Source organism: Mycolicibacterium cosmeticum (assembly GCF_000613185.1).
In the GTDB taxonomy this organism is placed as follows: Bacteria; Actinomycetota; Actinomycetes; order Mycobacteriales; family Mycobacteriaceae; genus Mycobacterium; species Mycobacterium cosmeticum.
In genome coordinates, this window is record NZ_CCBB010000002.1 from 56,456 (window position 1) to 113,906 (window position 57,451).

Annotated in this window: 52 protein-coding genes (2 of these 52 cut by a window edge); 27 read left to right on the top strand and 25 right to left on the bottom strand. The window is 68.8% G+C overall.

All coding sequences use genetic code 11. The annotated features are described in order from the left end of the window. The 3 genes in view from BN977_RS32890 to BN977_RS15635 are tightly spaced (at most 44 nt apart) and all read left to right on the top strand, a layout consistent with a single transcriptional unit that may run on beyond the window. Positions 1 to 427: the 3' portion of a DUF6529 family protein gene (locus BN977_RS32890; protein ID WP_024455758.1), read on the top strand. The gene continues 155 nt to the left of window position 1, outside the view; the window shows 427 of its 582 coding nt (coding positions 156–582); its start codon lies beyond the left edge, outside the window; the stop codon is at positions 425 to 427. Between the two features lie 17 nt (positions 428 to 444). Next, positions 445 to 903, top strand: coding sequence for a QcrA and Rieske domain-containing protein (locus BN977_RS15630; RefSeq protein ID WP_024455757.1), 459 nt, complete (start codon positions 445 to 447; stop codon positions 901 to 903). Positions 904 to 947: 44 nt separating this feature from the next. Further along, positions 948 to 1,349 carry a hypothetical protein gene (locus tag BN977_RS15635; RefSeq protein ID WP_024455756.1) on the top strand — a complete coding sequence of 134 codons (402 nt, stop codon included), beginning with the start codon at positions 948 to 950 and terminating at the stop codon, positions 1,347 to 1,349. A 22-nt stretch (positions 1,350 to 1,371) separates the two neighbouring features. Here the strand turns inward: BN977_RS15635 and BN977_RS15640 are convergent, their stop codons facing one another. After that, positions 1,372 to 2,631 (bottom strand): L,D-transpeptidase, encoded by a 1,260-nt coding sequence (locus tag BN977_RS15640; protein ID WP_024455755.1) that lies wholly within the window; start codon positions 2,629 to 2,631, stop codon positions 1,372 to 1,374. Positions 2,632 to 2,743: 112 nt separating this feature from the next. Continuing rightward, the gene (locus BN977_RS15645; protein ID WP_024455754.1) at positions 2,744 to 3,403 is read right to left on the bottom strand and encodes an O-methyltransferase; all 660 of its coding nucleotides are present in this window, start codon (positions 3,401 to 3,403) and stop codon (positions 2,744 to 2,746) included. 210 nt (positions 3,404 to 3,613) lie between these two features. On the opposite strand from BN977_RS15645, the gene BN977_RS15650 reads away from it, so the two are divergent. The 8 genes from BN977_RS15650 (at position 3,614) to car (BN977_RS15685) (ending at position 18,090) form a co-directional block, all read left to right on the top strand. Continuing rightward, complete coding sequence (locus tag BN977_RS15650; RefSeq protein WP_036400291.1) at positions 3,614 to 4,621, top strand: TerC family protein; 1,008 nt, start codon at positions 3,614 to 3,616, stop codon at positions 4,619 to 4,621. A 148-nt stretch (positions 4,622 to 4,769) separates the two neighbouring features. Continuing rightward, entirely contained in the window at positions 4,770 to 6,044 is a 1,275-nt protein-coding gene (locus tag BN977_RS15655; protein ID WP_051561579.1) for a PE-PPE domain-containing protein, read from the top strand. Between the two features lie 100 nt (positions 6,045 to 6,144). Further along, complete coding sequence (locus BN977_RS15660) at positions 6,145 to 7,419, top strand: MFS transporter (RefSeq protein ID WP_036399432.1); 1,275 nt, start codon at positions 6,145 to 6,147, stop codon at positions 7,417 to 7,419. Positions 7,420 to 7,426: 7 nt separating this feature from the next. Then, entirely contained in the window at positions 7,427 to 8,467 is a 1,041-nt protein-coding gene (locus BN977_RS15665) for a LacI family DNA-binding transcriptional regulator (protein WP_051561581.1), read from the top strand. 99 nt (positions 8,468 to 8,566) lie between these two features. Continuing rightward, positions 8,567 to 9,772: a cytochrome P450 gene (locus BN977_RS15670; protein WP_024455750.1), complete on the top strand. Its 1,206-nt coding sequence runs from the start codon at positions 8,567 to 8,569 to the stop codon at positions 9,770 to 9,772. 82 nt (positions 9,773 to 9,854) lie between these two features. Next, the gene (locus tag BN977_RS15675) at positions 9,855 to 10,748 is read left to right on the top strand and encodes a DMT family transporter (RefSeq protein WP_024455749.1); all 894 of its coding nucleotides are present in this window, start codon (positions 9,855 to 9,857) and stop codon (positions 10,746 to 10,748) included. Between the two features lie 210 nt (positions 10,749 to 10,958). Beyond that, positions 10,959 to 14,423: a carboxylic acid reductase gene (gene car / locus BN977_RS15680; RefSeq protein ID WP_036399435.1), complete on the top strand. Its 3,465-nt coding sequence runs from the start codon at positions 10,959 to 10,961 to the stop codon at positions 14,421 to 14,423. Positions 14,424 to 14,592: 169 nt separating this feature from the next. Continuing rightward, positions 14,593 to 18,090, top strand: a complete 3,498-nt coding sequence (car, locus tag BN977_RS15685; protein ID WP_036399438.1) for a carboxylic acid reductase — start codon at positions 14,593 to 14,595, stop codon at positions 18,088 to 18,090. A gap of 65 nt (positions 18,091 to 18,155) precedes the next feature. Here car (BN977_RS15685) and BN977_RS15690 read toward each other — a convergent pair whose 3' ends face one another. Then, positions 18,156 to 18,566, bottom strand: coding sequence for a TIGR03668 family PPOX class F420-dependent oxidoreductase (locus BN977_RS15690; protein ID WP_036399439.1), 411 nt, complete (start codon positions 18,564 to 18,566; stop codon positions 18,156 to 18,158). After that, on the bottom strand, positions 18,563 to 19,135 hold the full coding sequence (locus BN977_RS15695) for a hypothetical protein (protein ID WP_051561583.1): 573 nt from the start codon (positions 19,133 to 19,135) through the stop codon (positions 18,563 to 18,565). Before BN977_RS15695 ends, BN977_RS15690 begins: the two co-directional genes overlap by 4 nt. Positions 19,136 to 19,357: 222 nt before the next feature. Between BN977_RS15695 and BN977_RS15700 the strand changes: the two genes are divergently transcribed. The 4 genes from BN977_RS15700 to BN977_RS15715 are packed head-to-tail and all read left to right on the top strand — an operon-like array spanning position 19,358 to position 23,137. Next, entirely contained in the window at positions 19,358 to 20,491 is a 1,134-nt protein-coding gene (locus BN977_RS15700; RefSeq protein ID WP_191262726.1) for an ABC transporter substrate-binding protein, read from the top strand. Then, positions 20,488 to 21,339 (top strand): ABC transporter permease, encoded by an 852-nt coding sequence (locus tag BN977_RS15705; protein WP_036399441.1) that lies wholly within the window; start codon positions 20,488 to 20,490, stop codon positions 21,337 to 21,339. Before BN977_RS15700 ends, BN977_RS15705 begins: the two co-directional genes overlap by 4 nt. Beyond that, positions 21,336 to 22,097: an ABC transporter permease gene (locus tag BN977_RS15710; RefSeq protein WP_036399443.1), complete on the top strand. Its 762-nt coding sequence runs from the start codon at positions 21,336 to 21,338 to the stop codon at positions 22,095 to 22,097. Before BN977_RS15705 ends, BN977_RS15710 begins: the two co-directional genes overlap by 4 nt. After that, the gene (locus BN977_RS15715) at positions 22,094 to 23,137 is read left to right on the top strand and encodes an ABC transporter ATP-binding protein (RefSeq protein WP_036399445.1); all 1,044 of its coding nucleotides are present in this window, start codon (positions 22,094 to 22,096) and stop codon (positions 23,135 to 23,137) included. Before BN977_RS15710 ends, BN977_RS15715 begins: the two co-directional genes overlap by 4 nt. Here BN977_RS15715 and BN977_RS15720 read toward each other — a convergent pair. From BN977_RS15720 to BN977_RS15755, 8 genes are all read right to left on the bottom strand, one after another. Then, positions 23,134 to 23,448 carry a YbaB/EbfC family nucleoid-associated protein gene (locus tag BN977_RS15720; RefSeq protein WP_036400310.1) on the bottom strand — a complete coding sequence of 105 codons (315 nt, stop codon included), beginning with the start codon at positions 23,446 to 23,448 and terminating at the stop codon, positions 23,134 to 23,136. The genes BN977_RS15715 and BN977_RS15720 overlap by 4 nt on opposite strands. A 20-nt stretch (positions 23,449 to 23,468) precedes the next feature. Further along, the gene (locus tag BN977_RS33500; protein WP_036399447.1) at positions 23,469 to 25,001 is read right to left on the bottom strand and encodes a PPE domain-containing protein; all 1,533 of its coding nucleotides are present in this window, start codon (positions 24,999 to 25,001) and stop codon (positions 23,469 to 23,471) included. Beyond that, on the bottom strand, positions 24,998 to 26,398 hold the full coding sequence (gene eccE, locus BN977_RS15730; protein WP_036399450.1) for a type VII secretion protein EccE: 1,401 nt from the start codon (positions 26,396 to 26,398) through the stop codon (positions 24,998 to 25,000). The genes BN977_RS33500 and eccE overlap by 4 nt, the downstream gene beginning before the upstream one ends. Next, the gene (gene mycP / locus BN977_RS15735; RefSeq protein WP_024453476.1) at positions 26,395 to 27,741 is read right to left on the bottom strand and encodes a type VII secretion-associated serine protease mycosin; all 1,347 of its coding nucleotides are present in this window, start codon (positions 27,739 to 27,741) and stop codon (positions 26,395 to 26,397) included. The genes eccE and mycP overlap by 4 nt, the downstream gene beginning before the upstream one ends. Before the next feature lie 178 nt (positions 27,742 to 27,919). Continuing rightward, a complete protein-coding gene (locus BN977_RS15740; RefSeq protein WP_024453477.1) occupies positions 27,920 to 28,177 on the bottom strand; it encodes an HPr family phosphocarrier protein in 258 nt (85 codons plus the stop codon). Positions 28,178 to 28,205: 28 nt separating this feature from the next. After that, entirely contained in the window at positions 28,206 to 30,209 is a 2,004-nt protein-coding gene (locus BN977_RS15745) for a PTS fructose transporter subunit IIABC (protein ID WP_036399453.1), read from the bottom strand. Between the two features lie 25 nt (positions 30,210 to 30,234). After that, the gene (locus BN977_RS15750) at positions 30,235 to 31,212 is read right to left on the bottom strand and encodes a 1-phosphofructokinase family hexose kinase (protein WP_036399455.1); all 978 of its coding nucleotides are present in this window, start codon (positions 31,210 to 31,212) and stop codon (positions 30,235 to 30,237) included. Then, the gene (locus tag BN977_RS15755; protein WP_036399457.1) at positions 31,209 to 31,988 is read right to left on the bottom strand and encodes a DeoR/GlpR family DNA-binding transcription regulator; all 780 of its coding nucleotides are present in this window, start codon (positions 31,986 to 31,988) and stop codon (positions 31,209 to 31,211) included. Before BN977_RS15755 ends, BN977_RS15750 begins: the two co-directional genes overlap by 4 nt. Before the next feature lie 66 nt (positions 31,989 to 32,054). On the opposite strand from BN977_RS15755, the gene ptsP reads away from it, so the two are divergent. Then, a complete protein-coding gene (ptsP, locus tag BN977_RS15760) occupies positions 32,055 to 33,800 on the top strand; it encodes a phosphoenolpyruvate--protein phosphotransferase (protein WP_036399459.1) in 1,746 nt (581 codons plus the stop codon). Here ptsP and BN977_RS15765 read toward each other — a convergent pair. Then, a complete protein-coding gene (locus tag BN977_RS15765; RefSeq protein ID WP_036399461.1) occupies positions 33,797 to 34,036 on the bottom strand; it encodes a hypothetical protein in 240 nt (79 codons plus the stop codon). The two genes, ptsP and BN977_RS15765, sit on opposite strands and share 4 nt — an antisense overlap. Positions 34,037 to 34,100: 64 nt before the next feature. Between BN977_RS15765 and BN977_RS15770 the strand changes: the two genes are divergently transcribed. Further along, complete coding sequence (locus BN977_RS15770) at positions 34,101 to 35,078, top strand: pirin family protein (RefSeq protein WP_036399463.1); 978 nt, start codon at positions 34,101 to 34,103, stop codon at positions 35,076 to 35,078. On the opposite strand, the gene BN977_RS15775 is transcribed toward BN977_RS15770, so the two are convergent. After that, on the bottom strand, positions 35,050 to 37,275 hold the full coding sequence (locus tag BN977_RS15775) for an FUSC family protein (RefSeq protein ID WP_084172576.1): 2,226 nt from the start codon (positions 37,273 to 37,275) through the stop codon (positions 35,050 to 35,052). The genes BN977_RS15770 and BN977_RS15775 overlap by 29 nt on opposite strands. 19 nt (positions 37,276 to 37,294) lie before the next feature. After that, complete coding sequence (locus tag BN977_RS15780; protein WP_036399465.1) at positions 37,295 to 37,861, bottom strand: TetR/AcrR family transcriptional regulator; 567 nt, start codon at positions 37,859 to 37,861, stop codon at positions 37,295 to 37,297. A gap of 159 nt (positions 37,862 to 38,020) precedes the next feature. On the opposite strand from BN977_RS15780, the gene BN977_RS15785 reads away from it, so the two are divergent. The 3 genes from BN977_RS15785 (at position 38,021) to BN977_RS15795 (ending at position 41,171) form a co-directional block, all read left to right on the top strand. After that, positions 38,021 to 38,656 carry a TetR/AcrR family transcriptional regulator gene (locus BN977_RS15785; protein ID WP_036399467.1) on the top strand — a complete coding sequence of 212 codons (636 nt, stop codon included), beginning with the start codon at positions 38,021 to 38,023 and terminating at the stop codon, positions 38,654 to 38,656. A 90-nt stretch (positions 38,657 to 38,746) separates the two neighbouring features. After that, positions 38,747 to 39,688: a class I SAM-dependent methyltransferase gene (locus tag BN977_RS15790; RefSeq protein ID WP_036399470.1), complete on the top strand. Its 942-nt coding sequence runs from the start codon at positions 38,747 to 38,749 to the stop codon at positions 39,686 to 39,688. Positions 39,689 to 39,761: 73 nt separating this feature from the next. Continuing rightward, positions 39,762 to 41,171, top strand: a complete 1,410-nt coding sequence (locus BN977_RS15795) for an aldehyde dehydrogenase family protein (protein ID WP_036399473.1) — start codon at positions 39,762 to 39,764, stop codon at positions 41,169 to 41,171. Positions 41,172 to 41,217: 46 nt separating this feature from the next. Here BN977_RS15795 and BN977_RS32895 read toward each other — a convergent pair whose 3' ends face one another. Continuing rightward, positions 41,218 to 41,385: a hypothetical protein gene (locus BN977_RS32895; protein WP_165576340.1), complete on the bottom strand. Its 168-nt coding sequence runs from the start codon at positions 41,383 to 41,385 to the stop codon at positions 41,218 to 41,220. Positions 41,386 to 41,596: 211 nt separating this feature from the next. Here BN977_RS32895 and BN977_RS15800 point away from each other — a divergent pair, with 211 nt between their 5' ends. The 3 genes from BN977_RS15800 to BN977_RS15810 are packed head-to-tail and all read left to right on the top strand — an operon-like array spanning position 41,597 to position 43,901. Then, entirely contained in the window at positions 41,597 to 42,460 is an 864-nt protein-coding gene (locus tag BN977_RS15800) for an SDR family oxidoreductase (RefSeq protein WP_036399475.1), read from the top strand. Then, entirely contained in the window at positions 42,457 to 43,422 is a 966-nt protein-coding gene (locus BN977_RS15805) for an NADPH:quinone oxidoreductase family protein (RefSeq protein WP_036399478.1), read from the top strand. Before BN977_RS15800 ends, BN977_RS15805 begins: the two co-directional genes overlap by 4 nt. Continuing rightward, complete coding sequence (locus tag BN977_RS15810; protein WP_036399480.1) at positions 43,419 to 43,901, top strand: DUF456 domain-containing protein; 483 nt, start codon at positions 43,419 to 43,421, stop codon at positions 43,899 to 43,901. The genes BN977_RS15805 and BN977_RS15810 overlap by 4 nt, the downstream gene beginning before the upstream one ends. Before the next feature lie 45 nt (positions 43,902 to 43,946). Here BN977_RS15810 and BN977_RS15815 read toward each other — a convergent pair whose 3' ends face one another. The 4 genes from BN977_RS15815 to BN977_RS15830 are packed head-to-tail and all read right to left on the bottom strand — an operon-like array spanning position 43,947 to position 48,203. Further along, a complete protein-coding gene (locus tag BN977_RS15815; protein WP_036399484.1) occupies positions 43,947 to 44,732 on the bottom strand; it encodes a tyrosine-protein phosphatase in 786 nt (261 codons plus the stop codon). A 13-nt stretch (positions 44,733 to 44,745) separates the two neighbouring features. Continuing rightward, on the bottom strand, positions 44,746 to 46,011 hold the full coding sequence (locus BN977_RS15820) for an acyl-CoA dehydrogenase family protein (protein ID WP_036400313.1): 1,266 nt from the start codon (positions 46,009 to 46,011) through the stop codon (positions 44,746 to 44,748). A 49-nt stretch (positions 46,012 to 46,060) separates the two neighbouring features. Then, positions 46,061 to 47,275, bottom strand: coding sequence for an MFS transporter (locus tag BN977_RS15825; protein WP_234709618.1), 1,215 nt, complete (start codon positions 47,273 to 47,275; stop codon positions 46,061 to 46,063). Between the two features lie 46 nt (positions 47,276 to 47,321). Continuing rightward, positions 47,322 to 48,203 carry a LysR family transcriptional regulator gene (locus tag BN977_RS15830; protein ID WP_036399487.1) on the bottom strand — a complete coding sequence of 294 codons (882 nt, stop codon included), beginning with the start codon at positions 48,201 to 48,203 and terminating at the stop codon, positions 47,322 to 47,324. 86 nt (positions 48,204 to 48,289) lie between these two features. Here BN977_RS15830 and BN977_RS15835 point away from each other — a divergent pair, with 86 nt between their 5' ends. The 3 genes from BN977_RS15835 to BN977_RS15845 all read left to right on the top strand — a co-directional run bounded on the left by BN977_RS15835 (position 48,290) and on the right by BN977_RS15845 (position 51,157). Next, a complete protein-coding gene (locus BN977_RS15835; protein ID WP_024453495.1) occupies positions 48,290 to 48,937 on the top strand; it encodes a response regulator in 648 nt (215 codons plus the stop codon). A 1-nt stretch (position 48,938) separates the two neighbouring features. Continuing rightward, on the top strand, positions 48,939 to 50,123 hold the full coding sequence (locus BN977_RS15840) for a sensor histidine kinase (RefSeq protein WP_036399490.1): 1,185 nt from the start codon (positions 48,939 to 48,941) through the stop codon (positions 50,121 to 50,123). Between the two features lie 146 nt (positions 50,124 to 50,269). After that, the gene (locus BN977_RS15845) at positions 50,270 to 51,157 is read left to right on the top strand and encodes a type IV toxin-antitoxin system AbiEi family antitoxin domain-containing protein (protein ID WP_036400317.1); all 888 of its coding nucleotides are present in this window, start codon (positions 50,270 to 50,272) and stop codon (positions 51,155 to 51,157) included. Positions 51,158 to 51,172: 15 nt separating this feature from the next. Here the strand turns inward: BN977_RS15845 and BN977_RS15850 are convergent, their stop codons facing one another. From BN977_RS15850 to BN977_RS15870, 5 genes are all read right to left on the bottom strand, one after another. Then, complete coding sequence (locus tag BN977_RS15850; protein WP_036399493.1) at positions 51,173 to 52,306, bottom strand: acyl-CoA dehydrogenase family protein; 1,134 nt, start codon at positions 52,304 to 52,306, stop codon at positions 51,173 to 51,175. An 89-nt stretch (positions 52,307 to 52,395) separates the two neighbouring features. Beyond that, positions 52,396 to 53,817, bottom strand: a complete 1,422-nt coding sequence (gene pntB / locus BN977_RS15855; RefSeq protein WP_036399496.1) for a Re/Si-specific NAD(P)(+) transhydrogenase subunit beta — start codon at positions 53,815 to 53,817, stop codon at positions 52,396 to 52,398. 33 nt (positions 53,818 to 53,850) lie between these two features. Beyond that, positions 53,851 to 55,377: a Re/Si-specific NAD(P)(+) transhydrogenase subunit alpha gene (locus BN977_RS15860; protein WP_036400319.1), complete on the bottom strand. Its 1,527-nt coding sequence runs from the start codon at positions 55,375 to 55,377 to the stop codon at positions 53,851 to 53,853. 64 nt (positions 55,378 to 55,441) lie between these two features. After that, positions 55,442 to 56,455, bottom strand: coding sequence for a magnesium transporter CorA family protein (locus tag BN977_RS15865; RefSeq protein ID WP_024453501.1), 1,014 nt, complete (start codon positions 56,453 to 56,455; stop codon positions 55,442 to 55,444). Between the two features lie 65 nt (positions 56,456 to 56,520). Continuing rightward, the gene (locus tag BN977_RS15870; RefSeq protein ID WP_024453502.1) at positions 56,521 to 56,844 is read right to left on the bottom strand and encodes a DUF732 domain-containing protein; all 324 of its coding nucleotides are present in this window, start codon (positions 56,842 to 56,844) and stop codon (positions 56,521 to 56,523) included. A 262-nt stretch (positions 56,845 to 57,106) separates the two neighbouring features. On the opposite strand from BN977_RS15870, the gene BN977_RS15875 reads away from it, so the two are divergent. Next, positions 57,107 to 57,451 carry the start of an ABC transporter permease gene (locus BN977_RS15875; protein ID WP_036399499.1) on the top strand. The gene runs 519 nt beyond the window's last position, so only the first 345 of its 864 coding nucleotides appear in the window; its start codon is at positions 57,107 to 57,109; the stop codon falls past the right edge of the window.

Genomic DNA, 57,451 nt, shown 5'->3' on the forward strand with positions numbered 1-57,451 from the left:
CATCGCCGGTTTCTCCGGGCCCGGCTCGGTGAAGTCGTGGTTGGCGACCCTGGCGATCGCGCTGGCCGTCTTCCAGTTCGTCTCCGCCCTGGTGATGTACCGGGTGCTGCCGGGCGGCCGGGCCCCGGCCTGGATCGGTGTCGCACACGTCTGGTCCGGCCGGTTGGCGGTACTGGCCAGCGTGCCCGTCGCGGTGCACTGCCTGTACGCGCTCGGGTTCCAGGCCACCGACAGCCGGGTGCTGTGGCATTCGTTGTTCGGCTGCTTCTTCTACGGCGCCTTCGTCGCCAAGATGATCCTGCTGACCCGGAAAAACCTGCGAGCGTGGGTGATTCCGGTGCTCGGCGGGCTGGTGTTCTTTACTCTCGTCAACATCTGGCTGACCTCAGCCCTGTGGTTCTTCCAGATCAACGGACTTACCAACTGAAGCCGAGGAGATCAGCCATGACCACCCACGAGAACACCGTCGGACGCCGTCAGGTGCTGGCCGGCGCCGGAATCGGACTGGGAGCCACCGCAATTGCGGCCTGCTCCGGCTACGGGGGCGGCCGCGGGGACGCGGAATCGACAGGCAAGACGGACGCCGCGACCGCGACGTCGGCGCCGGGGGAAACCCCGGCTTCAGCGGGCGTGCTGGCCACCACGTCGCAGGTGCCCGTCGGCTCGGGTGTCATCGTCGACGACGTGGTGCTCACCCAACCCACCGCCGGCGTCTTCAAGGGGCTCTCGACGGTGTGCACGCACGCCGGATGCGCGGTGTCCTCCGTTGCCGACGGGAAGATCATCTGCCCCTGCCATGGCAGCACCTTCGGCCTGGACGGGGCCGTCCTCAAGGGCCCGGCCACCAAACCATTGGCCGCCGTTCCGGTGAGCGTGCACGGCCAGGACATCGTGAAGGGCTAGACACCGGGAGGGACGGCGCCGGCCGGTGGCTACGATCACCGCCTGTGGGAGACGACGAGGCTGACAACCCGCCACCGTGGTACGAGGAGACCTGGGCGGTCTACGCGGCCGGCGCCGGCGTGATCGTCGTGCTCGTCGTCCTGGTGTTCGCCGTGGTGCAAACCTCCCGCAGCTCGATGGAGCCCGGCCGCCAGCCCGTCCCGGAGACCGTCGACGCATCGACCACGTCGCCGAGCACCACTACCACCACGACGACGACCACCCGCACCACCACGACCACACCGTCCACCGCCGATATCGACCCGTCGGGGTCTGGCACCACGACCACGACCACCGACGACTGGGTGCCCGGCTTCCCGGAACTGACCGGCGGCACCACCACCACGACGACCACCACCGACCCGTACGCGACGAGCACGTCGGCCCCCAGGGCCGGAGCGATCTGAGGCCCCCGAGGGCCGGTGCGGCCTAAGCGGCCAGCGCGCTGCCCTTGCGCCACTGGTTCCACGGCACGCTCCAGTCGCCGTTCTGCGACAGCAGTTCCTGCGGCGGGCCACCGGTGTGGCGGACTTCGACGACGTCGCCGGGCACCGAGAAATTGAAGAACCACTCGGCGTTCTCGGAGTTCAGGTTCAGGCACCCGTGCGAGGTGTTGGTGTTGCCCTGCGCCCACACCGTCGCGTTGAGCTGATGAAGGTAGATGCCGTCACCGCTGATCCGGGTGGCCCACGGGATGGTCTCGCGGTAGCCGAGCCGGGAGTTGACCGGCAACCCGTAGGACGACGAGTCCATGATCACCGGGTTCGCCTTGTCCAGCACGGTGTACACCCCCGGCGGGGTCCAGAAGCTCAGCGTGGTGCCCCCGATGGTCTCGGTGCCGCCGCGGCCCATCGAGGTGGGCATGGTGCGCACCAGCTTCCCGTTCTCGAACACGCTGACCTGTTTGGTGTTGTCGTCGGCGATCGACACGTGCGCATCGCCGATCTTGAACGAGACCTTCTCGTCGTCCTCGCCGTACACGCCGTTGCCGAGCGGCACCCCGTAGATGTTCGCCGCCACCGTCACCGTGGTACCGGGCGCGTAGTAGCGCTCGGGGCGCCAGTGCGCGGTTTGATCGTCGACCCAATACCAGGAGCCCTGCACCGGCGGCGAGGTGGTCACCACCAGCTGCCGCTCGGCACGCGCCCGGTCGGCGATCGGTTCGTCGAACCGGGCCACGACGACGGTGCCGACACCGTAGGTGCCGCCGTCTTTCAGCAGCGCGTAGCCGGTGGTGGTCAGGGACACCGAGGCCTGATAGGTGGGGGACACCGTGGTGAAACTCGACGTCTCGGCGGCCGGCATGCCGCCCGGGCCCTGCGACCGCACGGTGAGCGTGTATTCGCGGCCGTACCCGAGCGGGACGGCGGGCTTCCACACCGTGCGGTCCGGCGTCAGCACGCCGGGCACCACCGTGCCGTTCTCGTTGACCATCGTCACGTCGGTGATGGTCCCGGTGAACGCGGTCACCCGGACCGGCCCGCGAGGCAGCACCCCCTGGGCGCCGGGCTGCGGCAGCACCCGGATGGTCGCGGGCGTCGGCGCCGGCGGGTCGACCTCGGCCGCGGCCAGGTCGGCGCTCGCGGCCAGCGTGCGGCAGCCGTCCTGGCACTGGGCGATACGCGAACTCTGGGTCACCCCGAAGCCGGTGGTGACGAGGAGCAACGCTGCCAGGCACGCGACGCGCACGCGGTAACGATCAGGACGCACGGGCACTCCGGGGCAGAAGGTGGGGTCGACCGGAGTGCGTCACTGCACTGGCCGGACAGAAGCTCTCATAGTAGAGGGCCCCGGGCCCGGTTCACACGCGACCGCTGATCTCCATGCTGTCCGTGTCGCGGGCCGCGAAGTTGACGCTCGTGTAGCCGTTCGCCGGATCGCGTACGTAGTCCAGATATGGCTTGGTATCGGACATTTCGGTGTTGTCGGCGATCACCAGCGCGCCGGATGACAGCTTCGGTTCCAGCACCCGCAGCACCGGGAGATACAGCTCTTTCCAGCCGTCGAGCAGGACGAGGTCGACCGGAGCCGGTACCTCCGCCAGGGTGGTGACCGCATCGCCTTCCACGACGGTGATGAGATCGGCCAGGCCGGTCTCGGCGAAGGTCTGCGACGCGGCGGCGATCTTGGCCTTGCTGAGCTCGGTGGTGATCACGCGGCCGGTCCCGTTGTCCCGCACCCCGGCGGCCAGGTGCACCGCCGACAGGCCGAACGACATCCCGAACTCGACGATCGTGGCGGGCCGGGTGGCCCGCACCAACATGTAGAGCAGTCGGCCCGCGGCCGGGGTGACCGGCATGTAGATGTCGCTGAGCGCGTCCGCACGTTCCTGCGCCGTCGCCTGCTGCAGGCGGGCACGGTCGGCGGGCCCACGCTCGCGCAGTTGGGCCATCTGTCGGTCGGATTCGGCGTACATGCGTGTCAGCGCCGCCGCGACGCGGGCATCGTTGAGTGTCGTCATGCCCGCGAAGCTACGCCGCCGGGCTGTGCGCCCGATTAGACCGATTCCGGCATCTTCTGCCACAATTGCCGGTGAGGGGAGTACTCCTACCGCTGCGGTGTCGTCATCACGTGGTCCAACGTCGGACTACCGGTGCCGCGGGCCGCGCTCGTCATCGGCGCGGCGGAAGAGACCTCGGCCGTTGAACGACGACCGGAGGCTCCTGATTTCATGAACGTGTCTGCACTCGAGTGGGGGATCACCCTCAGCGTCACGATCGCAATTCTGCTGTTCGACGTGATCGTGATCGGGCGGCGCCCGCACGAACCGTCCCGGCGCGAGACCGCGACCTACCTGACGATCTACGTCAGCCTGGCCGTCGCGTTCGGGCTGTGGACCTGGTTCTTCCACGGCAGCCAGTACGGCGTGGAGTTCTTCGCCGGCTGGCTCACCGAATACAGCCTGTCGGTGGACAACCTGTTCATCTTCTTGATCATCATGGCCAGCTTCAAGGTGCCGAGGATCTACCAGCAGCAGGCGTTGCTGGTCGGCATCATCCTGGCGCTGATCTTCCGCGGCATCTTCATCGCGCTGGGCGCGGTGGCCATCGAGCAGTTCTCCTGGGTGTTCTACCTGTTCGGCGCGTTCCTGGTGTACACCGCGATCAAGCTGGTCCGTGACACCGAGCATGACGACGACGCCGACAACGGCGTGGTGCGCTTCGCGCAGAAGCACCTGAAGTTCACCGACAAGTGGGACGGCCTGCGGCTGTGGGTGAAAGACCACGCCTCCGGTGGCAAGCGGCTGATGACGCCGATGTTCTTGGTGATCGTCGCGCTGGGCACCACCGACCTGTTGTTCGCGCTGGACTCCATCCCGGCCATCTACGGCCTCACCCGCGAGCCCTACCTGGTGTTCACCGCGAACGTGTTCGCGCTGATGGGTCTGCGGCAGCTGTACTTCCTGCTGGGTGACCTGCTCAAGCGGCTGGTGTACCTGTCCCAGGGGCTGGCGTTCATCCTCGGTTTCATCGGCGTGAAACTGCTGCTGCATGCGCTGCACGAGAACGAGGTGCCGTTCATCAACGGCGGGGAGTCGGTGCACGTGCCCGAGATCCCGACCCTGGCCAGCCTCGGCGTCATCGTGGTGACCCTGGTGATCACCACGGCGGCCAGCCTGTACAAGACCCGGTCGGACGCGAAGAAGGCGGTGCCGGCGGCCGCCGACGCCGTCGAGTAGTCCGGGCGCCGTCTGCCCGATCGGCCTCGCCAGCAAACTCGATGAGTTAACATCTCGCCGGGGGTCTGGTGGTCGGGCCGGGACGGGGTTGGTGGTGGCGAACTCACGGGGGCGACATCGCGTTCGATCGGCGCAACAGCTCACCGGGGTGGTCGGGACCACGGGCATTGCCCTGGCCACCGTCGGGCTGATGGGTGCGACCCCGGTGACGACGACCGGCGTGACCCTGTTGGCAAACTCGGCCGTGTACTACCTCCAGGGCACCAAGATCGGCGACACCACCAGCCACCCGGCGCCGTTCGCGTTCACCACCGCCATGATGACGGGCGCCGGCCGGCCGGCACCGGAGGCCGACGACTTCACCTTCGTCGACTACCCCGCCACGATCGGGCCGTTCTCCAACGGCGGATTCGGTGACCCGTCCTGGGGCGCGTCGGTGGCACGCGGCATCGCCGCCCTCGGCGAGCAACCGCAACCCGGCGACACCGTGTTCGGGTTCTCCCAGGGCGCGGTGGTGGCCACCGCGTACAAGCGGGACCATCCGGGTAACGGCGTCAACTACGTGCTGGTGGAGAATCCGGGCCGGCCCAACGGCGGCGTCTTCGAGCGGTTCCGCGGGCTCTACATCCCGCTGCTGAACGTGAAGTTCGACGGCGCCACCCCGGTGGTGCGTGACCCGCAGGCCGGTGGCGGCAGCACGGTGGACATCGCACGCCAGTACGACGGGTGGGCCGACTTCCCGAAGTACCCGCTGAACCTGCTGGCCACCGCCAACGCGGTGCTGGGGATCGTCTACCTGCACGGCGACACCCAGGACCTCGACGAGAACGCCCTGGCGGACATCGACAAGACCGACCCGCGCTACTACCAGCAGCACGGCGACACCACCTACTACCTGATCCCGACCACACGGCTGCCGCTGTTGATGCCGCTGGGCGGCCTGGTGCCGAAGACGGTGCTCGACAAGCTGGATGCACCACTGCGGGCACTGATCGAAACGGGTTACGACCGAAGCGATTACAGCAAGAACACGCCGGCCCAACTGGTGCCGCCGATCGGTGCGCCGGCGGCAGCCGCGGCGCCCGCCGAGAACCCGGACTCACCCGCGATGCCGACGGCCGCGCCCGCGGTCACCGCGAAGACCGCGCCTGCGGACACGCTCGCTGCGAAGGACTCCGGCACCACACAGCCCGGTGCCGCCGCGACGGCGAAGGCGCCCAAGCCGGCGCGCACGTCGCTCACGTCGCAGCTGCGGCGGTCGGCCGCGGCGATCTCGTCGGCACTGCGCACGCCCGCGACCGACAAGACCGCGTCGACGGCGCCGGACTCCGAGCCCACGCCGTCCCGGCCGAAGACCCCGGATGTGGGGAAGTCGGCGGCCAGCGCCGCCGACGCGGGTGCGCATGAGGCGGATGCCGCCTGAACTGTGCAGTGCCGCAGCAGGATTGATGATCGCGGTTAAGCGGATCGCCTAATCGGTAAACGCCGCGCGGGTACCTCTGGCCTGGTTACCCTGTGTCGCCATGTCCACCGCTGTACGCAAGGCCGTCATCGGCGCGTCGATCGGCAATGCGGTCGAATGGTTCGACTTCGCCATCTACGGATTCCTGGCCACCTTCATCGCCGCGCAGTTCTTCCCGGCGGGTGACGAGACGGCGGCATTGCTCAACACGTTCGCGATCTTCGCGGCCGCGTTCTTCATGCGCCCGCTGGGTGGGCTGGTGTTCGGTCCGCTGGGAGATCGCATCGGCAGGCAGCGGGTCCTCGCCCTGGTCATCCTGCTGATGTCGGCCGCGACGCTGCTGATCGGCCTGCTGCCGACGTACCGCGTGATCGGGGTGGCGGCCCCGTTGCTGCTGCTTGCACTGCGCTGTCTGCAGGGATTCTCGGCCGGTGGCGAATATGGCGGCGGCGCCGTCTATCTCGCCGAGTACGCCGAACCCGCGCGGCGTGGATTCACCGTGACGTTCATGGCGTGGTCCGGGGTGCTGGGATTCCTGCTCGGGTCCGTCACCGTCACCGTGCTGCAGGTCGCCCTGCCCGCCGGCGCCATGGACAGCTACGGCTGGCGGATCCCGTTCCTGTTGGCGGCGCCGCTGGGGTTGGTCGGCCTGTACATCCGGCTGCGCCTGGACGACACCCCCGAATTCACCGAGCTGAGCACCCGCGACGAAATCGCCGGCCGCCCACTGCGGGAGGCGCTCACCACGTCATGGCGGCCCATCCTGCAAGTCATCGGTCTGTTCCTGATTTTCAATGTCGGCTACTACGTCGTCTTCACGTTCCTGCCCAGTTATCTGATCAAGACGCTGCACCACAGCAAGACCGCGTCGTTCGTGTCGATCACCCTGGCCGGCCTGGTGGCGCTGGTGCTGATCCTGCCGCTGGCCGCGCTGTCGGACCGGGTGGGCCGGCGCCCGCTGCTGATCGCGGGGTCGACGGCGTTCCTCGTACTCGCGTATCCGCTTTTCCTGCTGCTGAACTCGGGGTCGTTGGCGGCCGCGATCGGGGCACACTGCGCGTTGGCGGCGATCGAGTCGGTGTACGTGTCGACGGCGGTCACCGCCGGCGTGGAACTGTTCGCCACCCGAGTGCGCTACAGCGGGTTCTCGGTCGGCTACAACGTGTGCGTCGCGGCCTTCGGAGGCACCACGCCCTACGCCGTGACATGGCTGACCGCCAATGCCGGGAGCGTCATCGCCCCGGCCGCCTACCTGATGGTCGCCGCCGCGCTCTCACTGGGCACGGTGCTGACGCTGCGCCAGGAGCCGGATCGAGCGCGGCGCGGCCTGCCATGATGGGCGGATGACAGCGCAGCCGAAGTCGGCTCGGCCGGCTGAAGCCAACAAGTCGGCTCGGCCGACGGAAGCCAGCAAGTCGGCTCGGCCGACGAAAGCCGACGTCGCGCGCCTCGCCAACGTCTCACCCGCCACCGTCAGCTACGTCCTCAACGACGTCAAGGGCCAGACCATCTCGGCGCAGACCCGCGCCGCCGTCCACGCCGCCGCCCGCGAACTCGGATATCGGCCGAACCTGGCGGCGCGCAATCTGGCCCGCGGTGGCAGTGGCGTGGTGCTCTACGTGGTGCCGCCGTATTCCCTGGGCGAATTGCTGCTGGAGGTGGGCAGCAGGCTGACCACCGAGCTCGGCAGGCACGGCATCGTGCTGTCACTGCAGTTCGAGACCGAGGACGGCCGCAACGTGGTGAACGCGGTGGCCGACCTGAACCCGATCGCGGTCACCAGCGTGTTCCCCCTGACCGGGGCAGCGCTGGAAGCCGTTGCGGGGGCGGGCATTCCGCAGATCCATCTGGGCAGCGCGCAACTGCACGCGATGGGCGCCCTGCACCTGAGCATCGGTGAGATGCGGGTGGCGCACCTGGTGTCGAAAGGGCATCGCCGGCTGGCGTTCGCGTACGCCGAGAGCGCCGCACTGCGCCCACTGGGTGACTACTGGCTGTCCGGGCTGCGGCTGGCCGCGCGGGATCTGCCCGAGATCATCACCGGCTCCGTCGCCGCCGACGGCAGCAACGCGGCCGACGTGGTGCGCGAATGGGTGCGGGCCGGGGTGACGGCGGTCTGCGCGCAGAGCGACGAGGTGGCGCTGGTGGTGCTGCACGGTATCCGGGAGGCGGGCCTGCGCTGCCCGCAGGACCTCGCGGTGATGGGTGTCGACGCGATCCCCCTCGGTGCCGTGAGCGCGCCGCCGTTGACGTCGGTGGGGCTGGACGCCAAGACGATCGTGGAGGTCTCGGTCGCGGCGATGATGTCCGAACTCGGTTACCCCAGCGGTCGGGAACCCAGCAGTGCGAACGTCGCGCATCTGATCCAGCGCGCGTCGACCTGACCGCACGGAAACGGTTTGCCCACTCTTGCCTTGGTGGTGGTGATCCGCGTAACTTACGCGAGTAAGTAATCGGGTGATGCCGGAGAAGGTGAGTGATCAGTGACGACTGTCGACGCGGCCAGTGACATCTACTTCGACCCCTACGACGTGGAGATCAACGCCAACCCGTACCCGGCCTTCGCCCGGCTGCGCGACGAGGCGCCGCTCTACTACAACGAGGCGTTCGACTTCTACGCGCTGAGCCGGTTCGCGGACGTCAACAAGGCGCTGATCGACCACGAGACGTTCAGCTCCGCCCGTGGCGCCATCATCGAACTCATCAAGGCGAATATCGACATACCGTCGGGCGCCCTCATCTTCGAAGATCCACCGATCCACACCACCCACCGCAAGCTGTTGGCCCGGATGTTCACACCGCGCAAGATCGCCGCCCTGGAACCCAAGATCCGCGAATTCTGCGCGCAGAGCCTCGACCCGCTGGTCGGCGCCGGCAAGCTCGACTTCATCACCGACTTCGGCGCCGTCATGCCGATGCGGGTGATCAGCGCGCTGCTCGGCATCCCCGAAGACGACCAGGAGATGATCCGCGATCACGGCAACGACCAGCTGCGCACCGAGGCCGGCCAGCCGATGAAGGCGGCCAAAGAGGGACTGGTGGACGGTTCGATCTTCGAGGCCTACATCGACTGGCGCAAGGACAACCCGTCCGACGACATCATGACCGAACTGCTCAACGTCGAATTCACCGACGAGCACGGCGTGACCCGCAAGCTGACCCGTGAAGAGCTGCTCATCTACATCAACGTGGTGGCCGGCGCAGGCAACGAGACCACCACCCGGCTGATCGGCTGGGCGGCCAAGGTCCTTGCCGAGCATCCCGACCAACGCCGCCAGCTGGCGGCGCAGCCCGAGCTCATCCCGCAGGCCATCGAGGAACTGCTGCGGTTCGAGCCACCCGCACCACACGTCGCCCGCTACGTCACCCGCGATGTCGAGTACTACGGCCGGAACGTGCCCGAAGGCAGCGTGATGATGTTGCTCATCGGCGCCGCGGTGCGGGACAGCCGCCAGTACCCGCCCGACGCGGAAGTGTTCGACATCCACCGCGAAGCACGCCAACATCTGGCCTTCAGCGTCGGCACGCACTACTGCCTGGGCTCCGCGCTGGCTCGCTTGGAAGGCCGCATCGCGCTGGAGGAGATCCTCAAGCGCTTCCCGGAATGGGAGGTCGACCTGCCCAACGCCGCGCTGTCGCCGACGTCGACGGTGCGTGGTTGGGACTCGATGCCGGCCTTCATTCCGTGAGCTGACCCGGCTCGGAGCCGTCTGACCAGCCTCCTGACCGCACCCTTAGGCGCGCGGCCCGCGGAACCCCTAGGGTTGTGGCGTGCTAGGCCCCGCCCTGGTGGTGCTGTTCGCCCTGTGCGCCGCGATCTTCGCCGCTGTCGGCATCGTGGTGCGCCAGCGCGCCACCCTCGACGTTCCCCCGGAGCACGGGGTGAGCACCGTCATGGTCGCCACCCTGTTGCGCCGGCCGCTGTGGTGGGCCGGAACCGCCGCCGCCGTCGCCGGGTTCGTCTTCCAGGCGCTGGCACTGGCCCACGGCTCGCTGCTGGTGGTCCAGCCGCTGCTGGTGTCGGCGCTGCTGTTCGCACTGCCGCTGAGTGCCCGCATGGCGCATCGCAAGGTCACCCGCGGTGAATGGCTGTGGGCCATCCTGCTCACCGTCGCGCTCGCGGTGTTCATCCTGCTGGCTCATCCGCGGGCCAACGAACACATCGCGTCGGCCCGGCAGATCACCGTCGTCGTGGTGATCAGCTTCCTGCTCGTGATCGCATGTGTGGTGATCGCGGTGCGCAGGCCGGGCGCGCAACGCGCCGTGCTGCTGGCAGTCGGGGTCGGGGTGCTGTTCGGCATGGTGGCGGTCATGACGAAGGTGCTGACGCACCTGCTCGCGCGCAACAGTGTGGCGCAGGTGCTGGCCACCCCGGTGCCGTATGTGTTGGTGGCGCTCGGTGTGGTGGCCACCCTGCTGCAGCAGTCGGCCTTTCACGCCGGGTCGTTGCAGACCTCGGTGCCGACCATGATCGTGATCGAACCGCTGGCCGCGGTGCTCCTGGGTGCCTTCGTCCTCGGCGAGCAACTGGACGCCAACGGCTGGGAGGCCATCGTGCTGACGCTGGCGGTGGTCGCGATGACGGCCGCCACCATCGCGCTGGGGCGCGACGAGGGGGCCTATGAGGCCCAGTTGGAAGCTCGTAAGGAACCCGCACCGCGTTAGCTGGCATTCCGCGCCGCGGTCCCTGTGAGTTCGCTGAATGGCAGGCCGGCGCACCGATCATCGGTGTTCTTGCTCACAGCACCCTGGTAGCCGTGCGTCGCGGGGCATATCTTTAGTTTTGCTAACGTTGTTTCGGGTACCGGCCACTGAGACCGGCAGATAGCACCAAAAGATTCCGCACTGATCGCAAGAGTTATTCGGGGGTTTCACATGACCAACGACGTAAGCGTCGAGCGTTTCCAACGCCGCCTCACCCACCTGTACGACACCGACCCGCAGTTCGCCGCGGCCGCCCCGAGCGACGAGGTCATCGCCGCCGTCGACGACCCCGGGCTGCGCCTGCCCGCCGTCGTCAAGACCGTGCTGCAGGGCTACGGCGACCGGCCCGCCCTCGGTCAGCGGGCCGTCGAATTCGTCACCGACCCGGCAACCGGTCGGACCACGGCCGCGCTGCTGCCCCGCTTCGAGACCATCAGCCACAAGCAGCTGTGGGACCGCGTCCAAGCCATCGCCAACGCCTGGCACGACCACCCGGTGCGCATCGGCGATCGGGTCGCCATCCTCGGCTTCACCAGCGTCGACTACACCACCGTCGACACCGCCCTGACCCAACTCGGCGCCGTCTCCGTGCCGCTGCAGACCAGCGCGACCGTCGCCGCGCTGCAGCCGATCGTCGCCGAGACCGAACCCGTGCTGATCGCCACCAGCATCGACTACCTCGACGACGCCGTCGCCCTCGCCGAGAGCGCGCAGACCGCACATCTCGTCGTCTTCGACTATCACCCCGAGGTCGACGACCAGCGTGAGGCCGTCGCGGCCGCGCAGGCCCGGCTCGGCTCCGGCGTCAGCGTCGAACCGCTCGCCGACGTCCTCGAACGCGGCGCCGCACTTCCCGACATCGAAGGGGTCGTCGGCCCCGACGACGACCCGCTGGCCCTGCTCATCTACACCTCCGGCAGCACCGGCGCACCCAAGGGCGCGATGTACCTGGAGAGCAAGGTCACCAACATCTGGCGCCCGGCCGCCAACGCGCACTGGGACGACAGCCAAGGCAAGGTGCCCTCGATCGTGCTGAGCTTCATGCCGATGAGCCACGTGATGGGGCGCGGCATCCTGTACGGCGCGCTCGCGTCCGGTGGCACCGTCAACTTCGCCGCCCGTGCCGACCTGTCCACCTTCCTGGACGATCTGGCACTGACCCGGCCGACGCAGCTCAACTTCGTCCCCCGCATCTGGGACATGCTCTTTCAGGAATTCCAGAGCCGCACCAGTCATGGCGCCGACGAGGACACGGTGCTCGCCGACATGCGGGAGAACCTGCTCGGTGGGCGCTACGTCAGCGCACTCACCGGGTCCGCGCCCATCTCGCCCGAGCTGAAGGCCTGGGTCGAGCGGCTGCTGGAGCAGCACCTGCTGGAGGGCTACGGATCCACCGAGGCCGGCTCGGTCTTCGTCGACGGCCGGATCACCCGGCCGCCGGTGCTGGAGTACAAGCTGGTCGACGTGCCCGAGCTCGGCTACCGGCTGACCGACGTCCCGCACCCGCGCGGCGAGCTGCTGGTGAAGTCCACCCAGCTGTTCCCCGGCTACTACAAGCGCCCCGAGATCACCGCGCAGATGTTCGACGAGGATGGCTTCTACCGCACCGGTGACATTGTCGCCGAGCTCGGGCCCGACGAGGTGCGCTATGTGGACCGGCGCAACAACGTGCTCAAGCTGGCCCAGGGCGAGTTCGTGACCGTCTCCAAACTGGAGGCCGCCTTCACCAACAGCCCGCTGATCCGGCAGATCTACATCTACGGCAACAGCGCCCGGCCCTACCTGCTGGCCGTCGTGGTACCCACCGACCCGACGGTGAGCAAGGCCGACATCGCCCAGTCGCTCAAGGACACCGCCCGCGCCGCCGACCTGCAGTCCTACGAGATCCCCCGTGATTTTCTCATCGAGACAACGCCTTTCACCGTGGAGAACGGCCTGCTGACCGGTATCCGCAAGCTGGCCTGGCCCAAGCTCAAGGAACGCTACGGAGCCGAGCTGGAGGGGCTGTACGCCGAACTCGCCGACGGGCAGGCCAACGAGTTGCAGGCCCTGCGTCAGCACGGTGCCGACGCGCCGGTGTTGCAGACCGTCAGCCGTGCGGCCGTCGCACTGCTGGGCGCGGCGAGCAGTGACGTGGCACCCGATGCGCACTTCACCGATCTGGGTGGGGATTCGTTGTCCGCGTTGACCTTCGGGAATCTGCTGCAGGAGATCTTCGGCGTCGAGGTGCCGGTGTCGGTGATCGTCAGCCCCACCTCCGACCTGGCGACCATCGCAGCGCACATCGAGACGCAGCGCGCCGGCGGTGACAAGCGCCCGACCTTCAGTTCGGTCCACGGCGCCGGCGCCACCGAGGTCCACGCCGCCGATCTGACGCTGGACAAGTTCATCGACGCCGCCACACTGGCTGCGGCACCGGCACTTCCGGGTCCGGATGCCGAGATTCGTACGGTTCTGCTGACCGGTGCCACCGGGTTCCTGGGTCGCTACCTGGCGCTGGAGTGGCTGGAGCGGATGGACCTGGTGGACGGCAAGCTGATCTGCCTGGTCCGGGCGCGCAGCAACGAAGAGGCCCGGGCGCGTCTCGACAAGACCTTCGACTCGGGAGACCCGAAACTCCTTGCGCATTACCGGGAACTGGCCGCCGATCACCTGGAGGTCATCGCCGGGGACAAGGGCGAAGCCGACCTCGGGCTGGACAAGGCCACCTGGCAGCGGCTCGCCGATACCGTCGACTTCATCGTCGACCCGGCGGCGCTGGTGAATCACGTGCTGCCCTACAGCGAGCTGTTCGGGCCCAACGCCCTCGGCACCGCCGAACTGATCCGGATTGCCTTGACCACCAAGATCAAGCGATTCGCCTACGTGTCCACCATCGGCGTCGGTTGGGGCATCGAGCCCGGCAAGTTCGTCGAGGACGCCGACATCCGCACCATCAGCGCCACCCGGGTGGTCGACGAGAGCTACGCCAACGGTTACGGCACCAGCAAGTGGGCCGGTGAGGTGCTGTTGCGGGAAGCCCACGACCTGGCCGGGCTGCCGGTGTCGGTGTTCCGTTGCGACATGATCCTGGCCGACACCAGCTACGCCGGCCAGCTCAACCTGCCGGACATGTTCACCCGGATGATGTTCAGCCTGGTGGCCACCGGTGTGGCGCCGAAGTCGTTCAATCAGCTTGACGCCCAAGGCAACCGGCAGCGGGCCCACTACGACGGGTTGCCGGTGGAGTTCATCGCCGAGGCGATCGCGACCCTCGGTGCGCATGTCGACGACGGATTCGAGACCTACCACGTGATGAACCCGTACGACGACGGCATCGGCATGGACACCTTCGTCGACTGGCTCGTCGAGGCCGGCTACAAGATCGAACGCGTCGACGACTATGCCGAGTGGCTGGATCGCTTCGAGACGACACTGCGCGCGTTGCCGGACAAGCAGCGGCAGGCGTCGCTGTTGCCGCTGCTGCACAACTACCAGCAGCCGGGTGTCCCGGTGAACGGGGCGATGGCGCCGACCGACGTGTTCCGCGCGGCGGTGCAAGAGGCGAAAATCGGTCCCGACAAGGACATTCCGCATGTCAGCGCACCGGTGATCGTGAAGTACATCACCGATCTGCAACTGCTCGGCCTGCTCTGAGATCGGAAAGCCTGGTCACCGCCCCGCGATGACGGTGGCCGGGCTTTTCTCAGCGCATTGACAGCTCAAACGGGAATTCGCCCGTCCGCCCACTCGTCGTTCATATAGAGCCCAATGGTGCGCTCACCCCAGATTTGCCTTGAAATACCAACGTTTTAGAGGTTCCGTGATGCCGACCGATATCCAAGACGAACGGCTCGAACGCCGCATCGCCGACTTGACCGCCAATGATCCCGAGTTCGCCGCGGCGCGGCCCGATCCGGCCGTAGCGAAGGCCGCCGAGGCCCCGGGTATCAGATTGCCGCAGATCGTCAAGACCGTGCTGCAGGGCTATGCGCAGCGCCCCGCGCTGGGACAGCGCGCCGTCGAATTCGTCACCGATCCGGCGACCGGCCGAACCACCGCCGCGCTGCTGCCTCGATTCGAGACCATCACCTACGCGCAGCTGTGGGACCGGGTCCGGGCGGCCGCCGCGGCCCTGCACTCCACCGGCCTGCAAACCGGCGATCGGGTCGCCATTCTCGGCTTCACCAGCGCCGACTACACCGTCATCGACACCGCGCTCGGTCAGGTGGGTGCGGTGTCGGTTCCGCTGCAGTCCAGTTCGACGGCGTCGGCGCTGGCCCCGATCCTCACCGAGACCGAGCCGCGGGTCATCGCCGCCAGCGTCGACTACGTCGACGAGGCCGTCGAGCTCGCGCGCACCGGTCACGCCCCCGAGCGCATCGTCGTCTTCGACTACCACCCGCAGGTCGACGACCACCGCGAAGCCCTGGCCGCCGCCGCGGCGGCGCTGCCGGCCGGCGTCACCGTGGAAACCCTGGCCGAGGTGCTGGCTCGCGGAGCCGACCTGCCGCAGGCCCCGGCCCCGAGCACCGACGACCCGAACCCGCTGTCGTTGCTCATCTACACCTCGGGCAGCACCGGAGCGCCCAAGGGTGCGATGTACCTGGAAAGCCAGGTCACCTCGTTCTGGCAGCGTTCCAGCGAGTCGTGGTTCGGCCCGAGCGTCGCGTCGATCAACCTCAACTTCATGCCGATGAGCCACGTGATGGGGCGCGGCATCCTGTACCTCACGCTGGCCGCCGGCGGCACCTGCTACTTCGCCGCCCGTGCCGATCTGTCCACGCTGCTCGAAGACCTGGCGCTGTCCCGTCCCACCGAGCTGAACTTCGTGCCGCGCGTCTGGGAGATGCTCTACCAGGAATTCCAGAGCCGCACCGCACACGGCGCGGACGAGGACGATGTGCTCGCCGACATGCGGGAGAACCTCCTCGGCGGTCGCTACGTGGATGCGATGACGGGTTCGGCCCCCATCACCGATGCCCTGAAGGCGTGGGTCGAGCACTTCCTCGGCATCCACCTGCGCGAGGGCTACGGCTCGACCGAGGCCGGCATGGTGTTCTTCGACGGCCGGGTGCAGCGCCCGCCCACCATCGACTACAAGTTGGTGGACGTGCCCGAGCTCGGCTACTACGGGACCGATCAACCGCATCCACGCGGCGAGCTGCTGGTGAAGACCGTCAACCTGTTCCCCGGCTATTACAAGCGGCCGGAGGTCACCGCCGGGGTGTTCGACGAGGACGGGTTCTACCGGACCGGCGATATCGTCGCCGAGCTCGGGCCCGACGAGATCCGCTACGTGGACCGGCGCAACAACGTGCTCAAGCTCGCCCAGGGCGAATTCGTCACGCTGGCCAAGCTGGAAGCCGCCTTCAGCAACAACAGCCCGCTGATCCGGCAGATCTACGTCTACGGCAACAGCGCCCAGCCCTACCTGCTGGCGGTGGTGGTGCCGACCGAGGATGCCCTGGTGAAGTTCACCGACGAGGCCGCCCTCAAGCGCGCCATCGTCGAGTCACTGCAGGATGTCGCAAGGGCGCAGGACCTGCAGTCCTACGAGGTGCCACGTGATTTCCTCATCGAGACAACGCCTTTCACCGTGGAGAACGGTCTGCTGACTGGTATCCGCAAGCTGGCCTGGCCCAAGCTCAAGGCGCACTACGGTCCCGCGCTGGAGGAGCTGTACGCGGAGCTGGCCGACGGGCAGGCCCGCGAACTACGGGCGCTGCGGGCCGAAGGCGCGGACGCGCCCGTCCTCGAGACGGTGTCACGCGCCGCCGCGGCGCTGCTGGGCGCCGCGACCGCCGACGTGGCACCCGATGCGCACTTCACCGATCTGGGTGGGGACTCGTTGTCGGCGTTGACCTTCGGGAATCTTCTGCAGGAGATCTTCGGTGTCGAGGTGCCGGTGTCGGTGATCGTCAGTCCCACCTCCGACCTGGCGACCATCGCCGCGCACATCGAGACGCGGCGCGCCGGCGGTGACAAGCGCCCGACCTTCAGTTCGGTCCACGGCGCCGGTGTCACCGAGGTCCACGCCGCCGACCTGACGCTCGACAAGTTCATCGACGCCGCGACATTGGCTGCGGCACCGTCACTTCCGAAGGTGAACGGCGAGGTGCGCACGGTTCTGCTGACCGGTGCCACCGGCTTCCTGGGCCGCTACCTGGCCTTGGAGTGGCTGGAGCGAATGGACCTGGTGGACGGCAAGCTGATCTGCCTGGTCCGGGCGCGCAGCAACGAAGAGGCCCGGGCCCGTCTCGACAAGACCTTCGATACCGGTGACCCGAAACTCCTTGCGCACTATCGGGACTTGGCCGCCGATCATTTGGAGGTCATCGCCGGGGACAAGGGCGAAGCCGACCTGGGGCTGGATAAGGCCACCTGGCAGCGCCTCGCCGACACGGTGGACCTGATCGTCGACCCGGCGGCGCTGGTGAATCACGTGCTGCCCTACAGCGAGCTGTTCGGCCCCAACGCCCTGGGCACCGCCGAACTGATCCGGATCGCGTTGACCACCACGATCAAGCCGTTCGTCTACGTGTCGACGATCGGCGTCGGTGACCAGATCGAGCCGGGCAAGTTCGTCGAGGATGCCGACGTCCGGGTGATGAGCGCGGTGCGCGCGATCAACGACAACTACGCCAACGGTTACGGCACCAGCAAGTGGGCCGGTGAGGTATTACTGCGGGAAGCCCACGATCTGGCCGGGCTGCCGGTCTCGGTGTTCCGCTGCGACATGATCCTGGCTGACACCAGCTACGCCGGCCAGCTCAACCTGCCGGACATGTTCACCCGGATGATGTTCAGCCTCGTGGCGACCGGCATTGCGCCCGAGTCGTTCTACGAGCTGGGCCCCGACGGTCAGCGGCAGCGCGCGCATTACGACGGGCTGCCGGTGGAGTTCATCGCGGAGGCTATCTCGACGCTCGGTGAGCACGTGGCACTCGAATCGGGGGGAGCCTTCGAGACCTACCACGTGATGAACCCGTACGACGACGGCATCGGCATGGACACCTTCGTCGACTGGCTGATCGACGCCGGTTACAAGATCGAACGCGTCGGTGAGTACGGAAAGTGGCTGGCGCGGTTCGAGACCGCGCTGCGGTCGTTGCCGGACAAGCAGCGGCAGGCGTCGTTGCTACCGCTGCTGCACAACTACCAGCGTCCGGAGACACCGGTGCAGGGTTCGATCGCGCCGACCGATGTCTTCCGGGCTGCCGTGCAAGAAGCGAAAATCGGCCCGGACAAAGACATTCCGCATGTCAACGCCCCGGTGATCGTCAAGTACATCACCGATCTGCAACTGCTCGGCCTGCTGTAGGCCGAGCAGGTCATGCCGAGACGAAAGTGGGGCACCCGCACCGGGGGCCCCACTTTCGTTTCGGCTCACGCGTGCCAGGACGACCAGCGCTGTACGGCGATCGCCACCACCGGACCGTCGAGCGCGGTCCGCTCGTATTGCCGGTACTTGGCGCGCAGCAACGCGTAACCGATCGCCATCTGTTCACCGTGCGGGTGGATTTCGGCGGTTCCGTCGGCGCGCACCCACCACAACTGCGTCCAATCGTCGGTGTAGTGGTCGACCAGCAGGCTCACCCGCGGGTTGGCCTCGATATTGGCCAGTCGCCGTAACCGCTTGGTCGACTTCCGCTTCGCGTCCACCGCGGTGTAGATCGTGTCGCCGCTGACGGCGAACACCACCGGCACCAGATGCGGGACACCGTCGGCCGCGGTGGCGAGGGCGGCCACGGGCGCCGCGGCGAAGGACTGCGCCCACTGCGCGCCCGGCGCGGTCATCGTGCTGTCCTGGGTTGCGGCGCAACGCTGATCGGCGGCCGGGTCACGTTGATCCTGGGTTTGGGTGGCGGCTCACTGCGCTGCCGCGGCGCCGGCCAGGACTGTTCGGGCGCCGGCTCCTCCGGCGGGGGCGGCGGCGGTGGTGGCGGGGGAGGAGGCGGTGCCGGCGGCTCGGTCGACAGCGGGGTGGTGGTGGGCGTCGAACTCGGTGTGGTGCTCACCGGGTCCACCGGTTCGTCGTCGCTCGAGCCGGAGAAGGCCAGTAGCACGACCGACACCACCAGCGCGACGGCCGCGGCGCCGAGCGCCAGCAGGGCCAGGGTCGCCTGCCGGGTGCGATACCAGGGCGTCGGCGGAGGTTTGAACGTCCACGTCCCGGTGTTGAACGCATCGAAGGGCCCGGTCTGCGGTTCCGGTGGCGCGGCCACCGGCTCGTAGAGCCGCGGGTCATCCCACACGCTGGCGTTGTGCCCCGTCCAGCCCGGATGGCCGGCACCGTTCGCGCCGCCGGCATCGGCCGGATCGGCGGTCCCGTGCGCCCCCGGATCTGGGGCCTCGCGTTCACCCACCCCCCGATGGTATGTGCCGACCTGCGCAAATGCCGATTCCGGCCGCGGCGGCACGCCGGATCACCTGTCGCGCCCACCGCCGCCCGGCATTTCGTGAAGACCCGTCACAGACCCGAACGCGCCGGTAGGGTCGGTCTGCGTTCATTGCAGGTTCATCGCCACAGGCGGTTCGCGACACCGGCGCGTCACCGGCCGGCCGTCTGCTCAACGGAGGGTTTGCGCATGAAGAAATCTGGGCTGAACACGTCGGGTCTGCTGGCGATGACCGCCGCCGCGCTGCTTGCCGCGGGGTTGGTCACCTCCTGCGCGCCGCCCGAGAAGAAGGACGGGCAGGGCGGCGCCGCGGCGAGCACCGCGACCTCGTCCGCAGATTTCGGCGGGATGGACGGCCTGGTCGAGGCGGCCAAGAAGGAAGGCGAACTCAACGTCATCGCCCTGCCGCCGGATTGGGCGAACTACGGCGCCATCATCGAGGCCTTCACCGCCAAGTACGGCATCAAGGTCAACTCGGCCCAGCCCGGAGCCAGCAGCCAGGAAGAGATCAGCGCCGCCCAGCAGCAGAAGGGCCGCAGCACCGCACCCGACGTGTTCGACCTGGGCCAGTCGGTGGCGTTGGCCAACACCGGCATGTTCGCGCCGTACAAGGTGGAGCATTTCGCCGAGATCTCCGACTCCTTCAAGGACCCGGACGGCCGGTGGGTCAACGACTACGGCGGCTACATGTCGATCGGGTACGACTCCGCCAAGGTCGGTGTCATCGCCGGCGTGGACGACCTGCTCAAGCCCGAGCTGAAGGGCAAGGTGGCGCTCAACGGCGACCCGACGCAGGCCGGCGCCGCGTTCTCCGGGGTGATGATGGTCGCGGTGGCCCAGGGCGGTTCGCCGGACGATATCGCCCCCGGCGTCGAGTTCTTCCACAAACTCAACCAGGCGGGCAACTTCCTTCCGGTGGATCCGACGCCGGCCACCATCGCCTCCGGGCAGACGCCGGTGGTGATCGACTGGGATTACCTCAACGTCGCGCAGGCCAAGAAGGTACCCACCTGGAAGGTGGTCATTCCGCACAACGCCGCGGTGGCCGGGTACTACTTCCAGGCCATCAACGCCGAGGCTCCGCACCCGGCGGCGGCCCGGCTGTGGCAGGAATTCTTGTACAGCGACGAAGGACAGAACCTGTACCTGGCCGGCGGGGCCCGGCCGGTGCGGGCCGACTCGATGGTGACCAAGGGCAGCATCGACCGGGCGACGTACGGCACCCTGCCGCCGGTGGACGGTGCGGCGGCCTTCGTCTCCGTGGAGCAGAACAAGAAGGCCACCGACTATCTGAAAGCCAACTGGGCCAAGGCGATCGGTTGACACCGGTGCGTCGCGTACGCGAGGTGCTGCCCCTACTGCCGTTCCTGGTGGTGGTGACCGTGTTCCTGATCATCCCGACGGCGACGGTGCTGGTGAACGCATTCGTCGTGGACGGCCGCTTCTCACCGGAGCGGCTCACCGCGCTGTTCAGCGAAGCACCGCTGGCGGCGCTGGGCCGCAGCCTGCTGCTGTCCGGCAGCACCGCACTGATCGGCGCGGTGTTCGGGGCCCTGTTGTGCTGGCTGATCGCCGGTAGTTCGCCGGGTTCGCTGGTGCGCCGGGTGGTGCTGTCGTTGTGCAGTGTGCTGGCCCAGTTCGGTGGTGTCGCACTGGCGTTCGCGTTCCTGGCCACCATCGGACTGAACGGTGTGCTGACAGTGTGGGCGCAGCAGGCCTTCGGCTGGGATCTCGCCGGCTCGGGCTGGCTTTACGGGTTGCCCGGACTGATCCTGGTGTACAGCTACTTCCAGATCCCGTTGATGGTGATCGTGTTCCTGCCTGCGCTGGAGGGCCTGCGCGTGCAATGGCGTGAGGCCGCCGTCAGCCTGGGCGCCGGGCCATGGCGCTACTGGCGCGAGGTGGGTGTCCCGCTGTTGACCCCCGCCTTTCTCGGGTCACTGCTGTTGTTGTTCGCCAACGCTTTTGCCGCGTACGCGACCGCCGCGGCACTGGTCAGCCAGGGCAGCCCGATCGTGCCGTTGCTCATCAGGGCCGCACTGACCAGTGAGGTGGTGCTCGGGCAATCCGGTTTCGCCTATGCGCTGGCGCTGGAGATGATCGTCGTCGTCGCCGTCGTGATGGTGGCCTACAACGCCCTGGTGCGGCGGACCGCGCGGTGGCTGACATGACGAAGGCGGTGCGCGGCGCGCTGTGGGTGTTGTTCGGCCTGTTCTTCCTGCTGCCGCTCTATGCGATGGCCGATTTCTCCACCAGGGATCCTCTCGGCGGCGGCGGCCGCACGCCGGCGGCCTGGCACAGCCTGGTCACCGACGACGAACTGGTCACCTCCATCGTCACCTCGGTGCTGCTGGCGGTGCTGACGGTCGCGGCGATGCTCGCGGTGCTGGTGCCGACGATGATCTGGGTTCGGTTGCGTACCCCGTGGGCGCGCAGGCTCGTCGAGTTCCTGTGCCTGCTGCCGTTGACCATTCCGGCGCTGGTGATCGTGGTCGGTCTGCGCAACGTCTATCTGTGGGTCACCTATCTGCTCGGCGAATCGGCACTCACCCTGACCTTCGTCTACATCGTGCTGGTGCTGCCGTTCGCCTACCGCGCCTTGGACGCGGCGCTGTCGTCGATCGCCCTGACCACCCTCGCGGAGGCGGCGCGCTCACTGGGAGCCGGGTGGTTCACGACCATCGTGCGGGTGATCGTGCCCAACATCTGGTCGGGCATCCTGGCGGCGGCGTTCATCTCGATCGCCGTGGTGCTCGGCGAGTACACCGTGGCCTCGCTGTCGGGATTCATGACGTTGCCCGTGCAGATCGTGACGATCGGCAAGGCCGACGGCCCCACCTCGGTGGCCGCCTCGCTGGCCACCCTCATCTTCGGTTTCGTTCTGTTGTTGGTGCTTTCATTGGTGACGAGAAGGGGGCGCCGCGGATGACGGCCGGTGTCGCGGTGGAGTTGAGGGACCTGAGCCGCCACTACGGGCCGGTGCGGGCACTCGACGGGCTCACCTTGCGGATGGAGCCGGGCCAGCTGGTCGCGCTGCTCGGCCCGTCGGGCTGCGGTAAGACCACCGCGCTGCGGATCCTGACCGGGCTCGACGAGGCGACTGCGGGCAGTGTCTGGGTCGACGGCCGGGATATCAGCCGGGTACCGGCGAACAAACGCGACATCGGGATGGTGTTCCAGGCGTACAGCCTGTTCCCGCACCTGACGGTGCGGGACAATGTCGCGTTCGGCCTGAAGATGCGCGGGATGTCCAAGCGGGACAGGCAGGTTCGCGCACTGGAGATGCTGGAGCTGGTGGGTCTGGCGGCTCAGTCGGACCGTTACGCCGGTGAGCTCTCCGGTGGCCAGCAGCAGCGGGTCGCGCTGGCCCGTGCGTTGGCGATCCGGCCCAGGGTGCTGCTGCTCGACGAGCCGCTCTCGGCCCTGGATGCCAAGGTGCGCACCCAGTTGCGGGACGAGATCCGAAGGGTCCAGCAGGAAGTCGGCATCACGACGCTGTTCGTCACACACGACCAGGAGGAGGCGCTGGCCGTCGCCGACCGGGTCGGGGTGATGAACGCCGGCCGGTTGGAGCAGCTGGCCGCCCCCGCCGACCTGTACACGGCACCGGCCACGCCGTTCGTGGCCGAGTTCGTCGGGCTGAGCAACCGCGTTCCGGCTGAGGTCATCGACGGCCAGGTGCTGTTGTGGGGCAAGGCTGTTCCGGCGCTGCCCGGATCGGTGACCGGTGCGGGGACGGCACTGGTTCGACCGGAGTCCGTGCGGCTTGCGGCGGGGGCGAGCGAAGCGACGGGATCGGGTGTCGTGCAGTCTGTCTCGTTCCTCGGGGCGGTGTCTCGGGTCCGGGTGGCCCTTGCGGGGAGTGAGGCCGGGGCGACGGTGCTGGCCCAGGTCAGCGGTGGTGAGTCGTTCACCGTGGGGCAGCGGGTCCGGGTCGGCGTCGAATCCGATGGCGTGCTGGTGGTCTAATCGCCGTCGGTGATCTCGGCGATCGCCTCGTTGAGCCGATCCTGGTCGGCGGCAATGGAATCACTGGCCACCTCGGTGGCATTGTGCAGCGCCTCGTTGAGCCGGTGGGACACCGTGTCGGACCCCAGCCGCAGCACACCGTCGGACAAGTAGACGTCGACCAGATGGTGGTGACCGTTGAGGGTTACCTCCACGGTCTCGGATTCGTCTGCCGCCGTGAAGGATTCGCTGGCCATCTTGTGCAGTTGACTGTCCATCAGATCCTGCAGGCGGCTGGCCTGGCGCAGCACGGCGGCCACCTGGGGATGCATGTCGTCGGTCGGTTCGAGGCTCACTTCTGGTCCTTGTCCGGGGTGTCACGGCGCTTGCGTGCCCCGATGACGCCCTCGGTCCAAGGGCGGTCCTCGGTATAGAGGTCCTCGTCGGGGGCGAGGTTGGGATCGCGCCGTTTCTCCTTGCCGGGCTGGGCGCCGCCGTGGCCCATGCCACCCATCCCGCCGCCCATGGCCGAGGCCGGGATGGCACCCGAGCCACCGCCGCGGGCGCCACCGGGTGCTGGGCCGACCGTCTCGGCGCCGACGCTGGGCTGCAGCGGCATGCCGGGTGCGCCGCCACCACCGCCGGCGCCGCCACCCGAGCCGCCACCGGCACCGGCGGGACTGACGCCCGGGTCGTCCAGCGCCGGGTCGGGCAACCCACCATCGGGCAGTCCACCTCCTGGCAGCCCGCCCCCGGACGGCAACCCGCCGCCGGCGGGGGAGCCGCCACCGCCCTTTCCGGCCGGGCTGCCGCCGGAACCCGATGGGCTGCCGCCTGATCCGGCGGAGCTCGACGGTGACTGCCCGGTCGACAGCGGATCGGCGCCCTGCGGGCTCACCGGCGCCGACGGCGGCTGCGGTGACCCGAGAGGCTGGCCGGCACCGCCGCCCGGGTTACCGCCACCGCCACCGCCGCCGCTGCCGGAGCCCGATGTGGTGCCCCCACCGGTCCCGCCGGATGAGGCGAACCCGGGCTTTTCCACCTTCACCTGGTCGAAGGTGGCCTGCCCGGCGTAGTTCTGCCGCACCTCGTCGGAGGCCTGCTGCAGCTTCGCCATCTCGGCCTGCACATGCTGGGCCTGGACTTGGGACCTGGCGTCGCCCTCGGCCAGCAACCGGGCCAGGGCCTGCTTGGCGGCGAGGTACTGGAGATAGAGCGGCGTGTGCTCGGTCACCGCGGTGACGTGCGCGTCGGCGATCTTGTTGGCGGCGTCGGCCAATCGCCGCCACGCCGCGCCCAGTTCGGTGCACCAGTCGCCGTACTCGTCGAGCCGCCGGTGGGCGGCGTCGGCGGCCTCACCCTCCCAGTCTGAGGTGTTCTTCGGTGGTCGGGCGCCCTCGGCGCTGTCGGCGGCCAGGTCCCACTGCACGGCGGCGGCCCGCAACGAGGCGTCGCTACCGCTGAGCAGTTGCATGTGGGTCTGCTCGATATTGCTGTAGCCGCCGGCATCCAGGGCCTTCGGCGCCGGCGATGCCTGGGGTACCGGGGGCAGCGGTGTGGACGGCGGGGACAAGGTGATGCCCTCGACCGCCGCGTGCCGCTGCGGATCGTCGAGCGTGGTCTTGTACTTCTCGTCGACCTCGTCGTAGGCCTTCGCGGCCGAGTCGAGCATCTCGGCGAGCCGATGGCCCTGGGCCTCCGCGAGTTTCTGATACTGCGCCAGCTCAGCGGCGTTGTCGTTCAAATTCGCGGTCGCCGTGATGGCCAACGGCAACTGGTCCGGCGGCATGGCCTGCGCGTCCGGCTGGTACCAGAACACCGCACGCATCGCCCCCGCCAGGCCTCTCAGGTCGGCGGTGACGACCTTCACCTCGTTGGCGGTCATACCCCCTCCAGCGCCATCTGGTAGCGGCTCTCCTCACGCGGGTTGATCAACCGAATCGGCAACTGAGAGTGCCGCGGTGTGCCGATGAAGTTGCTACGCAACACGACTCGTCCGACCCCGGGATGCGGTCCGAGGTAGGTGGTGGCGTTCGGCCACGTCACCTTGGCCTCGGTGCCGATCCGGCCGTTGACGAAGCCGGCGAACTCGCGGAACTGCGGGCCCAGCGTCACCACGCCCCCGGCTGCGGCCGACCGGATGACGAACTGGGTGAACAGCCGCGCGTCACCCAGGTTGATGCTGACATCCACGTCGTCGAACGGCATGTACACCGGGTAGCGGTCGGCCGTCTCGCCCACCAGCACCCCCGCCGAGCCGATCGGCAGTTCGTAATGCCGGTCGGTGACCGGGCTCTGTCCGAGCAGCGCGGCCCGCTGCCCACCGAACAGGCACGAAAACCCGCGCGGGGTGGCCGGATTGGCCAGCGTGGTCAGCAGCACCGTGGTGGTGGGTGCGGCACCGGGGCGGATGCGCACCCGGGTGATGGTGTGGTCGGCGCGGGCCGACCACCAGACGTTCGGCCCACCCGGCGCCACATACGCCGCGGTGAACGTGCTGCGGCCCTTGATCGACGACCACGACTCGCGTTCGAAACTGATCTCGGTGGCCCGGTCGAAATCGTCGAAGCTGCGCCCGCACCGCGCATCGATACCGTTGCTGGCCAACTGATCCGCGATGCGGGTGGTGGAGGCCACCAGGTAGCGGGCCAGCCCGGCGACACCGGACTCGCGGCGCTGGGCCGGCCGCCGGGTGCGTTCGGGGTCGGCGCGCAGCACGATCCAGGTGCGCCGGTTCGCCGGTGCCGGGTACGGCCCGACCACCTGTTCGTAGAGCGCGACGAGGCTGGCCGGTGCGGTCTTGCCCACCCGGTACCCGGCGGAGACGACGTCGGCCTCCAGTTCGGGGCAGTGCGCGGCGAGCAGTTGTTCGACCAGCCGGGTGTCCACCACGTCGTCGGTGAACGCCTCACCGGACACCAGCACCGTCGGGGTGAACGGGCGGGGGATCAGTTCGATGGTGGCGATCAACTGGTCGCCCTCCCAGCGCACCGCGACGTGATCGCCGGGCAGCACCGTGGCGCCGACGGCGGGCACCGACGGCGCGGGTGGCGCGACGGTGTGCCGGCGTCGCCAGGAGAACAGTGCGGCGATCCAGCCGGTGAAGCGGCGGCCGCGGACGGTCAGGGTGGTCGCGACGGCGATCAGCACGGCCAGCGTGATGCCCAGCCACAGCAGGTTCAGCGGGATGGACACCAGCACCACGGCCGGGATCAGCACCGCCGCCCACAGCAGGTGACCGGTGGTGAAGCGAAAACCGAACTGGCCGAAGAACTCTCTCATCGGCGCCTCAGGGCGCGGCGGGCCAGCGCGCCGATCCCGAGGATCAGCGCGACCGCGGTCCCCGTCACCACCACGATGGTGATGGGGCGCCGGTCCGGCGGCGGGACATAGACCGGCGGCGGAAGCTGTTTGACCCGGTACGGCACTGCCTTCGGGCCGGCGGGCACGTCCCAGGTCAGCGCGGCCACGGGGTCGATCACCCCGGCGCCGACGTAGTTGTCCACCCCGCCGCCGGGATGCCGGGCGGTGGCGGTGATCCGGTTCATGATCTGCGCCGGGGTGAGGTCGGGGAAGCGCTGCCGCAGCAGCGCGGCCAGGCCGGACACATAGGCGGCCGCGAAGGAGGTGCCCGCGATGGGGATGGGCCCGTCGGTGCCGGCCAGCGCGTTGACCGGATTGCCGTCATACCCCAGCGCGGTGATGTTCTCCGCGGGCGCCGCCGCGTCGAGCCACGGACCCGACACCGAGAAGCTGCTCGGCTGTCCCGTCTGGCCGATACCGCCGACCGTCAGCACCATCGGCGAATACCAGGCCGGTGACACGATGGTCTGCACCTGCTTCCAGCCGCGCGGGTCGTTGGGCTGGTCGGCTTCCGGTGGCGGATTCTGTGCGCAGTCCTGGCCGGTGTTGCCCGCGGCGACCACCACCACCGCGCCCTTGATGTTGACGGCGTAGTTGATCGCGGCACCCAGACCGGACTCGTTGATCGGGCGGGTCACCTTGTAGCAGGCCGCCTCGCTGATGTTGATCACCTGCGCGCCGAGGTTGGCGGCATGCACGATCGCGCGGGCCAGGCTGCGCAGTGAGCCCGCGGTCTGGGTGCTGTTCGGATCGTTCGGGTCGCTGCGGGACCCGACGGGCTGGAAATTGTCCGAGGTCTGGCGCAGGGACAGCAGGCGCGCATCGGGTGCGACGCCGACGAACCCGTCGGTGGGTGCGGGCCGCCCGGCGATGATCGAGGCCGTCAGCGTGCCGTGCGAGTCGCAGTCCGACATCCCGTTGCCGGCCTTGTCGACGAAATCACCGCCCGGTTCGGCGGGCACCCGGGGCGAGCCGTTGACGCCCGTGTCGATGACGGCGACGGTGATCCCGGCGCCGGTCGCGAACTTCTGCGCGTCGGCCAGCCGCAGATAGTCGTTGGCCCACGGCTTGTCGGTGAAGTTCGAGTTCGGGAACGTGATCGGCGCCGAACACACCCGTCGCTGTTCGGTGGGCTGATCCGGCCCGGTCTCGTCCGGGGGAACGGCCCCGGGGTCGATCGTCGGCGGCTCGACGGCACCGGCCGGCGGGGCCAGGCCCACCAACAGCGTCAACGCGGCCAGCAGCGCAGCGATGCGTCGCACGGTCGTCACTCCCCCTTGCAATCCCCGGTTGCGGCTGTGTGACACAACCGCAGCAAAGCGAAGGCCGCATCGGTGCGGCGTGTTCGCGCAACGTCAGCCTATGAGACGAATCCCGCGGGCGGCGTCAGAGCAATATTACGGGGGCGAAGAAGCAGACCGTATCGCTTTCTGGCGGGGCTCAGGCGTCCAGATCCTGGGTCACCAGGTCGGCGACGGTGGCCAGCACCGCCGCGTCGTCGGAGGCCACCGTCACCTGCGCGCCGTTGCCGGCACCGAGGGTCATGATCATCAGCGCCGAACCGGCGTCCACCGGCTCGCCGCCGTCGACGGCCAGGGTCACCGGCACGCCGGCGTTGACGACGGCCTCGGCGATGATGGCGGCCGGCCGGGCGTGCAGGCCGATGGCGGATCCGACGGTGACGGTCTTGCTGGGCATGGTTGTTCTCCTCGGTTGTAGGGGTGGATCAGGCGTTGACGGGGGTCTTGGTGAACTGCTTGGCGAGCACGACGGCCAGCGCGGCGACCGCGGTTCCGGCCGCCAGCGCCACCAGGAACCAGACCAGGTGGCCGATCGCGAAGAAGACGAAGATGCCGCCGTGCGGGGCCTTGAGCGTGACGTTGAAGGCCATGATCATCGCGCCGGTGACGGCACCGCCGGCCATCATCGAGGGGATCACCCGCAGCGGATCGGCCGCGGCGAACGGGATGGCGCCCTCGGAGATGAACGAGGCACCCAGCAGCCACGCCGCCCGGCCGTTCTCCCGCTCCGGCTCGCTGAACATCCCGGGCCGCACCGTGGTGGCCAGGGCCATGGCCAGCGGCGGCACCATGCCGGCGGCCATCACCGCGGCCATGATCCGCAGCGATGCCGGGTCGGCGACATTGAGTCCCGCGGTGGCGAACGCATAGGCTGCCTTGTTGACGGGGCCACCCAGGTCGAAGCACATCATCAGGCCGAGGATGACGCCGAGCAGGATCACCGACGCGCCGGTCAGCCCGTTGAGCCAGTTGGTCAGGCCCGAGGTGATCGCGGCGAGCGGCCGGCCGAGCAGCAGGAACATCAGCAGCCCGACGACCAGCGAGGCGAACAGCGGGATGACGACCACCGGCATCAGGCCCCGCAACCATTGCGGCACACTGACTTTGGAAATCCACAGGGCGGTGAACCCGGCGATCAGGCCCCCGACGATGCCGCCGATGAACCCGCCGCCGACGAAGACCGCGACCGCACCCGCGGTGAAACCGGGTGCGATGCCGGGCCGGTCGGCGATCGCGAAGCTGATGTACCCGGCCAGCGCGGGCACCAGGAACATGAACGCCAAGCCGCCGACCGTGAAGAGCACCGCCCCCAGGTATTGCGCGAAGCCGCCCGCGGGCAGGTCGGTCAGCGAGTTTCCGGTGGCGATGTGGGCGCCCAGCGAGTTCATGCCGAAGCCGACGGGTTTCGCGCCGTCGGGACTGTTCGCGATGTCGTAACCGGCGAACAGGAAGCCCAGCGCGATCAGCAGACCGCCGGCCGCCACGAACGGGATCATGTAACTCACGCCGGTGAGCAGGATCTGGCGCAGCCGGGTGCCCCAGCCCAGGCTGCCCGCGGCGGAGGAGGCGGCGGCGGCCTCACCCGCGGTCCCGGAGACCCGGGGGGCGTCGGGGTCGGCCGCGGCCGAGACGGCTTCGGCGATCATCTTGTCCGGCTCGTTGATGGCGCGCTTGACCCCGGAGGCGATGACGGGTTTCCCGGCGAAGCGCTGTTTGTCCTTGACACCGACATCGGTGGCGAAGATGACGGCACCGGCATTGGCGATGGTGTCGGCCGACAGCGCGGTGCCGCCCGAGGAACCCTGGGTCTCGACGGTGAGGGCGACATCGGCCCGCTCCGCGGCCAGCTTGAGTGCGTCGGCGGCCATGTAGGTGTGGGCGATTCCGGTGGGGCACGCGGTGACCGCCACGATCGATGCCTTCTTGGCCGCGGCGGCGGTTTCGGCGGGTGCGGCCGGGGCCGGGTTGATCACGCCGTCGACGAGGGCCACGAGTTCACCAGCGGTCTTGGCCGCGCGCAGCGATGCCACGAATTCCTTGCGCACCAGCGCGCGGGCCAGGCTGGAGAGCAGCTTGAGGTGTTCGGCGCCACCGGATTCCGGCGCCGCGATGAGGAACACCAGGTCGGCCGGACCGTCCGGGGCGCCGAAGTCGACCGCCGGCGCCAGCCGGGCGAACCCGATGGTCGGCGTGTCGACGAACGCCGACCGGCAGTGCGGGATGGCGATGCCGCCGGGTAAACCGGTGGCCGACTGTGCTTCCCGGGCCATGGCCGCGGCGATCAGCCCGTCGGCGTCACTGGTGCGGCCGGCGCCGGCGAGCAGCGCGGCGATGCGGCCGATCACGGACTGGTTGCTGGTGCCGGCGTCGGCGTCGAGCAGCACCAGATCGGTGGTGATCACCGGCTGAGCGGTATCGGTGGTGGACATGGTGTGACCTTCTCGTGGTGGGGGTTCAGGATCCGGTGGTGGACGGTGCGATCGACTTCACGACGACGGCATCGAGGTTGATCTGGGCGGGGGCGGGCAGTGCGGAGCCGGGCAGACCGGCCGCGGCGCTGCCGTAGGCCACGGCCATCTGCAGGCGCTCGGCGGGCGCCGCGCCGGCCATCGCGGCGCGGACGTAACCGGCCAGCGACGCGTCCCCGGCACCGACCGTGCTGCGCGGCACGGTCGGCGGTGGCGTGGCCAGCCAGCTGCCGTCGGTGTCCACCAGCACGGCGCCGGCGGCGCCGAGGGTGACCAGGATGGTGGCCGCACCGCGGTCCACCAGCTGGCGGGCGGCGGCGACCACCGGCCCGGTATCACCGTGGGCCACCGCATCTTCCAGTTCCTCGCCGGAGCAATCGGTGAGACCGGCCAGCTCGTCGGCATTCGGTTTGATGACATCCGGTGCGGCGGTGCCGAATTCGGCGGCCAGTGCCGACAGCGGCGCGTCGGAGGTGTCCACCGCGACGCGGCAGCCGTATCCGGCGAGCTCGGCCACCACGTCGGCGTACCAGCGGTCGGGGATGCCCGGCGGCAGTGAACCGGACAGCACCACCCAGCTGGCGGTCTGGGCGGCGTGCAGCACGGTGTGGGTGAGTTCCTGCAGAGCGGCGGCCTCGACGGGAGCACCGGGCTCGTTGAGTTTGGTTGTGGTGCCGTCGTCTTCGGTGATCGTCAGGTTGGTGCGCACCTGACCGGGGATCGGCACGTTGCGGTACGGCACGCCGATGGCGCGCAGCGCGACGAGGATGGGATCGGTGTCGGCGGCGGGTAGCACAGCGATGGTGTCCAGCCCGGCCAGTCCGAGGGCGCGGGCCACGTTGACGCCCTTGCCGCCGGGTTCGCTGGTGACCGACCGGACCCGGTGCACCGCACCCCGCACGAGCGGTGTGCCGAGGGTGACGGTGCGGTCGATGCCCGGATTCGGTGTGACGGTGACGATCATGCCTGCTCTCCCGCGAGGACGATTTCGATGCCGAGCCCGGTCAGCTCGGCACGGTCGGCATCGGTGATCTCGGTATCGGTGATCAGCGCGTCGACGCTGGAGATCGGTGCGAAGCTGATGAGCTCCTCGCGGCCGATCTTCGATGAATCCGAGGCGACGACAACGTAATTGGCGCATTTGACCATGGCTCGCTTGACCGCCGCCTCGTCCGGGTCGGGGGTGGACAGGCCATGGCGGGGGGTGATGCCGTTGGTGCCGATGAACGCGATGTCGACCCGCAGGCTGTCGAGCACCGCCAGCGTGGCCTCGCCCACGGCGGCCTGGGTGACGCCGCGGACGCGGCCGCCGAGCAGGTGCAGCGCGACCGACGGGACCGCGGACAGCCGGGCGGCGATCGGTACCGAGTTCGTCACCACCACCAGCTCGCGGTCGGTGGGGATGGCGGCGGCGATCCGGCTGGTGGTGGTGCCGGCGTCCAGCAGCACGGTCGATCCGGACAGCGGGAAGAAGTCGGTGGCCGCCGCGGCGATGGCGTCCTTGCGGTCGGCGCGGGTGGTGTCGCGTTCGCTGACATCCTGTTCGACCAGGTGCAGTGCGCGGGCCGGGACGGCGCCGCCGTGCACCCGGCGCACCACCCCGGCCTTGTCCAGCGCCGCCAGGTCCCGCCGCACGGTCTCGGTGGTGACCTCGTAGGCTTGCGCCAGTTCGGCGACGGACGCGCGGCCCTGCCGGATCACCAGCGAGGCGATCGCTTGCTGACGTTCTTCGGCGTACATGGCTCCGGTCTCGGGGTCTGGGATCGAGTGGGTTCTCCGGCGTCGGACCGGGCTGTGAATGTTGGTATGTGTTGTTTTACGCTTGTTTGTGTTGACTTGTCAACGATTTCTTGTAACGTGGCTCACATGAGTGCTTCATCTGTGACGGATGCCGGTACGCGGGTGCTGACCGGGGTCCCAGTAGTGCCCGGGGTCGCCTACGCCCCGGTGATCCGCCCCGGGCTCAAACCCGAGATCGATCTGGGCGCCGCCGCGCTCGGCGACGAGGAGCGTCCGGCCGAGGCCGCGAGGTTCACCGCCGCGGCCGCCGCGGTGGCCGGTCGGCTGCGGGAACGGGCCGGCCGGGCCACCGGTGCCGCCGCCGAGGTGCTGGCCACCACCGCAGGCCTCGCCCAGGACCGGGCCTGGCTGAGCGCGGCCGAGAAACGCATCGCCGAGGGCACCCCCGCGGTGCGGGCCGTCGCCGCGGCCGTCGACCAGTTCGTGGCGATGTTCACCCAGATCGGCGGCATGATGGCCGAACGCGTCACCGATCTGCGCGATATCGGGGACCGGGTGATCGCCGAACTCGTCGGCCTGCCCGAACCCGGAGTGCCCCAACCCGAGGTGCCGTCGATCCTGTGCGCGGAGGACCTCGCCCCGGCCGACACCGCGGGGCTGGATCCGGCGCTCGTGGTGGCGCTAGCCACCACCCTCGGCGGGCCGACCAGCCACACGGCGATCATCGCCCGCCAACTCGGCATCCCGTGCGTCGTGGCGATCGCCGGGCTCGACGACATCCCCGCGGGCACCATGGTGCTCGTCGACGGCACCCGTGGCACGGTCACCGTCGCCCCGGAGGAGTCCGCCGCACAGGACGAGGTGGCGTCGGCCCGACGCGCCGCCGCGGCCGCCGCCGGCTGGGCCGGTCCCGGGGCCACCTCCGACGGCCATGCCGTCGCCGTGCTCGCCAACGTGCAGGACGGTGCCGCCGCCCGGGCCGCCCGGCAGACGCCCGCCGAAGGGGTCGGCCTGTTCCGGACCGAGCTGTGCTTCCTCAACACCGACACCGAGCCGACCGTCGACCAGCAGGCCGCCATCTACGCCGAGGTGCTTGAGGCGTTCGCCGGCCGCAAGGTCGTCGTCCGCACCCTCGACGCCGGATCGGACAAGCCGCTCAAGTTCGCCGGCCACCCGGACGAGGCCAATCCCGCACTCGGGGTCCGCGGGATCCGCATCGCGACCGGCAACCCCGCGCTACTGGACCACCAGCTCGCGGCGATCGCCGCCGCGGCGCAGCGCACCGGCAACCCACCCTGGGTGATGGCGCCGATGATCGCCACCGCCGACGAGGCGAAGGACTTCGCCGACAAGGCGCGGTCGCACGGCCTGACACCGGGCGTGATGATCGAGGTGCCCGCCGCGGCGCTGCTCGCCGACCGGATCCTGGAGCACGTGGACTTTTTGTCCATCGGCACCAACGACCTGGCGCAGTACACCATGGCCGCCGACCGGATGTCGGCCGACCTGGCGGCGCTCACCGACCCCTGGCAGCCGGCCGTGCTGTCCCTCGTCGCGATGACGGCGAAAGCCGGTGCCGCCGTGGGTAAACCGGTCGGCGTGTGTGGTGAGGCGGCCGCGGATCCGCTCCTGGCCTGTGTGCTGACCGGTTTCGGGGTGACCTCGCTGTCGGCGGCCGCCGCCGCCGTGCAGGGTGTCGGTGCCAAACTGGCGCAGGTCACCTTGGCGCAGTGCCGTGCCGCCGCGGATGCGGTGCTGGGCACCGCCAGCGCCACACAGGCGCGCACCGCGGCACGCGCGGTACTCGGCTAGACGGTCCACCCGGTTTCCTCGGGCCACCACTCGACGTCCCGGTCCACGCTGCGCAGCGTCACGGCGTCATAGCCGAGTTCGTTCGCCTGGGCCTTGGTGTCGGCGAAGACGCGGCGGGCTTCCTCTTCGGAGCCCTGTGCGACGACGGTTTCCTGCGCGCCGTTGGTGGCGTCGCCGCGGTCGTGCAGGGTGGCCGCCACGACCGTCCACAGCTCGGCTGGGTTGATGTCACTCATGGAGCCCGGAGTACCCGCTCGGGGCCGCCGGAATTAATCGGACTGTGGTCCGGTTTAATGGGGCATGCCTGCCATCACAGCCGATACCCTCACCCTGCCCCGCATCGCCGGGCCGGGCTCCACCGACACCGAGCGCCCGGTGCGCTCCATCACCACCGGTCCGCGCGGGTACGAAGGCGAGGGCTTCCCCGTCGTGCGCGCGTTCGCCGGGGTCAGTGCCGCCGATCTCGACCCGTTCATCCACATGGACCAGATGGGCGAGATCGAATACCAGCCCGGCGAGCCGCGCGGCACCGACTGGCACCCGCACCGCGGTTTCGAGACGGTGACCTACATGATCGACGGCCGCTTCGCGCATCAGGACTCGCACGGCGGCGGTGGGTTGATCACCGACGGCGCCACCCAGTGGATGACCGCCGGCTCGGGCATCCTGCACATCGAGACACCGCCGGCCGAGCTGGTGGACAGCGGTGGCGTCTTCCACGGCATCCAGTTGTGGGTCAACCTGCCGCGTGCGGACAAGTTCGCCAGCCCCAAATACCAGGCGATCGAGGGCAACCAGGTCAAGCTGCTGTCCTCGGCCGACGGTGGTGCATTGGTGCGCGTCATCGCCGGCGAGATCGGCGGCGAGGCCGGCCCGGGCGGCACCCACACGCCGATCACCTTGGCGCACAGCACTATTGCGCCCGGTGCCCGACTCGACCTGCCATGGGACCGCCGGTTCAACGCCTTGGTGTACGTGCTGTCCGGACGTGGTTCGGTGGGCCCGGTGGGCCACCCGATCCAGCAGGGCCAGCTCGCCGTGCTGGGGCCGGGTGACCGCATCACGGTGGCCGCCGACGGATCCCAGGATTCCAACCGGCCCGCCATGGAGGTGCTGCTCTTGGGCGGCAAGCCGATTCGTGAACCGGTCTTCCACTACGGCCCGTTCGTGATGAACTCCAAGTCCGAGGTGATCGAGGCGCTGGAGGACTTCAACGCCGGCCGGTTCGGGACGGTGCCGCCGAACGCGCTCATGCCGTACCGGGGCGCGGGAGCGTAGCGACCCGGGGAACGGTGCCGGCGGGCGGGAGCGAGGCGCCCCGGGACGGATGACCGGCCTGCAGTGCGGGCGCCGGCTCCGGGTAGAGCAGCTCCAGCTCGCCGAGGTTGGCGGCGACGGCGACCAGCGGCAGCGCCGCCGCGACGGCCAGCTCACCGCCGGTGCCGGCCCCCGCGCGCAGCGCCCGCACAAAATCGTCGCTGATCGGTGCGCCGAACGTCACCGATTCCACGCCGCGGAACCGCTCGCATACGGCGTCGCAATGGGATTCGAGCACAGCGCGCACCTGCGGATAGGTATCCAGCGGCGGTGGCACCATATCGGCGATCAGCTCGGCGGCGCCGCGCAGCCGGGTGGCCCGGTTGGCCGACCTGACCACCGGCGCACGCAGGTCGGTCAGGCCGCCGCTCTCCGAGAGATAGTGGCGCACCGTGTCATCCAGCGTGCGACCGGCCGTCATGGCGTCGTGTCCGAGCGCGCTGATCCGGTTGTCGGCGTCTTCGGAGGCGCCGCGCGTCACCCGCAACACCGCCGCCTTCATGTACGCCGTGCCGGCCACCCGGGCCGCATCCAGGGAACGGTTCACCGCCGCGGCAGCACCCCGCGGCCACAACAGCACCGACACCACCACACCGACCAGGGCGCCGATCACCACGTCCTCGACCCGGATCAGTCCCACCCGCCAGCCGATCGGATGGATCAGGTTGAAGATGATCACCACCATCATGGTGAACGCGGCCTGCCCCGCGATGAACGACGCCACCTCGGGGACGAACGCCGACCCGAAGGCCACCACCGGCAGCGTCAGCCACATGACGATCGGGTCCACACCCATCAACGCGATGAACACCGCGCCCAGGCCGAAGCCGATCACCGTTCCGGTGATCGCCCGCACCACCCGGGCGCCGGTGGTCAGTGCGCTGCTGCGCAGCACCGACATCGCACCCAGCACCACCCACAACCCGTTCTGCACCGGGAACAGGTAGGTCACGCCGACGGCCAGCGCCAGGCCCAGGCCGGTACGAAGGCTGTTGCGCACCACCACGGCCCGCGTCGCGACGAACCCGGACGGGATGCTGGCGACGGCCTCCGATTCCGAGAGCACCCGCGCCGCCGCGCCGGAAGGCGGCAGGCGCCGGCCCAGCACCCGGGCCCACACCGGTCGCGCGTCCGCGTCGGCGGCCAACCCGATCACCCGGCCGGTCGCCGCGACGCACGCGGATATCGTCCTGCGGGTCAACAACTTCCGGCCGATCTCCAGGGCGGCCTCGTCATCGGGCTCGCCCAGGATCTCCAGGATGTCCTCGCGGTAGCGGCTCTGCGCGATCAGCCGTTGCACCGCCAGTGCGTGGGCGAGTGCACCGCGGTGCGCCGCGCGTTGCGGCTCGGCGGTGCTCAGCACCGCGGCGGATTCCCGCAACACCGCGACGATCGGATCACGCATCTCGGCGAGCAGGACACCGAAGGACCCCTTGACGCGGTCGGACAGCCACTGCAGATCGTCGATCACCCGCACCAGGGCGCGGCTGCCCGCGGTCAGGCCGACGGGCCGGAAGTCGGCGCCCAGGAACGTCGTACGCAGGGCGTCCATCGCCGCGGTGACATCATCGGCCGAGGCGTCGCGCTGCAGCCGGTCGGCCAGGGTCGCGCACACCTGCGCCGCGTGCAGACGCAATTCGTTGTGATGGCGTGGCGGCAGCAGGAACAACGCGGCCGGCACACACAATGCCAGCGCGATCGCCCAGCCGAGCAGCCGGTCCGGGATCGGCCCCGGCGGGGTGCACAGCGCGGGGACGAAGGTGAGCAGGGTGGCGCGCTGGCCGGCTGCCACGATCTCGCTGAGCACCCCGGTGAACATCACCGCCGCGGCGACCACCAACATCACGGTCACCGCGAGCCACGGCACCGGCGCCACCAGGGTGCCGAGCGTGATCAACACGGCACCGTTGAATCCGAGGCCCGCATAGGCCAGGGCGCGGGCCGGCCGGTTGCCGGGGAAGTCGGCCAGGATCAGCAACGCGACCGCCCCGAGGATGGCGAACATCGGGGTCTGCACCCCGCCGACGGCGAACGCCGCCGCGGCGACCAGCGGGAGCACCAGGCCGGCGCGGGTGGCCCGCCGCATCGCGTCGTACTCGGGGTCGCGCGCGTGCACCCTTCTTGCCAGCCCGAGCCACGGACCGACGGGGGTGGTCATGCCCGAGGATGTTAGACGGTCAGGGACGCTCGGGGACGCTGCCGAACATGCCGGAGTCCAGGCCGTCGAGCAGCTGGTCGGCCAACCAGCGCAGGTCGCCGAAATCCCGCGGCAGCGACGCCTGTTCGTAACCGGTCAGCAGATACACCGCGGCGATGGCGAACACATGCGCCTGCCGCTCGTGCTGCAGGATCTCGAACGCCGATTCCTTCATGATGTCGAACCGCTGCTGGTCGACCGTCTTCTGCACCGCGCCGACGGTCGGGTCGATGGAACTCCACACCCGGATCGCCGCCTCGGCACCGTGCGGCAGGGCCAGCGCCACCTCGACCAGGTTGCCGATCCGGCGGCGGGGATCGCGCTCCCCGCGGGCCGCCTCGATGATCTGGGTGGTCTTGACCCGCATCCAGTGCTCGACGAGCGCTTGGGTGTAGGCCGACCAGCTGGTGAAGTAGTGGTAGAACGACCCGGTGGTGACGCCGAGGCGCTGACATACCTCGGCCAGCTTCAGACCGCCGTAGCCTAGATCGGACAGGATCTCGATACCCGTCTCGAAATAGGAATCCCTCGACACGACGCCTGCCATGGTTGGACACCTTAGTTCGATCGATCGACCCCGTTGGCCCGGTCGAGCCGGCCCGGCGCCCGGAGCTACGCGTCTGGACGTTTGCTGAATCTGGGGTCTGGATAACTTCCACGCCATGATAGTCGTAGTGGGACGGGTAATCTGTGGCACAATTTGACTGTGCCGCATATAGCCAGCAGAGGACCGGGTCGCCCGCCCGCAGCCAAGGCTGCGGATACTCGTGAGCGCATCCTGCAGGCTGCGCGCGAGGTCTTCAGCGAACTCGGTTACGACGCGGCGACTTTCCAGGCCATCGCCATCCGATCGGATCTGACCAGGCCCGCGATCAATCACTACTTCGAGAGTAAGCGGGTGCTCTACCGCGAAGTCATCGAGCAGACCAACGCGATGGTGGTGGGCGCCGGATTCGAGAAAGCCAAGGCGCAGCGCACACTTCTGGCCAGGTTGTCGACATTTTTCTCGGTCGTCATGCAGACCGACAACAGGGACCGGTCGGTGGCGGCGTTCCTGGTGACCTCGGTTCTGGAATCGCAGCGCCACCCCGAGCTCATCCAGGAGCCGCACGACTCCCTGACCAGCTCCCGAGCCTTCGTCTCGTGGGCGGTGCAGGAGGCCGTCGACAGTGGCGAGCTAATCACCGATACCGACGTGGAGACGCTGGTCGAGTTGCTGGTCGCGGTGATGTGGGGGATGGGCTTCTATGCCGGATACGTCGGCTCGTACGAAGATCTGGAACGCGTCATCGAAAAGTTCGAGCTGCTGTTGGCTAACAAGTTGTGGACGCTGAACCGATAGCTGTCAGCATCGCCAGCGCATAGCTAACCTAACTTGTTCGGTAGCATGGCGGACGACTGCCGTCAGCCGCTCGACCGAACGGATCGCCACATGAGCTCACTGCGCACGCACGACGACACCTGGGATATCGCGACCAGTGTGGGAACCACCGCCGTCATGGTCGCGGCGGCGCGCGCTGCCGAAACCGAAGCCGAGAACCCGCTCATCAGCGATCCGTACGCCAGGATGCTGGTCGACGGCACCGGCGCCGGTGTCTGGAACTTCATGCTGGACCGGGACTTCGTCGGCAAAGCCGCCGAAATCGATGCCGAAGCGGCCGCCATCTTCACCCACATGGGCAGCTACCAGGCCGTGCGCACCAAGTTCTTCGACGAGTTCTTCCGAGCTGCCGCCGACGCCGGGGTGCGCCAGATCGTCATCCTGGCCTCCGGACTGGATTCGCGCGCGTACCGACTCGACTGGCCGGCCGGCACCACGGTGTTCGAGATCGACCAGCCGAAGGTTCTCGAATACAAGGCGACGGTGCTGGCCGAACACGGTGTCGCCCCGTCGGCGCAGCGCCGCGAGGTGCCCGTCGATCTTCGGCACGACTGGCCGAAAGCCTTGGTACAAGCCGGCTTCCAGGTGAACGAACCGACGGCCTGGCTCGCGGAGGGCCTGCTGATGTACCTGCCGGCCGATGCCCAGGACCGACTGTTCGCCCAGGTCACCGAGCTCAGTGCGGCGGGCAGTCGGATCGCCGTGGAGACCGCGCCCATCCAGGCGCAGGAACGCCGCGCCGAGATGAAGGCCCGCTTCGACGCCATCCGGGAGAAGTTCGGGATGGATGACGGTCTCGACGTGGCGGAGCTGATGTACAACGACCCGGACCGGGCCGATGTCGCGGTGTGGCTGGCCGACCACGGCTGGGGCAGCGCCGCCGTGAAGTCGGCAGACGAGATGCGCAGGCTGGGGCGGTGGGCGCTGCCGAGCGGACCCGATACGCCCGGCGACGACGCGTTCTCGTACTTCGTCACCGCGGTGCGGCAATAGTCGATTTGGGCCTTCTGGACGCCCAACCAAATGGTTAGTATGCGGGCAACCCTCATGTGGAAGGACGCCCGCCGTGACCACAACCGATGCGACGCCGGAGGCCGGCCCGGTCGCTTCCCCCGATATCCCGGCGATCGTCGCCGATGTCCGTGCGGCGTTTGCCACCGGCCGCACCCGCGACGTGCAATGGCGGCGGCAGCAGCTGCTCGGGCTGGAACGGCTGGTGGTGGACAACGAGGCGGCGATCGCCGCGGCGCTGCACCAGGACCTGGGCCGCAAGCCGTTCGAGGCTTGGCTCGCCGATGTCGCCAGCGTGGCCGCCGAGGCCGCCGACGCGGCCAAGAACATCGGCAAGTGGACCCGGCGCAAATACCGCAGGCTGGAGTTCTCCCAGCTGCCCGGGCGCGGCTGGATCGAATACGAGCCGTTCGGCACGGTCCTGATCATCGGCGCGTGGAACTTCCCGTTCGCCCTGACGCTGGGACCGGCGGTCGGTGCGCTGGCCGCCGGCAACGCCGTCGTCGTCAAACCCTCGGAGCTGGCCCCGGCGTCGTCGGCGTTGATGGCGCAGCTGGTACCGCGGTATCTGGATCCGCGCGCCGTGGTGGTCGTCGAGGGCGACGCGGCGGTCAGTAAGAAACTCATCGAGCAGGGCTTCGACAAGTTGTGCTTCACCGGGGGTACCGAGATCGGGCGCAAGGTGTACCAGCTGGCGGCCGCGCATCTCACCCCGGTGACCCTGGAATTGGGTGGCAAGAGCCCGGTGATCGTCGCCGCCGACGCCGATATCGAGGTGGCCGCAAAGCGTATCGCGTGGACCAAACTGATCAACTCTGGCCAGATCTGCATCGCCCCCGACTATGTGCTGGCCGACGCCAGCATCCGTGACCAACTGGTCGAGCGGATCACGCAGGCGGTGACGGCGTTCGAGGCCGATGCCACCGGCGGCAAGCGGATCGTCAACGGCCGCCACTTCGACCGGCTCACCACGGCGGTCGCCGCCACCACCGGTGAGGTGGTGCTCGGCGGCGGGTCGGATGCGGCGGCGCTGGAGATCGACCCGACCGTCGTCGTCGACCCGGCGCTGGACGAGCCGCTGATGACCGACGAGATCTTCGGCCCGATCCTGCCCATCGTGACGGTCCAAAACCTGGACGAGGCAATCGCATTCGTCAACGCGCGGGCCAAGCCGCTGGCCGCCTACCTGTTCACCAAATCCAAGGACACCCGCGAACGGGTGGTCCGGGAGGTGTCGGCCGGTGGCATGGTGGTCAACCACCTGATCTTCCATTTCGCCACCACCCGGCTGCCGTTCGGTGGTGTCGGGCCGTCCGGCATCGGGGCTTATCACGGGCGCTTCGGATTCGAGGAGTTCAGCCACCGCAAGTCGGTGCTGACCAAGCCCACCAGACCCGATCTGGGCAAGCTGATCTACCCGCCTTACACCGAGAAAGCCTGGAAACTGGCGCGAAAGATCTTCTGATGCACGAAAAGGGGGCTTCCCTTGGGAAGCCCCCGATTTCGCCGGTTCAGTGGCTCTGATGAACCGTGTTGTCGACCTGCGGGGCCGTCGCGTGCGGCTGGATGTCGTAGATCCAGTCGTGGTGGCTGATATCGGCCGACGCCGGGGCCGCCAGACCCAGGACCGCTGCCGTCAAGCCGCCGGCGATGATTCCTGCGATGGAAAACTGCTTCATGATGCTGCCTCTTCCTTGATCCGTATCGGGGCGTCTCGCTCCGGTCTGATAGGTAAAACGCACAGGTCAGCGAGGTAATCCCGATGGCAGCGATTGATCGACGGTTGGCAGGAACCACCCGTCGGCGGACCCGGTTCACCGGCGCCGAACCGACCGCCGTATACAGAAGAATGAAGCTCGGCTGAAACGAAACTCGTTGGAGAGGAATCCCATGCCCGGAGTGCAGGATCGCGTTGTCGTCGTCACCGGAGCCGGTGGCGGGTTGGGCCGTGAGTACGCGTTGACGCTGGCCCGTGAGGGCGCCAGTGTCGTGGTCAACGATCTCGGTGGTTCCCGGGACGGCACCGGCGCCGGACACAACATGGCCGACCAGGTGGTCGCCGAGATCAAGGAGGCCGGCGGCCGCGCCGTCGCCAACTACGACAGCGTTGCCGAACCCGAGGGTGCGGCGAACATCATCAAGACCGCGATCGACGAGTTCGGCAAGGTCGACGGCGTGGTGAGCAACGCGGGCATCCTGCGCGACGGCACCTTCCACAAGATGACGTACGAGAACTGGGATGCGGTGCTCAAGGTGCACCTGTACGGCGGCTACAACGTCATCCGCGCGGCCTGGCCGCACTTCCGTGAGCAGAGCTTCGGCCGCGTGGTGGTTGCCACCTCCACCAGCGGGCTGTTCGGCAATTTCGGTCAGGCCAACTACGGTGCCGCCAAGCTCGGCCTGGTCGGCCTGATCAACACGCTGGCCCAGGAAGGCGCCAAGTACAACATCAAGACCAACGCGGTCGCGCCGATCGCGGCCACCCGGATGACCCAGGACATCCTGCCCCCGGAGGTGTTCGAGAAGCTCACCCCGGAGTACGTCGCACCGGTGGTGGCCTATCTGATGACCGAGGAACTGCCCGACACCGACTCGGTGTTCATCGTCGGCGGCGGCAAGGTGCAACGCACCGCGCTGTTCCAGAACGACGGCGTCACCTTCACCGAGGTGCCCTCGGTGGACGATATCGCCGCCAAGTGGGGCGAGATCACCGACCTGTCCGCGGCGCAGGCGGCGAGCTTCAAGCTCGGATGAAAGCCCTTGTCGCACAGGCCCTGACCGGCACCGACGGCCTGGCCTACACCGACGTCGACGATCCGGTGTCCGGCGACGCCGTGATCGTCGACGTCGGCGCGGCCGGGGTGTGCTTCCCGGATCTGCTGCTGTTGCGCGGCGAATACCAACTGCGCCTGGAGCCGCCGTTCATCCCGGGGATGGAGGTGGCCGGCACCGTGCGGTCGGCGCCGCAGGGCTCGAATCTTGCCGTCGGGCAGCGAGTCTCGGCGATGACGATGCTGGGCGGCTACGCCAAGCGGGTCGCGGTGGCGGCCTCGAGCGTGGTGCCCACGCCCGATGCCATCGACGATGCGTCGGCCACCGCCCTGCTCGGCAACTATTACACGATGTACTTCGCGTTGCAGCGCCGCGCGGCCCTGCGCGCCGGCGAGACGGTGCTGGTGCTCGGCTCGGCGGGCGGCATCGGGGTGGCGAGCATCCAGATCGCGAAGGCGCTGGGCGCCCGGGTGGTGGCGTTGGTGCACCGTGCCGAGGCCCTCGATTTCGTTGCCAGTGTGGGCGCCGACGTGGTGCTGCCGCTGACCGAGGGCTGGAAGCAAGCGGTGCTGGACGCCACCGGTTGGCGCGGCGTGGACGTGGTGGTGGACCCGGTCGGCGGCGACGCCTTCGACGACGCGATCCGGGTACTGGCCCCCGAAGGCCGCCTGCTGGTCATCGGTTTCGCTGCCGGACAAGGCATTCCGACGGTCAAGGTGAACCGGTTGCTGCTGCGCAATGTCAGCGTGGTGGGCGTCGGCTGGGGTGAGTTCCTCCGGCACGAGCCGGCGGCCCAGGCCGAGGTCGGCGCCGGGCTGGCCGCCCTGGTGGCCGCCGGGCTGCGTCCGCCCGCTCCGGTCACCTACCCGCTGGCCGACGGCGCCGCCGGGCTGCAGGCACTGGCCGACGGCAAGATCAAGGGCAAGCTCGTCCTGCTGCCGTGAGCACCCTCGGGCTCGTCCTCGTCGCACTGGTCATCGCCGTCGGTCTGGCCGGCATCGTGATTCCGGTGCTGCCCGGCGGATTACTGGTGTTCGCCGCGATCACGGTGTGGGCGCTGGTCGAACGGACGACCGTCGGATGGGTGACCCTCGGTATCGCCGCGGCATTGTTCGTCACCGCCGAGGTGGTCAAGTACGCGTGGCCGGTGCGGCGGATGCGCCAGGCCCAGGTGAGTACCTGGAGCCTGGTGGCCGGTGCGGTGCTCGGTGTGATCGGCTTCTTCGTGATTCCCGTGCTCGGCCTGGTGCTCGGCTTCGTCGTCGGGGTGTATCTGGCCGAACTGGCCAAGCGACGCGATCAACGCCGGGCGTGGGCGTCGACGGTGCACGCCCTCAAGGGCGTCGCGCTGTCGGTCGGGGTCGAGTTCACCGGGGCACTGCTGGCGACGATCACCTGGGTGTGCGCCGTTCTGATCTGGTGATTTCGGCGCGGTTATCCGCGGTGGGCGCGGAGAAGCGCGCCGAAATCACGCCCGCAGGGCCGCGCGCAACCGGTCGATCTGCTCCGGCGTCACCTCGGAGACGTCCAGGAAACCCCCGAGCGACCCGTATTTCTCGTCGCGGACCCGCCACGCCGCCTCCAGGTACTCCTGCCGGACGCCGAGCACCTCGTCGGTCAGCCGGGCCTCGGCGAAGGTGATCACCTCGGGGGTCTCACCGGCGCGGGCCCGCACCTGCTCCAGGATCCGCTCCCGCAGCGCGGGAATGGCGTCATTGCTGCGCAGGAAATCACCCAGGATGGTGTCGCGGTCGACACCTACCGCCTCCAGCACGGTCGCCACGGTGAACCCGGTGCGATCCTTACCGGCGAAGCAGTGCGCGAGCACGGGCCTTTCGTCGGCCAGCAGCGAGATGACCTGGCGCACCGCGGTCTGGGCACCGGGCAGCGCCGGAAACTCCTCGTACACCTCGGCCATGTAGCGCTTGGCCGATTCGGTGACGTCCTCATCGGCGGGCGACTCGGACATCACCCGCTGGAACGTGGATTCGTGCGGGGCGTCCTGCTCGCTGTCGTCGTCGAAGTGGAACGGCAGCAGGTGGATCTGCACGCCGTCGGGCACGTTGCCTGGCCCGCGCCGCTGGACCTCCCGGTGCGACCGCAGATCGGCGACGTCCGCGATGCCCAGTTCGGCGAGCCGCCGGCCGCCGTCGTCGGTGAGCTTGCTCAGCTCGCTCGCACGGTAGAGCAGGCCGGGACGGATCCCGGTCTGCTCGGCGACGTCGCGAAAGTTCCAGGCGCCCGGCAGTTCCACGGTTACTACTGTGTCACAGCTGGCCCGATGGGCGGCTCGCCGCCGTACCCGATGGGCGGCTCGCCGCCGTCGCCAGCGCCGATTTCTCCCGGCCCAGCTCGGCCCGCGCGATGGTCCGCATGTGCACCTCGTCGGGTCCGTCGAACAGCCGCATGGCGCGGTGCCAGGCGTACAGCCGGGCCAGCGGGAAGTCATCGGAGACCCCCGCACCGCCGTGCACCTGGATGGCCCGGTCCAGCACATCGCAGGCCACCTGCGGGGCCACCGACTTGATCTGGGAGACCAGCACGTGGGCGGCCTTGTTGCCCTGCTGGTCGATGGTCCAGGCCGCCTTCTCGCACAGCAGCCGGGCCTGGTCGATCTCGTTGCGGGACTTGGCGATCGCCTCGCGCACCACGCCCTGCTCGGCCAACGGCTTACCGAACGCGATGCGTGTCTGCACCCGGTCGACCATCAGCGCCAGCGCCCGCTCGGCCGCGCCGAGGGCCCGCATGCAGTGGTGGATGCGGCCCGGCCCCAACCGGGCCTGGGCGATCGCGAACCCGCTGCCCTCCTCGTGCAGCAGGTTCTCCACCGGCACCCGGACGTTGTCGAAGACGATTTCGCAGTGCCCGTGCTGGTCCTGCCAGCCGAACACGGGCAGCGAGCGCCGGATGTCCACGCCGGGTGTGTCGGCGGGAACCAGGATCATCGACTGCTGGGCGTGGCTGGCCGCCTCCGGGTTGGTCCGGCCCATCACGATCAGGATCTTGCAGCGCGGGTCGGCGGCGCCGGTGATCCACCACTTGCGCCCGTTGATGACGTAATCGGACCCGTCGCGCAGCATGGTGGTCTCGATATTGCGGGCATCGCTGGAGGCCACGGCCGGTTCGGTCATGGCGAAGGCCGACCGGATCTCACCGTCGAGCAGCGGCTGCAGCCACTGCTTACGCTGGGTCTCGTTGCCGAACAGGTGCAGGGTTTCCATGTTGCCGGTGTCCGGCGCGGCGCAGTTGAGCACCTCGGGGGCGATCTCCATGCTCCAGCCCGACAGCTCGGCCAGCGGTGCGTACTCCAGGTTGGTCAGCCCGGACTCGGACGGCAGGAACAGGTTCCACAGCCCCGCCGAGCGGGCCTTGACCTTGAGTTCTTCCACCACCGGCGGGACCGTGTGGTCCTTCGGGCCTTTTTCCTCGCGATACGCGTGATAGGAGGCCTCGGCCGGGAACACGTGCTCGACCATGAAATCGGAGAGCCGCTGGTGGTAATCGGCCGCCTTGGCAGACATCGCGAAGTCCATGACCGTCACGATATGCCACCTGGTTAGACAAGTGGAAAGGTGTCGGGGGTTAGCGCGGCTGGGGTACCGAACTGGTCCGCAGCGTCATCGCGAGGGCGCCCGACACGACGGCCAGTCCGATGACGGTCCCGGCCACGGCGGGCCAGCCGGCCGCGTCGAAGGCCACGCCGCCGAACCAGCCGACGACGCTGGAACCCGCGTAGTAACAGAGGTTGTAGAGCGACGATGCCTGCGCCTTGCCGTCGGCCGCGGCGGCGCCCACCCAGCCCGAGGCGATCGAATGCGCCCCGAAGAATCCGGCAGTGGCCAGCACCAGACCGGCCAGCACGGCGAAGACGTTGTCGCTGAGGGTGATTGCCGTGCCGACGATCATCGTCGCGGTCGAGGCCAGCAGCACGCGGCGGCGGCCGAACCGTCCGGCTTCGGCGCCGGCGCGCGCCGAAGCCCAGGTGCCGGCGAGGTAGGCCAGGAACACCAGGCTGACCACGGTCTGCGGGAGGTGAAACGGCGCCGCCATCAGCCGGAAGCCGAGAAAGTTGTACATCGCGACGAAGCCGCCCATCAGCAGGAAGCCCTGGGCGAACAACACCAGCTGCCGCGGCGAGCGCAGGTTCGTCAACAGCTTGCGGCCCAGATCGGTGCTGCGGGAGGGGGTGAAGCCGCGGGCACGCGGGGCCAGTTTGACGAACGCCGTTGCCGCCACGGCGCACAGCACCGCGACCGTGAGGACACCGGCGCGCCACCCGGCATACTGTGCGATCGGTCCGGTGACCAGTCGTCCGCTCAGCCCGCCGATCGTGGTGCCGGCCACATAGGTACCCGCGGCGCGGGCGGCATGGCCCGTCGCGATTTCTTCGGTCAGGTACGCGATGGCGACGGCCGGCACACCACCGAGCATCAGCCCCTCGATCAGCCGGCCGCCCAGCAACAGCGCGGCGGTCGGGGCGAACGGCACCAGTAGCCCGAGAACCGTTGCCGCCGTGACCGATATGGTCATCGCCTGCACCCGACCGATCCGGTCGGCGAGCACCGACCACGGGATCACGCCGAGGGCGAGGCCCACCGTGGCGGCCGAGACGGTCAGTGCTGCGTGCGCGGCGCCGGTGCCGAGGTCGGCGGCGATCAGCGGCAGCACCGCCTGTGGCGAATACAGCTGGGCGAAGGTCGCGACACCAGCGCAGAACAGGGCGGCGAGCAAGCGGCGGTAGTCGGCCGAGCCACGCGAATGTCCCTGCCAGCCGGTCGAGGTCAGGGAGGCGGTCACTCAGTCGACGGTAGGACGCACCAATCGATGTGTCCAATGCATGAATTTAAGGGAGTTCATGACGATTCTGAATGATGAACTCGACCAACCTGGCCGCCGCGGGCGGTATCTCGCGGGCGCCGCTCCAGGTCAACCCGATCTGCCGCTTGGCGGCGGCCTCGGTGAGCGGAAGGTAGGCAGCACCGGGTTCGGCGCGCCGCGGTCGAGGCACGGGCACGACGGCCACCCCGAACCCGGCCGCGACCAGTCCTTCCATCGTCGGGATCTCCATGGCTTCGAAGACGATCGGCGGATCGATCCCGGCTTCGGCACACAGTTCGTCGGTGAGCTGGCGTAACCCGAATCCCGGCGCCAGTCCCACGAACGGCTCGGCACCGGCATCGGCCAGCCGGATCCGGGTCCGTCGCGCGAACGGATGCGCGCGCGGCACCGCCAGGCACAACCGCTCCACGTACAGTCCCCGCCACGGGAAGCCCGGCGGGCGGGGCGAGGTGATCGCGAGGTCGGCCGCGCCGCTGGCCAGCCGATCGGCGATATCGTGCGCGGCCCCCTGGAACAGCTCGAAGCGCACCCGCGGCGCATCCTCACGGAACCGGCGCAACAGCTCCGGGACGAAACCGCCGGCCTGCGAATGTAGGAACGCCAGCCGCACCAGCCCGGTGTCCGGATCCCGCAGCGCAGCGATATGCTCAGTGGCCGAGCGCATTTCGGCAATGGCGCGGCGAGCATGCTCCAACAGGATCCGGCCATAGGCGTTGAGCTGCAGCCGGCGGTTGACCCGGTCGAACAGCGGCGCGCCGACCCGGGCCTCCAGCCGGGCCAGCGCGCGGGACAACGTCGGCTGGCTGATACCGAGCTCGGCCGCCGCGTCGGTGACGTGTTCGGTCTCGGCCAGCACGACGAACCAGTGCAGGTCATCAACGTCCATACCGGTGACTCTTCCGGCCGGGGCGTCGCAGACAGGCCTTTTGGTTCGGCGTGTCGGGACCGGCCCACTGTGACAAGCTGACCCGCATGCAGGACTCGGCGCAGAAGGTGCGGGTGGTGGTCGGCGACGACCACCCGATGTTTCGCGACGGGGTGGTGCGCGCGCTGGTTGCCAGCGGGTCGATCGACGTGGTCGCCGAGGCCGAGGACGGCGCGGCCGCACTGGAGGCGATCCGCACCCACCAGCCTGCGGTGGCGCTGCTGGACTACCGGATGCCGAACATGGACGGTTCGGAGGTGGCCGCCGCGGTGACCCGCGACGGGCTGCCCACCCGGGTGCTGCTGATCTCGGCGCACGACGAATCGGCCATCGTCTACAAGGCCCTGCAGGACGGTGCGGCCGGGTTCCTGTCCAAGGAGTCCACCCGCGGCGAGCTGGTCAGCGCGGTGCTCGACTGTGCCAGGGGCCGCGATGTCATCGCGCCCGCGCTGGCCGCTTCGTTGGCCGGCGAGATCCGCCGCCGCAACGAGCCCGATGTGCCGGCCCTGTCCGCCCGCGAGCGAGAGGTGCTGGCCATGATCGCGCGCGGGCTGAGCATCCCGGCGATGGCCAAGGAGCTGTACCTGGCGCCGTCGACGGTCAAGACACACGTGCAGCGGCTCTACGAGAAACTGGGCGTGGGTGACCGGGCTGCCGCGGTGGCCGAGGCGATGCGCCGCAAGCTGCTGGACTGACATGGCGGGCGTCGTCGCCTTCTTCTCGGCCGAACCGGTGCGGGTCTCGGCCGTGCTGCGGCTGCCGCTGATCGCGCTGATCGCGGTGCTGGTGTGGATCTGTGAGGTCGACCACTGGCTGCCGGGCCTCTACGCGGCGGTGCTGGGTGCCTACGCCGTCGCGGCCGTGGTGTGGCTGGTGGTGGCACTGCGCGGACCGCTGCCGCGCTGGGCGGACTGGGCGTCCACCGGTGTCGACGTGCTCGTCATCGTGGTGCTGTGCCTGGTGTCCGGTGGTGCGACGGCGGCGCTGCTGCCGGTGTTCTTCCTGCTGCCGATCTCGGTGGCCTTCCAGGACCGGCCGTGGATGACCGGGATCATCGGAACCCTCACTGCCGCTGCGTATCTGTCGGTGTGGATCGTCTACTCCAAACGCGACGACCGCATCGGGTTGCCGAACATGGTGTATACCCACTTCGGGTTCCTGCTGTGGCTGGCGGTGGCCACCACCGCGTTATGCCTTGTGCTGTCCCGGCGTTCGGCTCGGGTCAAGGCGCTGCTGGAGGTCCGTCGTCAACTGGTGTCGGAGGCGATGCAAGCCGATGAACGGCACAATCGCGAGGTGGCGGAGAACCTGCACGACGGCCCACTGCAGACCCTGCTGGCCGCCCGGATGGAACTCGACGAGGTGCGGGAGCGGCTGCCCGATCCCGCGCTGGACGCGGTGCACGCCGCCCTGCAGGACACCGCCAAGCAGTTGCGCTCCACCGTCACCGAACTGCACCCGCAGGTGCTGGCTCAGCTGGGATTGACGGCCGGTGTGCGGGAGTTGGTGCGCCAGTTCGAATCTCGTAACCAGTGCGAGGTCCGCGCCGCTCTGCACGAGGTGGGCAAACCGGAGTCCGAGGCGCTGATGTACCGGGCCGCGCGTGAGCTGCTGGTCAACGTCGGCAAGCATGCACGCGCGACGACGGTGTCGGTCGGGCTGGCGCGGATGGGGCAGCGGGTGGTGCTCACGGTGTCCGACGACGGTGTCGGCTTCGAACCGTCCCTGGTGGCCGACCGGTTGGCCGCCGGCCATATCGGCCTGGGATCGCTGCTGGCCCGGGTGGATGCGATGGGCGGGGTCATGGATGTCGACTCGGCGCCCGGGCGCGGGACCACGGTGACGGTGTCCTCACCGCCCGAACCCGCCGAGCAGACATGAACTCCCGCATTTTGGACCCGAAACTCGGGATTCTGTGTCTGCTCGGCGGATAAAAGTTGTACACAGTCTCGGCTCTATGCACAGATCGGTGACCCGTACTGGCCGAGCGGCGCGCCACCCGGCACGCTGCAAGGGTGTCCGATCCGGTGCCGACGCGGATTGCGCAGCTGCTGGCCGACCGCGGTGGCGTGGTCACGACGGCGGAATTGCTGGCGGTCGTGAGTCGTCAACAGCTCGACCGCCAGGTGCGCAAGGGTGCCCTGGTAAAGGCGTGGCACGGCGTATACGCCTGCCCACCAATGGATCTGGAGACGCGGCTGGCGGCCCTTGACAGGTTTGTCGGACGTGAAGCGGTGGTGTGTCTGGGCACCGCGGCCCGACTGTACGGGTTCGATGTCGAGAACACCTCGGCGATACACGTCCTCGATCCCGGTGTGCGGTTGCGGTCGAAGATCGGGTTGACGGTGCACCAGCGGGTAGGCGCTCCGTTGAAGCGCGTCAACGGCCGACTCGCCACCGCGCCGGCCTGGACGGCGGTCGAGGTGGCTCGGGCGTTGCCCCGACCCCGTGCGCTGGCGACCCTCGATGCGGCGATGCGCCTGACCGGTTGCCGGCATGCCGATCTCCGTCGAGTTGTTCGGGAACAGGGTGGTCGGCGGGGCATCGTGGCGGTGCGCGAACTGGTGCCACTGGCCGATCCGCGTGCCGAGTCGGCGATGGAGAGCGAAGCCCGCCTCGTGATGATCGATCATGGTGTCGCGCCGACGCACCTGCAATACGAGATCCGTGATCGGCGAGGCGAATTGTGGCGACTGGACTTCGCGTGGCCGCATTCCGGCCTCGTTGCCGAGTACGACAGTGACAGCTGGCATTCGCGTCCCAGCGAAATACGTAAGGACAAGCGGAAACTCGCCGCGATACAGGAGATGGGCTGGACGGTGATCCCGATCATCAGCGACGACGTGCGGCGCCACCCGCAGCTGCTGGCTGACCGCATCGCCACACATCTGGAGATGGTACGGTTGACCGGGTGAGACTGCGCGGCAGGGTCAGAGCCCGCGGGCGATCACCAACCGCTGAATCTGGTTGGTGCCCTCGAAGATCTGGGTTATCTTGGCTTCGCGCATATAGCGCTCCACCCGGAAGTCGCGGGTGTACCCGACGCCGCCGAACACCTGCACGGCGTCGGTGGTCACCTTCATCGCGGCGTCGGTGCCGATCAGCTTGGCCACACTGGCCTGGGTCGAATACGGCAGACCGAGATCGCGGCGCCGCGCCGCATCGAGGTAGGTGGCCCGGGCGCTGGTCACCGCGGCGGCCATGTCCGCGAGCAGAAAACCCAGTCCCTGGTGATCGATGATCTTGCGGCCGAAGGTGGTTCGCTCGTTGGCGTAGCGGACGGCCTCATCGAGCGCGGCCTGCGCGATACCGACGGCCACCGCGGCGATGCCGAGCCGACCCGAGTCGAGCGCGGAGAACGCGATCGACAGGCCCTGACCCTCCGTGCCGATCAGCCGGTCGGTGTCGATGCGGACATTGTCGTAGAACGCCGAGGTGGTGGGTACGGCGTGCAGTCCCATCTTCTCCTCGGGCTTGCCGAACGACAGACCTTCGGCATCACCCGGAATCAAGAAGCAGGAGACGCCTTTGGAGCCCTCACCGGTGCGCGTGAACAAAGTGTAGAAGTCGGCCTTGCCGCCGTGGGTGATCCACGCCTTGGAGCCGTTGATGACGTACCCGTCACCGTCGCGCACCGCCGCACAGCGCAGCGCGGCCGCATCGGAGCCGGCCTGCGGTTCGGACAGGCTGTATGCGCCGATCTGCTCGCCGGAGAGCATCCCGGGCAGCCAGCGCCGCTTCTGCTCGTCGGTGCCGAAGGTCAGCAGTGCGTGCGAAGACAGGCTGTGCACGCTGACCGCGACGCCGATGGCCGCCCATCGCGCGGCGATCTCCTCGAGCACCTGCAGATAGACCTCGTATGGTTGGCCGCCGCCACCCCATTCCTCGGGTTGGGGCAGGCTCAGCAGGCCGGCCGCACCCAACTGGCCGAACACGCCCTCGGGGTAGGTCTCGGCCTTCTCGTGCGCGTCGACGATCGGGTCGAGCACCTTGTCGGCGATATCGCGGGTCAGCGCGAGGAGTTCCTGCGCTTCGGGGGAGGGCAAAAGGCGGTCAACCGGCATAGTTGCATATCCTAGTTTTGCCGCGAGCAGACACAAACTCCGCACTTTTCACGGTGAAAGGCGCGAGTCTGTGTCTGCTCGGCGGGGAACTACAGCGCCGCGAGAATATCGTTGACCCGGTCGCGGGCGTCGCCGAACAGCATCTGGGTGTTCTCCCGGAAGAACAGCGGGTTCTGCACGCCGGCGTAGCCCGATGCCATGGACCGTTTGAACACGATGACGTTCTCGGCGTTCCACACGGTGAGCACCGGCATGCCGGCGATGGGTGAGCCGGGGTCCTCCGACGCCGCCGGGTTGACGGTGTCGTTGGCGCCGATGACGAGCACCACCGACGTCTCGGGGAAGTCGTCGTTGATCTCGTCCATCTCCAGCACGATGTCGTAGGGCACTTTGGCCTCGGCCAGCAGCACGTTCATGTGCCCGGGCAGGCGGCCCGCGACGGGGTGGATGCCGAACCGCACGTTGACGCCGCGCTCGCGCAGCTTGCGGGTCAGGTCGGCCACACCGTACTGCGCCTGGGCCACGGCCATGCCGTACCCGGGGGTGATGATCACCGAGTCCGCCGAGCCCAGCAGTTCGGCCGCGCCCTCGGCGGTGATCTCCCGGTGCTCGCCGTAGTCCTTATCCTCGGCCGGGCCTGCCTCGATCCCGAAACCGCCGGCGATCACGGAGATGAACGAGCGGTTCATCGCCTTACACATGATGTAGGACAGGTAGGCACCCGAGGAGCCGACGAGTGCGCCGGTGATGATCAGCAGGTCGTTGCTCAGCAGGAAGCCCGACGCGGCGGCGGCCCAACCGGAGTAGCTGTTGAGCATCGACACCACCACGGGCATGTCGCCGCCGCCGATGGAGGCCACCAGGTGCCAGCCCAGCAGCAGCGCCAGCACGGTGACCACGATGAGCAACCACAGTGCCGGGGAGATGACGAACCACACCGTCAGGGCGAAGAACAGCACCAGCGCCCCGACGTTGAGGAAATTCTTGCCGGGCAGCATCAACGGGTTGGATTTGATCCGCGCCGACAGCTTGAGGTTGGCCACGATCGAGCCGGTGAAGGTGACCGCACCGATGAACACCCCGACGAACACCTCGGCCGAGTGGATGCCGAGCATGCCCTCACCGGCCAGGTGCGCGGCTTCGGCACCGGCGGCGTCGGCTTCCACGTGCAGGTAGCCGTTCCAGCCCACCAGCACCGCGGCCAGACCGACGAAGCTGTGCAGCAACGCGATCAGTTCGGGCATCCCGGTCATCTCGACCACGCGGGCGCGCCACAGGCCGATCGCCGCGCCGATGGCCATCGCACCCACCAGCAGCCCCAGCCCGAGTGGCTCGATACGTCGGTCCAGCGCCAGGGCGATCGTCGCGATCAGCGCGACGGCCATCCCGGCCATGCCGAAAGTGTTTCCGGCCTTTGATGTTTCGTGCTTGGACAGTCCGGCCAGCGCCAGGATGAACAGCAGGGCCGCGACGACATAGGCCGACGTGGCAGCAGTCTCTACCGTGAACATGAATCCATTCCCGTTTCGTGGAGGGCGCAGGACCTAGCTGCGGGAGAACATTGCGAGCATGCGACGCGTCACCGCGAAGCCACCGAACACGTTGATGCTGGCCAGCAGGATCGCCACCCCGGCCAGCACGGTGATGGGCAGGTTGCCGTGCCCGATCTGCAGCAGCGCGCCGACGATGATGATGCCCGAGATGGCGTTGGTCACCGACATCAATGGCGTGTGCAGCGCGTGGTGCACGTGGCCGATCACGTAATAGCCGATCACGATCGCCAGCGCGAAGACCGTCAGGTGCACCTGCAGCGCGGCCGGCGAGATCGCGATCAACACGAACAGCACCGCCGCGGCGACAGCGGTGATCCCCAGCCGGCGGCCCGTCGACATCGGTTCCTTGGCCTTGGACACCTCGACCGGGGCGGCGGTCGCGGCGGCCGCGGGGGCGGCCGACACCTGCACCGCCGGCGGCGGCCAGGTGGTTTCCCCGTCACGCACCACGGTCACCGAACGCTGCACGACGTCGTCGAAGTCCAGGACCAGCCGGCCGTCCTTCTCCGGGGTCAGCAGCTTGAGCAGGTTGACCAGGTTGGTCCCGTACAGCTGGGAGGCCTGGGCGGGCAGCCGGCCGGCCAGGTCGGTGTAGCCGATGATCGTCACGCCGTTGTCGGTGATGACGGCCTGGTCCTTCACCGTGCCCTCGACATTGCCGCCGTTGGCCGCCGCCATGTCCACGATCACGCTGCCGGGTTTCATCGAGGCCACCATCTCGGCGGTGATGATCCGCGGCGCGGGACGGCCCGGGATCAGCGCGGTGGTGATGATGATATCGACGTCGGTGCACTGCTCGGCGTACAGCGCCGCCTCGCGGGCCTTGTAGTCGTCGTCCATCTCCTTGGCGTAGCCGGTGGCCGACACCTCGGCCTTCTCGTTCGCCACGGACAGGTACTCCCCGCCCAGGGAGGCGACCTGATCGGCGACCTCCGGCCGCGGATCGGTGGCCCGCACGATGGCACCCAGGCTGCCCGCGGCGCCGATCGCGGCCAGACCCGCGACACCGGCACCGACGACCAGCACCTTGGCCGGCGGCACCTTGCCCGCGGCGGTCACCTGGCCGGTGAAGAACCGGCCGAAGGCGTGCGCGGCCTCGACCACGGCGCGGTACCCGGCGATATTGGCCATCGAGGACAGCACGTCCAGCGACTGGGCCCGCGAGATGCGCGGCACCGCGTCCATCGCCAGCACCGTGATGGGCCGGGCGGACAGCTTCTCGACCAATTCCGGATTCAGCGCCGGCGAGATGAGGCTGACCAGCGTCGCACCGTCGCGCAGCGCCGCGATCTCGGCGTCGTTCGGTGCGTTCACCTTCAACACCACATCGGCCTGCCAGGGATCCCCGATTTGCGCCCCGGCCTCGACATATGCCGCATCGGAGAAGCTGGAGGCGGCGCCGGCGCCGGGCTCTACGACTACCGAATAGCCCAGCTTGATGATCTGCCCGACGGTTTGCGGTGTGGCGGCGACGCGCGTCTCACCCGGTAGAGACTCGCGCGGTATCGCGATGATCATCGGAAGAGTCTCGCATCCGTGGGCCGGGTCGGCGTTGCCCACCCCTAGGACGGTGAACGATTGTTCACAGCCAGTCCCGGCGTTTGAACATGACGTAGAGCAAGACGACCAGCACCACGATCAACGTCGAGCTGGCGATGAAGCCGACGACGGTGTTGATCCCTGGATAGCTGACGTTCTGACCGTAGAAGCCGGTGATGGCGGTTGGTACCGCGATGATGGCCGCCCAGCCGGTCAGTTTCTTCATCACCGTGTTCAGCCGGGCGTCCTGCAGGGACAGGTTGGTCTCGAAGACGGTGGTGACCATGTCGCGCAGGGATTCGGTCCATTCCGAGGCGCGCAGTACGTGGTCGTACAGGTCGGCATACAGCGGATCCAGTTCCGGTGCCGTCTTGGAGTCCAGTCGCCGGTGCTGAATGGTGCTGACCACTTCACGCATCGGCAGCACCACACGCCGCAGCTGGACGAGGTCCTTGCGCATGCGGAAGGTTCGCCGCTGCAGCCCGTGCCGCGGGCCGCGTTCGTCGAACAGTTCGTCCTCCAGCGATTCGATCGCGTCGTCGAGGGCCTGCACCGCCTCGAAATGACCGTCCACCACCACATCCAGCAGGCCGTGCACCAGGGCGCCGACGCCGTGCTCCTGCCCGCCGAGTTCGTCGAAGCGCCGCGACACCTCACCGATGTCGAAGCCGGCCGCGGGATCCGGCACCGCCCCCACCGCGGGCAGTCGCACGGTGATCAACCCGCGCGGCAGCACGAACGCCGAGATGCGGTGCTTGACCAGTGTCGCGGTGGCGTCGTCCGCGGGGGTGGTGGTGTCGATCGCGTAGACGGTGAAGAAGGTGTGCGTGTGATAGACCGAGGCCTTGGTGCGTTCCATCGGTGCCATGGCATCCTCGACCGCCCAGATGTTCAGCCCGAGCTCCTCTGCCAGCCGCCGCAGCGACTCGTGGTCGGGGTCGTAGATGTCGGCCCACAGCAGGGTGTCCTCGCGGGCCAGGCAATCCGAGATCGCCGAGAACGTGAACCCGTCCACCGGCTGTCCCGATCGCCATATCCGGCCGTGCACCTCGGTCATGCCGCCTCCTTTCCGCCCATTGTGGTGGACGGCTGTGGTGGACGGCGGTGGCGGCCGGTGGCGGGTCAACCGATTTCGGTCAGGTAGCCGGGGCAGTAGGCGCTGACCGATTCGACGACGAACACCGCGGCCTGATGGGTGGTCAGGTCGGTGTTGTCCAGGATGTCGTTGCCGACGCTGGCGGCGGACTGGCCGTCGGCGATGTAGTCGCACACCAGGTGGGCGTCGGAGATGGCGGCACGGGCCGAGTCGAAGGCGATGCCCTCGGCGTCGATGTTGGTCAGGAATTGGTCGTCCACCGATGACGCCGAGGCGGTGGCGGCGCCGGCCAGCACGGTCAGGCCCAGGGCGGCGGCGGTGGCGGCGGTGATGGCGATGCGACGGAACATGGCGGGCTCTCCTGTGTGGCTGGTGTCTGCGTTCTCGCTGTATGCGAGCTGTGCAGAGCATCGGCACCGGTGCTTGGCGGAACCTTGGCGGATTCTTGGGCTCGCCGAAGCCGCTACGGCGCACTTAAAACTCGCTGTGAGCGCAGCTATTCACCACGCGTTCATATCGCCGTATAAAAGGGCGGCGTGAACCCGACACCGCACTGTTGTCGTACAAGCGCGTCGTCAATTCGCTTCGGTGCATAGAGAGTTCAGGTAGAACGTGTCGGTCTTCGTCGATATCACCCCGGACGAGGCGGTCGGTGCCGCGCCGCCGACCGTCGCCGGCTCCGGGAGGTGGCGGGCCGCGCTGACCCGCGCCGGGCTGCCGCTGTTGTCGGTGCTCGTCTTCTTCGTGGTGTGGCAGCTGGTGGCCGCTGCGGGCATCTGGAACCAGACCTTCGTGCCCTATCCCAGCACGGTGTGGCGCGCATTCGTCGACCTGTCGACCACCCACGACGGCACCCGCGGGTACGCGGGATATCTGTTGTGGGAGCACCTGTACATGACGTTGCGTCGGGTGTTCGCCGGCGTCGTCATCGGTGTGCTGCTCGGTGTGCTGCTCGGC

Bases quoted from the DNA above. Each gene is read 5' to 3' on its own strand.
- BN977_RS15630 (WP_024455757.1), top strand. From the start codon at position 445: ATGACCACCCACGAGAACACCGTCGGACGCCGTCAGGTGCTGGCCGGC.
- BN977_RS15645 (WP_024455754.1), bottom strand. From the start codon at position 3,403: ATGACGACACTCAACGATGCCCGCGTCGCGGCGGCGCTGACACGCATG.
- BN977_RS15650 (WP_036400291.1), top strand. From the start codon at position 3,614: ATGAACGTGTCTGCACTCGAGTGGGGGATCACCCTCAGCGTCACGATC.
- BN977_RS15660 (WP_036399432.1), top strand. From the start codon at position 6,145: ATGTCCACCGCTGTACGCAAGGCCGTCATCGGCGCGTCGATCGGCAAT.
- BN977_RS15665 (WP_051561581.1), top strand. From the start codon at position 7,427: ATGACAGCGCAGCCGAAGTCGGCTCGGCCGGCTGAAGCCAACAAGTCG.
- car (WP_036399435.1), top strand. From the start codon at position 10,959: ATGACCAACGACGTAAGCGTCGAGCGTTTCCAACGCCGCCTCACCCAC.
- car (WP_036399438.1), top strand. From the start codon at position 14,593: ATGCCGACCGATATCCAAGACGAACGGCTCGAACGCCGCATCGCCGAC.
- BN977_RS15690 (WP_036399439.1), bottom strand. From the start codon at position 18,566: ATGACCGCGCCGGGCGCGCAGTGGGCGCAGTCCTTCGCCGCGGCGCCC.
- BN977_RS15700 (WP_191262726.1), top strand. From the start codon at position 19,358: ATGAAGAAATCTGGGCTGAACACGTCGGGTCTGCTGGCGATGACCGCC.
- BN977_RS15710 (WP_036399443.1), top strand. From the start codon at position 21,336: ATGACGAAGGCGGTGCGCGGCGCGCTGTGGGTGTTGTTCGGCCTGTTC.
- BN977_RS15715 (WP_036399445.1), top strand. From the start codon at position 22,094: ATGACGGCCGGTGTCGCGGTGGAGTTGAGGGACCTGAGCCGCCACTAC.
- BN977_RS15720 (WP_036400310.1), bottom strand. From the start codon at position 23,448: ATGCATCCCCAGGTGGCCGCCGTGCTGCGCCAGGCCAGCCGCCTGCAG.
- BN977_RS33500 (WP_036399447.1), bottom strand. From the start codon at position 25,001: ATGACCGCCAACGAGGTGAAGGTCGTCACCGCCGACCTGAGAGGCCTG.
- eccE (WP_036399450.1), bottom strand. From the start codon at position 26,398: ATGAGAGAGTTCTTCGGCCAGTTCGGTTTTCGCTTCACCACCGGTCAC.
- BN977_RS15740 (WP_024453477.1), bottom strand. From the start codon at position 28,177: ATGCCCAGCAAGACCGTCACCGTCGGATCCGCCATCGGCCTGCACGCC.
- BN977_RS15745 (WP_036399453.1), bottom strand. From the start codon at position 30,209: ATGTCCACCACCGATACCGCTCAGCCGGTGATCACCACCGATCTGGTG.
- BN977_RS15750 (WP_036399455.1), bottom strand. From the start codon at position 31,212: ATGATCGTCACCGTCACACCGAATCCGGGCATCGACCGCACCGTCACC.
- BN977_RS15755 (WP_036399457.1), bottom strand. From the start codon at position 31,988: ATGTACGCCGAAGAACGTCAGCAAGCGATCGCCTCGCTGGTGATCCGG.
- ptsP (WP_036399459.1), top strand. From the start codon at position 32,055: ATGTGTTGTTTTACGCTTGTTTGTGTTGACTTGTCAACGATTTCTTGT.
- BN977_RS15765 (WP_036399461.1), bottom strand. From the start codon at position 34,036: ATGAGTGACATCAACCCAGCCGAGCTGTGGACGGTCGTGGCGGCCACC.
- BN977_RS15770 (WP_036399463.1), top strand. From the start codon at position 34,101: ATGCCTGCCATCACAGCCGATACCCTCACCCTGCCCCGCATCGCCGGG.
- BN977_RS15775 (WP_084172576.1), bottom strand. From the start codon at position 37,275: ATGACCACCCCCGTCGGTCCGTGGCTCGGGCTGGCAAGAAGGGTGCAC.
- BN977_RS15780 (WP_036399465.1), bottom strand. From the start codon at position 37,861: ATGGCAGGCGTCGTGTCGAGGGATTCCTATTTCGAGACGGGTATCGAG.
- BN977_RS15790 (WP_036399470.1), top strand. From the start codon at position 38,747: ATGAGCTCACTGCGCACGCACGACGACACCTGGGATATCGCGACCAGT.
- BN977_RS32895 (WP_165576340.1), bottom strand. From the start codon at position 41,385: ATGAAGCAGTTTTCCATCGCAGGAATCATCGCCGGCGGCTTGACGGCA.
- BN977_RS15800 (WP_036399475.1), top strand. From the start codon at position 41,597: ATGCCCGGAGTGCAGGATCGCGTTGTCGTCGTCACCGGAGCCGGTGGC.
- BN977_RS15805 (WP_036399478.1), top strand. From the start codon at position 42,457: ATGAAAGCCCTTGTCGCACAGGCCCTGACCGGCACCGACGGCCTGGCC.
- BN977_RS15820 (WP_036400313.1), bottom strand. From the start codon at position 46,011: ATGGACTTCGCGATGTCTGCCAAGGCGGCCGATTACCACCAGCGGCTC.
- BN977_RS15830 (WP_036399487.1), bottom strand. From the start codon at position 48,203: ATGGACGTTGATGACCTGCACTGGTTCGTCGTGCTGGCCGAGACCGAA.
- BN977_RS15835 (WP_024453495.1), top strand. From the start codon at position 48,290: ATGCAGGACTCGGCGCAGAAGGTGCGGGTGGTGGTCGGCGACGACCAC.
- BN977_RS15840 (WP_036399490.1), top strand. From the start codon at position 48,939: ATGGCGGGCGTCGTCGCCTTCTTCTCGGCCGAACCGGTGCGGGTCTCG.
- BN977_RS15850 (WP_036399493.1), bottom strand. From the start codon at position 52,306: ATGCCGGTTGACCGCCTTTTGCCCTCCCCCGAAGCGCAGGAACTCCTC.
- pntB (WP_036399496.1), bottom strand. From the start codon at position 53,817: ATGTTCACGGTAGAGACTGCTGCCACGTCGGCCTATGTCGTCGCGGCC.
- BN977_RS15860 (WP_036400319.1), bottom strand. From the start codon at position 55,377: ATGATCATCGCGATACCGCGCGAGTCTCTACCGGGTGAGACGCGCGTC.
- BN977_RS15865 (WP_024453501.1), bottom strand. From the start codon at position 56,455: ATGACCGAGGTGCACGGCCGGATATGGCGATCGGGACAGCCGGTGGAC.
- BN977_RS15870 (WP_024453502.1), bottom strand. From the start codon at position 56,844: ATGTTCCGTCGCATCGCCATCACCGCCGCCACCGCCGCCGCCCTGGGC.